Annotated in this window: 48 protein-coding genes and 2 tRNA genes (2 of these 50 running past the window's edge); 27 read left to right on the forward strand and 23 right to left on the reverse strand. The window is 66.2% G+C overall.

Annotated features, from left to right (window positions below; genetic code table 11):
• The 7 genes from moaC to MTR65_RS05740 all read right to left on the reverse strand — a co-directional run.
• Positions 1-350 carry the 5' portion of a cyclic pyranopterin monophosphate synthase MoaC gene (gene moaC, locus MTR65_RS05710; protein WP_243797989.1) on the reverse strand. It extends 148 nt beyond the left edge of the window, so 350 of the gene's 498 nt are visible here — the first part of the coding sequence; its start codon is at positions 348-350; its stop codon lies off the left edge, out of view.
• Positions 351-556: 206 nt separating this feature from the next.
• Positions 557-1,348, reverse strand: coding sequence for an indole-3-glycerol phosphate synthase TrpC (gene trpC, locus MTR65_RS05715; RefSeq protein WP_243797991.1), 792 nt, complete (start codon positions 1,346-1,348; stop codon positions 557-559).
• Between the two features lie 14 nt (positions 1,349-1,362).
• Positions 1,363-2,373, reverse strand: coding sequence for an anthranilate phosphoribosyltransferase (trpD, locus tag MTR65_RS05720; protein WP_243797994.1), 1,011 nt, complete (start codon positions 2,371-2,373; stop codon positions 1,363-1,365).
• A complete protein-coding gene (locus MTR65_RS05725) occupies positions 2,370-2,966 on the reverse strand; it encodes an anthranilate synthase component II (RefSeq protein WP_243797997.1) in 597 nt (198 codons plus the stop codon). The genes trpD and MTR65_RS05725 overlap by 4 nt, the downstream gene beginning before the upstream one ends.
• Positions 2,963-3,784: a phosphodiester glycosidase family protein gene (locus MTR65_RS05730; protein ID WP_243798000.1), complete on the reverse strand. Its 822-nt coding sequence runs from the start codon at positions 3,782-3,784 to the stop codon at positions 2,963-2,965. The genes MTR65_RS05725 and MTR65_RS05730 overlap by 4 nt, the downstream gene beginning before the upstream one ends.
• Positions 3,781-5,277: an anthranilate synthase component I gene (gene trpE / locus MTR65_RS05735; protein ID WP_243798149.1), complete on the reverse strand. Its 1,497-nt coding sequence runs from the start codon at positions 5,275-5,277 to the stop codon at positions 3,781-3,783. Before trpE ends, MTR65_RS05730 begins: the two co-directional genes overlap by 4 nt.
• A 103-nt stretch (positions 5,278-5,380) precedes the next feature.
• Positions 5,381-7,351 (reverse strand): peptidylprolyl isomerase, encoded by a 1,971-nt coding sequence (locus tag MTR65_RS05740; protein WP_243798003.1) that lies wholly within the window; start codon positions 7,349-7,351, stop codon positions 5,381-5,383.
• 428 nt (positions 7,352-7,779) lie between these two features.
• Between MTR65_RS05740 and tpiA the strand changes: the two genes are divergently transcribed.
• The 6 genes from tpiA to MTR65_RS05770 all read left to right on the forward strand — a co-directional run bounded on the left by tpiA (position 7,780) and on the right by MTR65_RS05770 (position 14,458).
• On the forward strand, positions 7,780-8,538 hold the full coding sequence (tpiA, locus tag MTR65_RS05745) for a triose-phosphate isomerase (protein ID WP_243798006.1): 759 nt from the start codon (positions 7,780-7,782) through the stop codon (positions 8,536-8,538).
• A 190-nt stretch (positions 8,539-8,728) separates the two neighbouring features.
• Complete coding sequence (gene secG, locus MTR65_RS05750) at positions 8,729-9,121, forward strand: preprotein translocase subunit SecG (protein WP_243798009.1); 393 nt, start codon at positions 8,729-8,731, stop codon at positions 9,119-9,121.
• A 170-nt stretch (positions 9,122-9,291) separates the two neighbouring features.
• Positions 9,292-10,923 carry a CTP synthase gene (locus tag MTR65_RS05755; protein WP_226636704.1) on the forward strand — a complete coding sequence of 544 codons (1,632 nt, stop codon included), beginning with the start codon at positions 9,292-9,294 and terminating at the stop codon, positions 10,921-10,923.
• Positions 10,920-11,981, forward strand: coding sequence for an oxidoreductase (locus tag MTR65_RS05760; RefSeq protein WP_243798012.1), 1,062 nt, complete (start codon positions 10,920-10,922; stop codon positions 11,979-11,981). The genes MTR65_RS05755 and MTR65_RS05760 overlap by 4 nt, the downstream gene beginning before the upstream one ends.
• A 222-nt stretch (positions 11,982-12,203) precedes the next feature.
• The gene (locus MTR65_RS05765) at positions 12,204-12,929 is read left to right on the forward strand and encodes a PepSY domain-containing protein (RefSeq protein WP_243798014.1); all 726 of its coding nucleotides are present in this window, start codon (positions 12,204-12,206) and stop codon (positions 12,927-12,929) included.
• A gap of 44 nt (positions 12,930-12,973) precedes the next feature.
• Complete coding sequence (locus tag MTR65_RS05770; protein ID WP_243798017.1) at positions 12,974-14,458, forward strand: MFS transporter; 1,485 nt, start codon at positions 12,974-12,976, stop codon at positions 14,456-14,458.
• Between the two features lie 65 nt (positions 14,459-14,523).
• On the opposite strand, the gene MTR65_RS05775 is transcribed toward MTR65_RS05770, so the two are convergent.
• Entirely contained in the window at positions 14,524-15,000 is a 477-nt protein-coding gene (locus MTR65_RS05775) for an Hsp20 family protein (RefSeq protein ID WP_039393302.1), read from the reverse strand.
• Between the two features lie 175 nt (positions 15,001-15,175).
• On the opposite strand from MTR65_RS05775, the gene grxC reads away from it, so the two are divergent.
• From grxC to MTR65_RS05810, 7 genes are all read left to right on the forward strand, one after another.
• Positions 15,176-15,439: a glutaredoxin 3 gene (grxC, locus tag MTR65_RS05780; protein ID WP_243798019.1), complete on the forward strand. Its 264-nt coding sequence runs from the start codon at positions 15,176-15,178 to the stop codon at positions 15,437-15,439.
• 12 nt (positions 15,440-15,451) lie between these two features.
• Positions 15,452-16,303 (forward strand): carbon-nitrogen hydrolase family protein, encoded by an 852-nt coding sequence (locus tag MTR65_RS05785; RefSeq protein ID WP_243798023.1) that lies wholly within the window; start codon positions 15,452-15,454, stop codon positions 16,301-16,303.
• An 18-nt stretch (positions 16,304-16,321) separates the two neighbouring features.
• Positions 16,322-16,849 carry a DUF1178 family protein gene (locus tag MTR65_RS05790; RefSeq protein WP_243798026.1) on the forward strand — a complete coding sequence of 176 codons (528 nt, stop codon included), beginning with the start codon at positions 16,322-16,324 and terminating at the stop codon, positions 16,847-16,849.
• Positions 16,850-16,917: 68 nt separating this feature from the next.
• Positions 16,918-16,994 (forward strand) — tRNA-Arg (locus tag MTR65_RS05795).
• Positions 16,995-17,215: 221 nt separating this feature from the next.
• Positions 17,216-18,547 carry a tyrosine-type recombinase/integrase gene (locus tag MTR65_RS05800; RefSeq protein ID WP_243798028.1) on the forward strand — a complete coding sequence of 444 codons (1,332 nt, stop codon included), beginning with the start codon at positions 17,216-17,218 and terminating at the stop codon, positions 18,545-18,547.
• Positions 18,547-18,729, forward strand: a complete 183-nt coding sequence (locus tag MTR65_RS05805) for a helix-turn-helix transcriptional regulator (protein WP_243798031.1) — start codon at positions 18,547-18,549, stop codon at positions 18,727-18,729. Before MTR65_RS05800 ends, MTR65_RS05805 begins: the two co-directional genes overlap by 1 nt.
• Before the next feature lie 177 nt (positions 18,730-18,906).
• A complete protein-coding gene (locus MTR65_RS05810; RefSeq protein ID WP_243798033.1) occupies positions 18,907-19,716 on the forward strand; it encodes a hypothetical protein in 810 nt (269 codons plus the stop codon).
• A 123-nt stretch (positions 19,717-19,839) separates the two neighbouring features.
• Here the strand turns inward: MTR65_RS05810 and MTR65_RS05815 are convergent, their stop codons facing one another.
• Positions 19,840-20,430 (reverse strand): recombinase family protein, encoded by a 591-nt coding sequence (locus MTR65_RS05815; protein WP_243798035.1) that lies wholly within the window; start codon positions 20,428-20,430, stop codon positions 19,840-19,842.
• Between the two features lie 177 nt (positions 20,431-20,607).
• Between MTR65_RS05815 and MTR65_RS05820 the strand changes: the two genes are divergently transcribed.
• Positions 20,608-21,573 (forward strand): DUF4062 domain-containing protein, encoded by a 966-nt coding sequence (locus MTR65_RS05820; RefSeq protein ID WP_243798038.1) that lies wholly within the window; start codon positions 20,608-20,610, stop codon positions 21,571-21,573.
• Between the two features lie 123 nt (positions 21,574-21,696).
• Positions 21,697-21,768: transfer RNA gene (locus MTR65_RS05825), tRNA-Ser, on the forward strand.
• 9 nt (positions 21,769-21,777) lie between these two features.
• On the opposite strand, the gene MTR65_RS05830 is transcribed toward MTR65_RS05825, so the two are convergent.
• The 7 genes from MTR65_RS05830 to MTR65_RS05860 all read right to left on the reverse strand — a co-directional run bounded on the left by MTR65_RS05830 (position 21,778) and on the right by MTR65_RS05860 (position 30,160).
• Positions 21,778-23,382 carry a PepSY-associated TM helix domain-containing protein gene (locus MTR65_RS05830; protein ID WP_243798040.1) on the reverse strand — a complete coding sequence of 535 codons (1,605 nt, stop codon included), beginning with the start codon at positions 23,380-23,382 and terminating at the stop codon, positions 21,778-21,780.
• Entirely contained in the window at positions 23,379-23,669 is a 291-nt protein-coding gene (locus MTR65_RS05835) for a hypothetical protein (RefSeq protein ID WP_243798043.1), read from the reverse strand. Before MTR65_RS05835 ends, MTR65_RS05830 begins: the two co-directional genes overlap by 4 nt.
• On the reverse strand, positions 23,666-23,965 hold the full coding sequence (locus tag MTR65_RS05840) for a hypothetical protein (RefSeq protein ID WP_243798045.1): 300 nt from the start codon (positions 23,963-23,965) through the stop codon (positions 23,666-23,668). The genes MTR65_RS05835 and MTR65_RS05840 overlap by 4 nt, the downstream gene beginning before the upstream one ends.
• Positions 23,962-24,828 carry an alpha/beta hydrolase gene (locus MTR65_RS05845; RefSeq protein ID WP_243798048.1) on the reverse strand — a complete coding sequence of 289 codons (867 nt, stop codon included), beginning with the start codon at positions 24,826-24,828 and terminating at the stop codon, positions 23,962-23,964. Before MTR65_RS05845 ends, MTR65_RS05840 begins: the two co-directional genes overlap by 4 nt.
• Positions 24,822-27,083 carry a TonB-dependent siderophore receptor gene (locus MTR65_RS05850; protein WP_243798052.1) on the reverse strand — a complete coding sequence of 754 codons (2,262 nt, stop codon included), beginning with the start codon at positions 27,081-27,083 and terminating at the stop codon, positions 24,822-24,824. The genes MTR65_RS05845 and MTR65_RS05850 overlap by 7 nt, the downstream gene beginning before the upstream one ends.
• 330 nt (positions 27,084-27,413) lie before the next feature.
• Entirely contained in the window at positions 27,414-27,806 is a 393-nt protein-coding gene (cueR, locus tag MTR65_RS05855; RefSeq protein WP_243798054.1) for a Cu(I)-responsive transcriptional regulator, read from the reverse strand.
• On the reverse strand, positions 27,803-30,160 hold the full coding sequence (locus tag MTR65_RS05860) for a heavy metal translocating P-type ATPase (RefSeq protein WP_268739269.1): 2,358 nt from the start codon (positions 30,158-30,160) through the stop codon (positions 27,803-27,805). The genes cueR and MTR65_RS05860 overlap by 4 nt, the downstream gene beginning before the upstream one ends.
• A gap of 139 nt (positions 30,161-30,299) precedes the next feature.
• On the opposite strand from MTR65_RS05860, the gene MTR65_RS05865 reads away from it, so the two are divergent.
• The 3 genes from MTR65_RS05865 to MTR65_RS05875 are packed head-to-tail and all read left to right on the forward strand — an operon-like array spanning position 30,300 to position 33,240.
• Positions 30,300-31,535, forward strand: a complete 1,236-nt coding sequence (locus MTR65_RS05865; protein ID WP_243798056.1) for a GTP-binding protein — start codon at positions 30,300-30,302, stop codon at positions 31,533-31,535.
• The gene (locus tag MTR65_RS05870) at positions 31,532-32,131 is read left to right on the forward strand and encodes a DUF1826 domain-containing protein (protein ID WP_243798058.1); all 600 of its coding nucleotides are present in this window, start codon (positions 31,532-31,534) and stop codon (positions 32,129-32,131) included. Before MTR65_RS05865 ends, MTR65_RS05870 begins: the two co-directional genes overlap by 4 nt.
• Positions 32,128-33,240: a CobW family GTP-binding protein gene (locus MTR65_RS05875; protein ID WP_243798061.1), complete on the forward strand. Its 1,113-nt coding sequence runs from the start codon at positions 32,128-32,130 to the stop codon at positions 33,238-33,240. Before MTR65_RS05870 ends, MTR65_RS05875 begins: the two co-directional genes overlap by 4 nt.
• On the opposite strand, the gene MTR65_RS05880 is transcribed toward MTR65_RS05875, so the two are convergent.
• On the reverse strand, positions 33,237-34,802 hold the full coding sequence (locus tag MTR65_RS05880) for a hypothetical protein (protein WP_243798063.1): 1,566 nt from the start codon (positions 34,800-34,802) through the stop codon (positions 33,237-33,239). The two genes, MTR65_RS05875 and MTR65_RS05880, sit on opposite strands and share 4 nt — an antisense overlap.
• Before the next feature lie 121 nt (positions 34,803-34,923).
• Between MTR65_RS05880 and MTR65_RS05885 the strand changes: the two genes are divergently transcribed.
• Entirely contained in the window at positions 34,924-35,559 is a 636-nt protein-coding gene (locus tag MTR65_RS05885; protein ID WP_243798065.1) for a TetR family transcriptional regulator C-terminal domain-containing protein, read from the forward strand.
• A gap of 2 nt (positions 35,560-35,561) precedes the next feature.
• On the opposite strand, the gene MTR65_RS05890 is transcribed toward MTR65_RS05885, so the two are convergent.
• A complete protein-coding gene (locus MTR65_RS05890; protein WP_243798067.1) occupies positions 35,562-36,653 on the reverse strand; it encodes a helix-turn-helix transcriptional regulator in 1,092 nt (363 codons plus the stop codon).
• A 409-nt stretch (positions 36,654-37,062) separates the two neighbouring features.
• Between MTR65_RS05890 and MTR65_RS05895 the strand changes: the two genes are divergently transcribed.
• The 6 genes from MTR65_RS05895 (at position 37,063) to MTR65_RS05920 (ending at position 41,301) form a co-directional block, all read left to right on the forward strand.
• Positions 37,063-37,611 carry a hypothetical protein gene (locus MTR65_RS05895; protein ID WP_243798069.1) on the forward strand — a complete coding sequence of 183 codons (549 nt, stop codon included), beginning with the start codon at positions 37,063-37,065 and terminating at the stop codon, positions 37,609-37,611.
• 32 nt (positions 37,612-37,643) lie between these two features.
• Positions 37,644-37,898, forward strand: coding sequence for a hypothetical protein (locus tag MTR65_RS05900; RefSeq protein WP_226636660.1), 255 nt, complete (start codon positions 37,644-37,646; stop codon positions 37,896-37,898).
• A 61-nt stretch (positions 37,899-37,959) separates the two neighbouring features.
• Entirely contained in the window at positions 37,960-38,223 is a 264-nt protein-coding gene (locus tag MTR65_RS05905; protein WP_243798072.1) for a GlsB/YeaQ/YmgE family stress response membrane protein, read from the forward strand.
• Positions 38,223-39,293, forward strand: a complete 1,071-nt coding sequence (locus MTR65_RS05910; protein ID WP_243798075.1) for a L,D-transpeptidase family protein — start codon at positions 38,223-38,225, stop codon at positions 39,291-39,293. The genes MTR65_RS05905 and MTR65_RS05910 overlap by 1 nt, the downstream gene beginning before the upstream one ends.
• A gap of 59 nt (positions 39,294-39,352) precedes the next feature.
• Positions 39,353-40,144, forward strand: coding sequence for a hypothetical protein (locus tag MTR65_RS05915; RefSeq protein ID WP_243798077.1), 792 nt, complete (start codon positions 39,353-39,355; stop codon positions 40,142-40,144).
• Positions 40,145-40,368: 224 nt separating this feature from the next.
• Positions 40,369-41,301 carry a LysR family transcriptional regulator gene (locus tag MTR65_RS05920; RefSeq protein WP_243798079.1) on the forward strand — a complete coding sequence of 311 codons (933 nt, stop codon included), beginning with the start codon at positions 40,369-40,371 and terminating at the stop codon, positions 41,299-41,301.
• On the opposite strand, the gene MTR65_RS05925 is transcribed toward MTR65_RS05920, so the two are convergent.
• Together MTR65_RS05925 and MTR65_RS05930 are read right to left on the reverse strand one after the other, a co-directional pair.
• Complete coding sequence (locus tag MTR65_RS05925) at positions 41,298-42,734, reverse strand: sulfatase family protein (RefSeq protein WP_243798081.1); 1,437 nt, start codon at positions 42,732-42,734, stop codon at positions 41,298-41,300. The two genes, MTR65_RS05920 and MTR65_RS05925, sit on opposite strands and share 4 nt — an antisense overlap.
• 108 nt (positions 42,735-42,842) lie before the next feature.
• Positions 42,843-45,338, reverse strand: a complete 2,496-nt coding sequence (locus tag MTR65_RS05930) for a TonB-dependent receptor (protein ID WP_243798084.1) — start codon at positions 45,336-45,338, stop codon at positions 42,843-42,845.
• Between the two features lie 237 nt (positions 45,339-45,575).
• Here MTR65_RS05930 and MTR65_RS05935 point away from each other — a divergent pair, with 237 nt between their 5' ends.
• Entirely contained in the window at positions 45,576-46,502 is a 927-nt protein-coding gene (locus MTR65_RS05935; RefSeq protein ID WP_243798087.1) for a LysR family transcriptional regulator, read from the forward strand.
• Between the two features lie 162 nt (positions 46,503-46,664).
• Here MTR65_RS05935 and MTR65_RS05940 read toward each other — a convergent pair whose 3' ends face one another.
• The 3 genes from MTR65_RS05940 to MTR65_RS05950 all read right to left on the reverse strand — a co-directional run bounded on the left by MTR65_RS05940 (position 46,665) and on the right by MTR65_RS05950 (position 52,315).
• Positions 46,665-47,936 (reverse strand): FAD-binding oxidoreductase, encoded by a 1,272-nt coding sequence (locus MTR65_RS05940; protein ID WP_243798089.1) that lies wholly within the window; start codon positions 47,934-47,936, stop codon positions 46,665-46,667.
• A gap of 180 nt (positions 47,937-48,116) precedes the next feature.
• Complete coding sequence (locus MTR65_RS05945) at positions 48,117-49,025, reverse strand: mechanosensitive ion channel family protein (RefSeq protein ID WP_243798092.1); 909 nt, start codon at positions 49,023-49,025, stop codon at positions 48,117-48,119.
• Positions 49,025-52,315, reverse strand: a complete 3,291-nt coding sequence (locus MTR65_RS05950) for a coiled-coil domain-containing protein (protein ID WP_243798094.1) — start codon at positions 52,313-52,315, stop codon at positions 49,025-49,027. Before MTR65_RS05950 ends, MTR65_RS05945 begins: the two co-directional genes overlap by 1 nt.
• A gap of 624 nt (positions 52,316-52,939) precedes the next feature.
• On the opposite strand from MTR65_RS05950, the gene MTR65_RS05955 reads away from it, so the two are divergent.
• On the forward strand, positions 52,940-56,878 hold the 5' portion of the coding sequence (locus tag MTR65_RS05955) for a hypothetical protein (protein ID WP_243798097.1). The gene runs 177 nt beyond the window's last position; 3,939 of the gene's 4,116 nt are visible here — the first part of the coding sequence; it begins with the start codon at positions 52,940-52,942; its stop codon lies off the right edge, out of view.

Genomic DNA, 56,878 nt, shown 5'->3' on the forward strand with positions numbered 1-56,878 from the left:
ATCTCGATGCCGGTCTTTCCGGTGATCGAGGCGGTGGCGGTGGCGCGGATGGAGCCGGTGAACTCTTCCTCGTTCTCGAAGGTGAAATCGAGGTTCACCGCATCGAGGGGCAGGGGGTGGCACATCGGGATGAGATCGGCGGTCTTCTTGGCCGCGAGGATACCGGCGATGCGCGCGGTCCCCAGAACATCGCCCTTGGGGGCATCACCTGCCCGCACGGCGTCGAGCGCTTCGCGGGTCATGGTGATCGTGCCGCTGGCAACGGCAAGGCGGCGGGTTTCGGCCTTGGCGCCGACATCGACCATGCGCGCGGTGCCGTCCGTGTCGATATGGCTAAGCGATGTACTCACGAGAGGGTCCTTGGCGCAAGGGTGGTGACAGGGCGGGTGGCAGGGTGGGTGACAGTCAGGTTGACACAGGTGACACAGTCCAGAGAGGTCTGTGTCCGGCCCCTGTCACCTGCCATCGCAGCGGTGTTCGAAGAGGCGCGAAGGGGCGTCATTGCGGGCAATCCTCGCAGATTGCGACGGTGTAGGACAGCCCCTTTTCGGTCGTCTCAGGCGCCGGTCAGGAGGCGCCGGGTCGCGGCCTCGACGTCGGCCTCGCGCATCAGGCTTTCTCCCACCAGGAAGGTACGTGCGCCGCAGGCTGAGAGGCGCACGAGGTCTTCGTGCCGGTTGAGCCCGCTTTCGCTGACGAGAAGCGCGCCCTCGGGGGCAAGCGGGGCGAGCCGCTCGGTGATGCCGATGTCGGTGACAAAGCGCTTGAGGTCGCGGTTGTTGACACCAATAAGCCTTGATTTCAAACGACTTGCGCGCTCCATCTCGGCCTCGTTGTGAACTTCGACAAGGCAGTCCATGCCGCGTTCGTGGGCGGCGGCCTCGATCTCGGCCATCTGCGTATCGTCCAGCGCGGCGACGATGATGAGGATGGCATCCGCCCCGATCGCGCGGGCCTCGGCGACCTGCCAGGGGTCGATCATGAAGTCCTTGCGGATGACCGGCAGCGAGACGGCGGCGCGGGCCTCGACAAGGAAATCCTCATGCCCCTGGAAGTAGGGCGCATCGGTCAGGATCGAAAGACAGGCCGCGCCGCCCGCTTCGTAGGCCTTTGCGTGTTCGGCGGGCCGGAAGTCGGGGCGGATGAGACCCTTGGAAGGGCTCGCCTTCTTGATCTCGGCGATAAGCGCGAAGCCATCTTGCGCCTTGCTACGCAGCGCCGCCTCGAAGCCGCGCGGCGTGCTCTGAAAGGAGGCCTGCGCGTCGAGTTCGTCCAGTGTCGAGAGGGTCTTGCGCACGGTCACTTCGCCGCGCTTGGTCTCGCAGATTTCGGTCAGCTTGTCGGACATGGGATTCCCTGTTGTCAGCCGCGCGGTTTGGTCGCGGCGATCCAGCAGTTGAGGAGGGCGTTGGCAAGGCCCTTGTCGATGGCCTCGGCGGCTTCCTCGACACCTTCGGCCCAGCTCTCGACCTCACCCGCGACCATCAGCGCGCCCGCCGCGTTGAGCAGCACGGCGTCGCGGTAGGCGCCGGGCTCGCCCTGGAGCAGGTTCCGCAGGGCCTGCGCGTTGAAGGCCGGGTCACCGCCGCGGATGGCCTCGACTGGCGCGCTCGTCAGGCCAAGCTCGGCGGCGGTCACGCGCTTCATGGCGACCTCGCGGCCCGCGACGTCGGCAACCTCGTTGCCGCCAGCAAGGCTTAATTCGTCAAGGCCTTCATCGCCCGAGACGACCATCGAACGGGTGGTGCCGAGCCGGGCCAGCGCCTCGGCGTAGATAGGGACGTAGGCCGGGCGGGCGATGCCGACCAACTGGCGCGAGACGTTGGCCGGGTTGGCGAGCGGCCCCATCAGATTGAAGATCGTGCGGCGCGCGATGGCCTTGCGGATCGGCATGATGCGGCCCATCGCGGGGTGGTGCTTGGCCGCGAAAAGAAAGCCGATGCCGATGTCCTTGAGGGTGTCCTCGGCGGTCTCGGCGGCGCGGTCGAGGTCGATGCCGAGCGCCTCCAGGGTGTCGGCCGCGCCCGCCTTGGAGCTGGCTGCGCGGTTGCCGTGCTTGGCGACCGGCACGTCGCAGGCCGCGACCACCAGGCTGACTGCGGTCGAGACGTTGAGCGTGTGGTGCCCGTCGCCGCCCGTACCGCAGACATCGATGGCGTTCTTAGGCGCGTCGATGGGGATCATGCGTTCGCGCATGGCGCGCGCGGCGCCCGCGATCTCGCTTGCCGTCTCGCCGCGCTCGGAGAGGGCGACGAGAAAGTCCTTCACGGCCTCGTCGTCGATCTTGCCATCGAGGATCGCGCCGAAGGCGTCGTGCGCTTCGTCCTCGGTAATGGCCCTGGCGGTATCGGGAAGCTGGGTGAGGGCGCTCACGCGCTCAGCCTTTCGGGAAGCTTCGCCTCGATCCCGCAGATCGCGAGGAAGTTGGCCAGCATCGCGTGGCCGTGCTCGGTGGCAATGGATTCGGGGTGGAACTGCACGCCGTGGATGGGCAGGCTTTCGTGCGCGAAGCCCATGACGTGGCCGTCCTCGGAGCGGCAATTGACCTTGAGGCACGCAGGGATGTCCTCGACGATCAGCGAGTGGTAGCGCGTCGCGGTGAAGGGCGAGGGGAGCCCTGCAAAGACACCGGTGCCATCATGCGTCATGGTCGAAGTCTTGCCGTGCATGAGACCGCCGCGCACGACCTTGCCGCCAAAGAACTGGCCGATCGACTGGTGGCCCAGGCACACGCCCAGGAGGGGCAGCCCCTTCTCGGCCGCCGCGCCGACGAGGTCGAGGCTGATGCCCGCCTCGTTCGGGGTGCACGGTCCGGGCGAGACGAGAAAGCCCTTCGCGCCTGTGGCCAGCGCTTCTTCGACGGTGAGGCTGTCGTTGCGCACGACCTTCACCTCGGCGCCCAGTTCCATGACGTAATGGACCAGGTTCCAGGTGAAGCTGTCGTAATTGTCGATGACGAGGATCATGGGTTTGCCTTCTGGCTTTCGGCCTGTGTCTCTTGCGCCTTCGCGCGTTTCTCGACGACGATCAAGGGGCCAAGCTCGGGTCCGGTGTCGAGCCGGCCGTGTTCGGGGTCCCACAAGGACGAGACCGAGCCGTCGAGGAAGAGCGCGTTGGCGCAGTGCAGGTCGTCGCGGAAATAGCGGGCGAGCTTGCCGAAGGAGACGGGCTCCTCGGCAATCACGAAGTGCGCGCGGCCCGTCGCATCGACGCCCACGCCGTTGCGCAGCTTGTGCGAGGTGCCGTCGGGATCGATGGCCGGGTGCAGTTTGCCATCGATCACCAGCATGGGGCCCGACTGCGTACCGAAGGTGGGGCGGTGCGTGATCTTCGCGGCAAAGTCGTCCGAGGTCATCACCCGCCAGTGCCCCTTGGCATCGCCGAAGAAGACGCCGTTGGGCAGCAGGTGAAAGTTGCCCGGTCCCTCGTTGGTGTTGAGCGTGTGGAGGCGCTCGCCTTCCTCGACGTAGTAGCCGATGGGCTGTCCGGCGCTGTCGTACATCCCGGCGTTCATCGCAAAGGCGACAGGCGCGCTGCCCTCGGGGCGGCTGACGGCGAGCTGGCTCAGCGTGCGGTAGGGCGCGCCGCCCTCAGGGCCGAGCACGGTGTGGATCGTGTGGCGCCCGGGCACGGCCGTGCAGTGGACGAAGGCCGCGCCCTCGAAGCGCGCGCTTTCGCAGGCGGGCGGCGGCGGGGCCTCGGCGGTGTTCTCGGTGGAAGAACAGGCGCCAAGCAGCAGCAGGGCGAGCGCAGCGGGGGCGAGAGCCGCCCGGGCGCGGTTCACTGCCCGAAGCCCGGCTCTCCGGCGATGCGGATCGCCTCGCGCGCGGCGGCAAAGAGCGCGCCCGACTTGTGGAGGCACTCGTTCTGTTCCGAGGTCGGGTCGCTGTCGGCGACGATGCCTGCGCCCGCCTGGACGTGGAGCACCCCGTCCTTGAGGACGCCGGTGCGCAGGACAATGCACGAATCGAGCGAGCCATCGGGCGAGAAGTAGCCGACGCCGCCCGCATAGGCGCCGCGCGTTTCGGGTTCGAGCTCGGCGATGATCTGGCAGGCGCGGACCTTGGGCGCGCCCGAGACGGTGCCTGCAGGGAAACCGGCAAAGACCGCGTCGATGGCATCGTGGGTCTTCGTGTCGAGCGTGCCCACCACGTTCGAGACGATGTGCATGACGTGGCTGTAGCGCTCGATGGTGTAGCTGTCGGTCACTTCGACCGAGCCCGCTGTGGAGACGCGGCCGACATCGTTACGGCCCAGGTCCAGCAGCATGAGGTGCTCGGCGCGTTCCTTCTGGTCGTCCAGCAGGCTGATCTCGTTGGCCTTGTCCTCGGCCTCGGTCTTGCCGCGTGGGCGGGTGCCCGCGATCGGGCGGATGGTGACCTGGGGCTGGCCGTCCTCATCCTTGCGCACGCGCACCAGGATCTCCGGGCTCGAGCCGACAACGGCGAAGCCGGGCAGGTCGAGGAAGTAGAGGAAGGGCGAGGGGTTCACGCGGCGCAGCGCGCGGTAGAGCGCGAGCGGGGGCAGCGGGAACTCGCAGGTGAAGCGCTGCGCGAGCACGATCTGGAAGATGTCGCCCGCGGTGATGTAGTCCTTGGCGCGCGTCACCATCGCTTCATATTCGCCGGGCTGCAGGACCGGGGTCTGCACGGGCTCGGGGAGGTCTGTGAGGACCGGGCTCGCGGGCACCGGCTGGTTGAGGCGGCGCAGCGTCTCGGCGATGCGGTCCTCGGCGGCCTCGATGGCGCGGGCCGGGTCGGCCGCGCTCTCGGGCCAGAGCGGGGCTATGCAGAAGAGCTCATCGCCCAGGCTGTCGAAGACGAGCAGGATCGAGGGGCGCACGAACAGCATGTCGGGCACGTCGAGTTCGCTTTGCGGCGCGCGCGGCAGCTTCTCGACAAGGCCGATGGTCTCGTAGCCGAAGTACCCGACCACGCAGGCGAGCGCGGGGGGAAGTTCGCCCGGAACGTCGATGCGGCAGCTTTCGACCAGCGCGCGCAATTCGGCCAGGCTGTCGCCGGTAAGGGGGGTGAAGGCCTCGGTGTCGCTCTTCCAGGTGCGGTTGATCTGGGCCTCGTGGCCCTGCGCGCGGAAGACCAGGTCGGGATCAAGCCCGAGCAGGCTGTAGCGCCCGCGCTGGGCGCCGCCTTCCACCGATTCGAGCAGGAAGTCGCCGCGACCGTCCTCGAAGAGCTTGAGCGCGGCGCCCACCGGCGTTTGGGTATCGGCCACGAGACGGCGCCAGACCAGCGCGGGCTTTCCGTTCGAGAGCCGCATCAGGGCGTCGGTACGGATGGCATCGCTGCTGGTCTGGCGCTGTGTCGTCATGGTCCTGTCGGTTTCGCTATCGGATGGTGTCTGGAAGTGGCGGTGGAGGCGATTAGGCGCCGGGCTGGGCGGTGCCGCCCAGGCGCTCGCGCACGGCCTTGATGGTGGCGGCGTTCTTCTCGACCTTCATTTCCCCGGCAACGGCATGGCCGAGCGAGGTGACGAAGGCGTTGCCCATCTGGGCGCCCAGTTCCTCGCGGGCCTGCGCGACCATCTCGTCGGACTCGACCTTGCCGGCCTTGATGTCCTTGAGCTGGACCACGAACCACCCGCGCTCGCCGTCGGCCGACTGCACCTTCACGCTGTCCTTGGTCATGTGGAACATGAGCGAGACGGGCGGGGGCACCTGGCGACCGGCCTGAAGCGCACGGCTGAGCGTCGCGCGCGACATGCCCAGCTCCTCGATCGGGGGCAGGCGCTTGCCCAGGTCCTTCATGGCCTGCGCCATCGTCTTGCCCTCGGCCATCGCCTTGCGCACCTTGAGCGCGGCGGCCTTGGCTGCCTTGGAACCGCTGTCGAGCGCCCAGGCGGACTTCACATCGTCCTGGATGTCGTCGAACGGCGCGGGAGCGGACGGGGTGATCTCGGTCACGTCGTAGATCACGAAGGGACGGTTCGCTTCGAAGTTCTGGCCCTGGCCCATCTGGGTGAGCTGGGGCTGCTCCTGCTGCATCTTGAAGACGGTGGCGAGAAGCGGCTGGAGGCCCTCATCGACGCTCTTGTCGATTTCGCCGTAGATGCGGCCATCGGCGGTGACAGGGCCAGTGGTCTCGACCTCGACACCCAGCGACTTGGCCACCTCGGGCAGGCTCGCGCCGTCGGCGAACTGGTCCTCGATGCCTTCGAGCTTGGCTGCAAAGGCCTTGCGCTTGGCGTCGGCCTCCAGCTCGGCGACGAGCTCGTCACGCACCTCTTCGAGGGTGCGCGCGGGCTTGGTGCTTTCTTCCTCGACGCGCACGACGTGCCAGCCCAGCGCCGACTTCGCCGGAGCCGCAAGCTCGCCCACCTTGGCGGCAAAGACCGCGTCCGAGACGGGCTTGGCGAACTGGTCGGCAAGGTCCTTGCGGCTGAAGAATTCGAGCTTGGCCGCCGACAGGCCCTTCTCGGTAGCGGCCGCTTCGAGCGTCTTGCCGCCCTTGACGGCCGCGATGATGGCCTTGGCCGCATCCTCGGTCGGTGCGATCACCTGGGTGATGCGACGGTCGTCCTTGGCCGCGTAACGCGCGGCGTTGGCCTTGTAGGCCTCCTCGATCTGCGCGTCGGTGGGGGCGGCGGGCGCCTTCATCGAATCGATGGTGAACTGCGCGTAGCGCATCATGCGGCGCTCGGGCCGGATGAAGTTCTGGGTGTGGCTGTCGTAGAAGGCCTTGAGCGTCTTTTCGTCGGGCTCGTCCTCGGGCACGAACAGCATCGAGGGCAGGGCCAGGACCGAGCCGCTGCGGGTCTCGTCGATCATCGCGGCGTAGCGCTTGGCCATGTAGGCGGGCATCTTCGCGCCGAACTGCGCCGGGCTGGCGAGCTGCTGGCCGACGAGCCCTTGCGCGATGTCCTCGCGCAGCGCCTTCTCGGAGAGGCCCTGCTGGGCGAGCGCCTGGCGGAAGGTGTCCTGATCGAACTTGCCGTCGACGCCCTGGAAGGCGGCGATCTGTGCGATCTCGCTGTCGACCAGGCGGTCCCCGGCGACGATCCCGTGCTCCTTGCCGAAGGCGAAGAAGGCGGTGCGCTGGACCAGCTCATCGAGGATCGTGTCGAGCCCGCCCTGTGCGAGCAGCTGGCTCATCGAGGCCTGCGGGTTGTTCTGCTGAACGCGGCGCAGCGCGGAGTTCGCGCCCTGCGCCAGCTCGTTGGCGTCGATGGTCTCGTCGCCAACGCTGGCCACGGTGTTGGCATCGCCTGCGCTGCCCGCACCCTGGATGCCGGCGATGTCGCCGCTGGCGAAGGCGAGGGCGATGACGCCGAGCACGACCAGCGCGATGGCCGCGCCGATCTTGGACTTGATGAACGATCTGAAGAAGCTGAGCATGTCCTGTCCGGCCGTTGACTGAGCGGTCTGTGAAGCGCTCCTGCTCTGGGTCTCCTGCCGGGGCAGGGGCCTTCATGCAGGAGGCGGGAAATGGCGCAGGCTTTAGGGGGGCTTTCGCCGTCCTGCAATGGCATCGCATCGCTTTGCGCCCGATTCCTGTGGTTTCGGGCGCGCGGGCACGGTGCGAAGGAGTGCCGTGGTGGCGGGGGCTGGATGAATGTGGGCTTGCTTGCCCATTCTTGCGAATACTGTCGGGTCTACTTGTGGCTTCTGCGTGGTCCCGAATTGGGCGCAGTGGAAAGAGAAGTCTCCCCCGGCTTTGACAAATCCGCTAGTGCTGGCCTAGCAGCGCCCCGCTACAACGGCGTTCCGATTCCCCTTTCTGCGGGATTCGCTCGGTGTGTCGTCGATTTGATCAAGGGACCAAGATGGCCGGATTGCCTTACATCGTCGGAAACTGGAAAATGAACGGCACGCGCGCGATGCTGAACGAAGTGCGCGCGATCGACCGTGCCGCGGGACGTTTTCCCAGGGTTCAGGTGGCCATCGCGCCACCCGCCACGCTTATCTACCGTACGCGCGATGCTGCTGAAATCATTGGCGTTGGTGGCCAGGACTGCCACGTTCAGGAGAGCGGCGCCTTCACCGGCGACATCTCCGCCCCGATGCTCAAGGACGCTGGCGCCGATTTCACCATCGTTGGCCACTCCGAGCGCCGCACGCTGCACGGCGAAAGCGACGGGGATGTGCAGGCCAAGGCGGATGCCGCCATTGCCGCTGGCCTGGGCGTGATCCTGTGCGTGGGCGAAAGCGAAGCGCAGCGCGATGCGGGCGAGGCGGAAAGCGTCGTCGCAGCCCAGGTGGCCGCGTCGTGCCCGCAGGGCGAACAGGCGCCCGAAAAGTTTTCCGTGGCCTACGAGCCGATCTGGGCGATCGGTACGGGTCGCGTTCCCTCGGTCGAGGATGTCGCAGCCATGCACAGCGCGATCCGCGCCAAGCTGGTCGAACTCTACGGTGACAGCGGTACGGGCGTGCGCATCCTCTACGGCGGTTCGGTCAAGGCCGAGAACGCCGCCGAGCTGCTTTCGGTCCCCGAGGTGGGCGGTGCGCTCGTCGGCGGGGCGAGCCTGAGCGCGGAGAGCTTCCTCTCCATCGTCGGTGCCGCCGCCACACTGGCCGCCGACTGAATAAGCGCCTGATCTTCCGGCACTTGCCCGCGCCCGCGCGCGGCGAGGTCGGGAGAGGGTGGCTGTGCATGTCGAATCCCGTGTCCGGGCCGGGTTGCGTTCGGGGGGCGTTGCGCTTATCTGCGCCGCTTGTGATTGCGGTCTGTGATCCTGTTTCGCAGACCCGTTGAGAAGAGCTGAGATCGAGCTGATGTTTGTTTTCCTGACCGTCGTCCAGGCGCTGGTGGCTGCCGCCCTGGTCGGTGTTATTCTGGTTCAGAAGTCCGAGGGCGGTGGCCTTGGCGTCGGTGGCGGGGGCAACCCCGGCGGCCTGATGTCGGCGCGCGGCGCGGCTGATTTCCTGACCCGGGCAACGGCGATCCTCGCCGGTCTCTTCGTGGTTCTCAGCATTCTTCTTGCCGCGATGGCGGTCGATGCCAACAGCGTCGGCGATATCGATACCTCGCTGCAGCGCGGCGGTGAACCGGCAGCCCAGGAAGCCCCGGCGGATCCGCTTGCGGGCTCGGCTGGCGGCGAATCGAAGGCAGGCGCCGCAGCGGCTCCCGCGAACGATGATCCGCTCGCCGGAGCCGCGCAGCAGTAAGAGCTTCGCGAAGGCGGGTTCGGATCGGAAAGTCCGGGGCCGTCTCGAAACAGCATTGTAACCGAAATGCCGTCTGGCGCAGTCAGGCGGCATTTTATTGAGTTTGACCTGTGGATTCGGGTTCTTGGCGCTTGCGCTGAACCCCCCACGCAATTTAAGGCCCAATTCCCATGGCGCGGCACATCTTCATCACCGGCGGCGTGGTCTCCTCGCTTGGCAAGGGCCTCATGGCCGCCAGCCTGGCCGCGTTGCTGCAGGCCCGTGGGTTCCGAGTGCGGATCCGCAAGTTCGACCCCTATCTCAACGTCGACCCGGGCACGATGAGCCCGTACCAGCACGGCGAGGTCTTCGTGACCGACGACGGTGCGGAAGCCGACCTTGACCTTGGCCACTACGAGCGCTTCACCGGCGTCTCGGCGCACCAGGGCGACAACATCACCTCGGGCCGCATCTACCAGGACATCATCGCCAAGGAGCGCCGCGGCGACTACCTCGGCGCCACCGTCCAGGTGATCCCGCACGTCACCGACGCGATCAAGAACTTCGCGCAGGCCGACACCGAGGATCTCGACTTCGTGCTGTGCGAAGTCGGCGGCACCGTGGGCGACATCGAGGGCCTGCCCTTCATCGAGGCGCTGCGCCAGATGCGCAACGAGCTGGGCCGCGAGAACACCTGCTTCGTCCACGTCACGCTGGTGCCCTACATCGCGGCCGCGGGCGAGCTGAAGACCAAGCCGACCCAGCACTCGGTGCGCGAGATGACCGGTCTTGGCATCCAGCCCGACATCCTCCTGTGCCGCTGCGAGCACGAACTGCCCGAGAGCGAGCGCGCCAAGATCGCGCTGTTCTGCAACGTGCGCCGCGAAGCGGTCATCCCCGCGCTTGACGCGCCCAACATCTACGCGGTGCCCCTCCAGTACCACGCCGAGGGTCTCGACGCCGAAGTGCTCCACCACTTCGGCCTCAACTCGCCCGCGCCGGAACTCTCGCGCTGGACCGGCATCGTCGATCGCTTCCAGAACCCGGAAGGCGAAGTCACCATTGGCGTCGTGGGCAAGTACGTCGGTCTGCCCGATGCCTACAAGTCGCTGAACGAAGCGCTCGTCCACGGCGGCATGGCCAACAAGACCAAGGTCAAGATCAAGTGGCTCGACGCGGAAATCTTCGAGAAGTCCGACGACGAGATCGCGCACGCGCTCGAACCCATGCACGGCATTCTCGTGCCGGGCGGTTTCGGTGAGCGCGGGACCGAGGGCAAGATTGCGGCGGTGCGCTTTGCGCGTGAACGCAAGGTGCCCTTCTTCGGCATTTGCCTTGGCATGCAGATGGCCTGCATCGAGGGTGCGCGCGCGGCCGGTATCGCCGCAGCAAGCTCGACCGAATTCGGCCCGACTGACGAGCCGGTGGTGGGCATCATCACCGAGTGGATGGGCAAGGAAGGCCTGGAAACCCGCGCCGAGGGCGGCGATCTGGGTGGCACCATGCGTCTTGGCGCCTATATCGCCAAGCTCGATGGCAACAGCCAGGTCTCCAGCATCTACGGCGGCGCGACCGAGATTTCCGAGCGCCACCGCCACCGCTACGAGGTCAACGGCAAGTACCGCGACGCGCTCGAAAAGGACGGGTTGATCTTCTCGGGCATGTCGCCCGATGGCCTGCTGCCCGAAATCGTCGAGCGTCCCGATCACCCCTTCTTCGTGGGCGTGCAGTTCCACCCCGAACTCAAGTCGCGCCCGTTTGAACCGCACCCGCTGTTCTCGGGTTTCGTGGCGGCCGCGCTCCAGCACTCGCGCCTGGTTTGAGCGCTTCGCCGCGCCTGGGCGTGGGTCTTGTCGGCAACGGCATGGCCGCGCGGGTGTTTCACGCGCCCTACATCGCGGCCTGCACGGGCCTTGACCTGCGCGCGGTGGTGAGCCGCCGGGCCGAGGCCGAATTGCCTCTGCCCGGGCTCGCGCGTGTCCCCGACATCGCCGACCTGCTGGAGGATCCCGCGATCGACCTCGTCGTGATCGCCACCCCCAGCGCCACCCACGCGCAGCTCGCTGCGCAGGCGCTGAATGCGGGCAAGCACGTCGTCGTCGACAAGCCCTTTACCCTCGATCTGGCGAGCGCGCAGGATCTTGTCGCGCGCGCGAAGGCGGCGGACCGCGTCGTCACCGCCTTCCACAACCGGCGCGGCGATGCCGATTTCCTCGCCATCGAGGCGGCCATAGCGGCAGGCGAGATCGGGCGGGTCGTCCATTTCGAATCCCACTTCGACCGCTTCCGCCCCAAGGTGCGCGAGCGCTGGCGCGAGGACGGCAGCGAAGGCTCGGGCGTGTGGTTCGATCTTGGTCCCCACCTCGTCGACCAGGCGCTGTGCCTGTTCGGCGCGCCCGAGGCGGTGAGCGCCGATATCGCGAGCTTGCGCGAAGGCGGACGGTCGGACGACTACGCCCACGTCACGCTCCACTACCCCAAGATGCGCGCCATCCTTCACGCAGGGATGTGCGTTGCGGGCGGCGAACCGCGCTTCCGTGTCCACGGCACCGGCGGATCGCTGGTCAAGTACGGCATCGACCCGCAGGAAGCCCAATCGGTGGCCGGCATGCGCCCCGGCGATCCCGACTGGGGGCGCGATCCTGAACCGCTGGTGCGCTTCGATGGCGAAGGCAACCGCCACGAGGCCGCTCTTCCGCGCGGGCGCCAGGAACGCTTCTACGACGATGTCGCTGCCGCCTGCCGTGGCGAGAAGGCGGTCGCGGTCTCGGGAGAGGAGATCCTCCTCGTCCAGGCGGTGATCGAGGCGGCGCGTACGGCGAGCCGGACGGGCCAGCGTGTAGCGCTGGCCGATGTGCTGGAAGAGGCAGTCAAGAAGTAGGATTTGCCGAGGGCCATCGCCCTCGGGCTCCCCGGACTGTCTAGCTCACGTCCCGCGCGCCATGCAGGCGGGGAAAGGCGACGTTGCCCATTTTGGGGGGCAAGGGGCGATGGCCCCTTGGATAATTTCTTTCCTGCCTTCCTGTTGCCTTCCCCTTCTTTTCTGGAAACCTTGGGTGTTCGGGGCCTCATCATTGTGGGCCTGGCTAAGAGGGGGAAGCACGTGCTCGTACCGCGCTCGCGCAAGCAGAGGCTGCACATTCTGGGCAGTCGCCTTCACAAATGGCTGGCGGCCTGTGTGGGTATTCAGGTCCTCCTGTGGATGGGCTCGGGCGCGATCATGTCCTGGCTCAAGATCGAGCATGTGCGCTCCGAGCATGTCATCGCGCGCACGCCTGAAGTGCTCCCGGCCGACGCGCCGCTGCCCTCGTGGCTGGCGAATGACGGGGCGCTGGTTTCGGTGACGACGCGCGCGGTGAACGGACGCAGCGTCATCGAAGTGCGCAGCCGCGATGGCACCGCCGCTCTGCACGATCCGGTGTCCGGTCGCCGACTTTCCCCGCTTTCCGCCCGCACGGCTTCCGAGATCGCACAGGGCGCGTGGAAGGGGGCGCCTACCGGAGTACAGGGCGTCTCGATTGTGCGCGCGCCGGTCGGGACCGAATATGCCGGGCCCTTTCCGGCCTGGCAGGTGACGTTCGCGGACCCGGACCGCACCCGGCTCTACATCAATGCGTCGAGCGGAGCCGTCCTGGCTGCGCGCAGCGATACCTGGCGCTTCTTCGACTTCGTGTGGGGCCTGCACATCATGGACTGGACGCTGCGTGATCGGATCAACAGCTGGTGGCTCTTCGTCTTTGCGCTGGGCGGCACAGGCATCGCGCTTTCGGGCTTCGTGCTTCTGGCAAACCGCTTTCCGCGCCTGCGCTGGGCTCGGCGCAAGCGCTAAGTCCCTGAGCTTGCTCTTGCCCTGCCGCTTGCTAGCATGGGGGCATGGCAACCAGACACCAGCGTGAGGGGCAGGGGGCGCAGTCCGCGTTGCCCGAAGGCGTGATCGAAAGCGACGTTCCGGCCCGGCTCGACCGTCTGCCGTGGTCGCGTTTTCACTGGCTGGTGGTCTGCGCGCTGGGCATCACCTGGATCCTCGACGGGCTGGAAGTCACGCTCACCGGCTCGATTGCGCCGGCCTTGCGCGAAAGTCCGGTGCTTGCCTTTTCCGCGCGCGAGATCGGTCTTGCCAACAGTCTGTATCTGGCAGGCGCCGTCTCGGGCGCGCTGTTCTTTGGCTGGTTGACCGACCGGCTGGGGCGCAAGCGCCTCTTCACGCTGACGCTCCTGATCTATCTGCTCGCCACGGCGGGCACGGCCTTCACCTGGGACCTGCCGAGCTTTGCGCTCATGCGCTTTCTCACGGGTGCGGGCATCGGGGGCGAGTACAGCGCGATCAATTCGGCCATTCAGGAACTGATCCCCGCGCGCCGCCGGGGCTGGACCGACCTTGTCATCAACGGCTCGTACTGGGTGGGGGCAGGCGTTGCAGGCGCGCTTTCGGTGGTGGTGCTCGACCCGCGCCTCTTTGCGCCCGATGTCGGCTGGCGCATTGCCTTCGGGTTCGGGGCGGTGACGGGGCTGATCGTGATCGCACTGCGCCGTTACATCCCGGAGAGCCCGCGCTGGTTGCTCACCCACGGGCAGGGCGCCAGGGCCGAGGCCATCGTGGGTGAGATCGAGGCGCGCACACGGGAACAGGGCCTCACCATTCAGGGCGAGACCCCGAAGGCCCGCCTCAAGGCGCGCCGCGCGACGCCGCTGCGCGAAGTGTGGGAGGCGCTGTTTCGCACGTACCCACGCCGTACCGCGCTTGGCCTTGTTCTCATGGCGGCGCAGGCCTTCCTCTACAACGCGATCTTCTTCACTTACGCCCTGATCCTGAGCGATTTCTATGGCGTGCCTTCGGACCAGGTGGGCTGGTACGTGCTGCCTTTCGCGGTGGGCAACGTGCTGGGACCACTGCTGCTTGGGCCCCTGTTCGACAGCTGGGGGCGGCGTCCGATGATCGCGCTGACGTATGGCGTCTCGGGGCTTCTGCTTGCCGCGACGGGGCTCGCCTTCCGGCTCGAGATGCTCGATGCCACCACGCAGACCCTGTGCTGGAGCGTGACCTTCTTCTTCGCCTCGGCCGCGGCCTCCTCGGCCTATCTGACCGTCGCGGAGAGCTTCCCCCTCGAAGTGCGCGCGCTGGCCATCGCGGTGTTCTATGCGCTGGGCACCGGGATCGGCGGGGTCATGGCCCCCTGGCTCTTTGGTGTCCTCATCGAGAGTGGCTCCCGCGCCGACGTGCTGGGCGGCTATCTCTTCGCCAGCGCGCTCATGCTGCTCGCCGCCTTCGTGGGGTGGCGCTTTGGCCTCGACAACGAGCGCAAGGCGCTGGAGGCCGTAGCCCGGCCCCTGTCCTGGCACGGCGAGGAGGGCGCATAAGCGCGCGAAAAAGGGCGGCCCGCGTGTGCGGACCGCCCTGAATGCATCATCGAATGGAAGAGGCCTCAGGCCGCGGCGCTGTCCGCGTCCTTGTTGGGCTCACTTTCGATCACCTTGAGCTGGTTGCCGCCAATGGCGATCTTCTTGGGCTTCATCGCCTCGGGCACTTCGCGCACGAGATCGATCACGAGGAGACCATCGGCGAGATCGGCCGCGTCCACCCGCACGTAGTCGGCGAGTTCGAAGCGGCGATCGAAGCCCCGCTGGGCAATGCCCATGTGCAGATAGTCGCCATCTGCGCCCTCGTCGGGCTTGCGGCCCTTGACGATGAGCAGGTTGGCCTGCGCGGTGATGTCGATGTCCTCGGGCTTGAAGCCGGCCACGGCCAGCGTGATGCGGTAGGCATCCTCGCCGCGGCGTTCGATGTTGAAGGGCGGATACTTGTCGCCGGCGTTCACGCGGTGCTGGTTTTCGAGCATGTCGAAGAGACGGTCGAAACCGACCATGGAACGGCGATAGGGCGCAAAATCGATACGGTTCATGACAAAAATCCTCATCTGAGCAATCTTCGTGAGTGAAGCCCGGCTGCCCGGCGCTTCGTCAGGTGTGTCATCCCCTTTTGGCTGGGCCATGACACATGGAATTAGATATGATAGCGCCGCGCCAAATCAAGGGCCTGACACCCGGGCCTTTTGCAAAATTTCAGGAGACACCCGCATGAGCCAGCCCAAGGTCGAGATCTACTCCAAGTGGGGCTGCCCCTATTGCGTGGCCGCCAAGGCGCTGTTCGACCAGAAGGGTGTCGCTTACGAGGAATACGACATCACCATGGGCGGCCCCAAGCGCGACGAGATGGAAGCGCGCGTGCCTGGTGCGCGCACGGTTCCGCAGATCCTCGTCGACGACAAGGCTTACGGTGGCTTCGACGATGTCAACGCGCTGGAGCGCGAGGGCAAGCTCGACGCCATCCTCGGCCTGTGATCGGCTGAAGGGATGCCCCGCGCCGCGCTTTTCCAGATGACCAGCGGGATCGATCCCGCGGCCAACGCCGAGGCCATTGTCGCCGCCATCGCCGAGGCGCGCCGCGAAGGCGCGGCGATGCTCTTCACGCCCGAGATGTGCGGCCTGCTTGACCGTGACCGCAAGCGCGGGGCGGCGCATGTCGTGGCCGAGGGGAAGAACCCGGTCCTCGCCGCCGCGCGCGAGGCCGCGGCGCGCGAGGGCATCTGGGTGCATCTGGGCTCGCTCGCGGTGAAGGGCGATGACGCGGGTGAGGGCGGCGATGGGCGCTTTGCCAACCGCGCCTTCGTGATCGACGATACCGGTGCGGTGCGTGCGCGCTACGACAAGATCCATATGTTCGACGTGGACCTGGCGAGCGGAGAAAGCTGGCGCGAATCGAACGCCTATGCGCCGGGCCGGGAGGTGGTGACGGTGGATACCCCACTGGGCAAACTTGGCCTCGCGATCTGCTACGACATCCGCTTTCCGGCCTTGTTCGAAGCGCTGGGCCGCGCGAAGTGCGACCTTATCGCCATTCCGGCTGCCTTCACCGTGCCCACGGGACGTGCCCACTGGCACCTCCTGCAATGCGCCCGCGCGGTCGAGGCCAGCGCCTACGTGATCTCTGCCGCGCAGGTTGGCGAACACGCGGACGGGCGCACGACTTATGGGCATTCTCTGGTAGTTGACCCCTGGGGCGAGATCCGCCTCGACATGGGCGGGGCCGACGATGGCGGGCGTCCCGGCCTTGGATTTGCCGAGATCGACCCGGCCCGGATCGCCGAAGTGCGCGCCCAGCTCCCCAGCCTTGCCAACAGGCAGGCCTTGCCAAGCCCCCTGTGATCGCCACATAGGCGTCACATGATTGTCTACGATCTGGAATGCCGCGGTGAAGGCCATCGCTTCGAAGGCTGGTTCAAGTCCTCGGACGATTTCGCGCGCCAGCAGGAGCGGGGCCTCGTCGCCTGTCCGTTCTGCGGCTCGGGCGATGTCGCGAAGGCGCCCCAGGCCGCCCGTCTCGCGCGCAAGGGCAACCAGAAGCCCGAACCCTCCCACCCCTCTGCCAGGTCGCCCGAGCGCCAACCCGCGCCCACACCGCGCGAAGAGGGCGAACCTGTCGCCGTGGCCCCTGTCGCCTCGCACGAACTGCCCCAGCAGACGGTGGAGATGATTCACAAGCTCGCCGAGATGCAGGCCAAAGCGCTCAAGGCCTCGCGCTACGTGGGCGAAAGCTTCGCCGAGAACGCCCGCCAGATGCACTACGGCGAGCGCGAGGTGGAGCAGATCCACGGCGAAACCACGCTCGAGGACGCGCAGGAACTGATGGACGAGGGCATCTCGGTCGTCCCCCTCCCGTTCCCGATCGCCCCTCCTGAGGAAACCAACTAGGTTTCCGAGCCCTGCGCGCCATCCCCCGCTTGCCTAGCCGCGCTCCCGCCGCTAGGACGCCCTTGCGTGCGCCCATAGCTCAGCCGGATAGAGCACCAGATTCCTAATCTGGGGGCCGTGAGTTCGAATCTCGCTGGGCGCACCATTACCCCCTGAAATTGCTGATTTTTCGAGGAGACGGTGAGCGCCATGCGGGTCACGCTTTTCCTCGTTTCATTCCGCAGGTCACATTTTGCGTGTGATCGTAGGGCGTCGCGTGGCGCTGAGGAATGTCACGGCGATGCACGGGAATATTGAATCTGCTTTCCGCAGGTCACTACTGAGTCAGGTCTTGGCGCGAATCACCGCGCTTGAAGGACAAGACCTATGACCACGACAAGAAGCATCACGAACACCTACCTGAAGTGCTTGAGGCCCAAGAGTACGGCCTATGACATCCCGGATGAAAAGGCCGGTCCACTGACCATCCGCGTTCGCGCAAGTGGGGCTGTCGTCTTCGTCTATCGAGGCCGAGTTGGTGGCAGGCAGGTCAAGGAGGTGTTCGGGCGCTGGGGTGGTGCAGTGGTTCACACGGATGCTCCTGCGAACCATCCTGAAGATGGATTGCCCATCCTGTCCTTGGAAGAGGCTCGCGCGGTTTCCTTCGACATGAAGGCCAAAGCCAAGGTGGCACTCCCACGTCCGAAGCCGCATCCTCACTATCAGGTCCGGAGTACGAAGCTCACTCTCGCCATGGCGCATGAGGAATACTGCCGAGAGTATGTGCGTGACCGTCCGAGCGCGGGTAATGAAAGTCTGACGCGAAAATGGGTTCTCCCCGCCTTCGGTGATCGCGCGGTGAAGACCCTGACGCGCCGTGAACTGAACGCGCATTTCGAGGGGCTGCGCGAACATTTCCGGCGGATGGATGAGGATGGCAACGAATACACGGGGGCGGGCCTCAACACCGTTCTGCGGACGTTCAAACCACTCCTGACGTGGTGTGTCCGGCGGGATTACATCGAGCACAATCCCGCAACGACAATCGAGATGAAGGCGGAGGATCGGGTACGCAACAGGGTTCTGCGTGCCCACGAACTCGGCTGGGTCCTGATGAGCTTGGCGAGTGAAGAGCGCATGGCTGCTCCCCTGCAATTGCTGCTACGTACCGGCTGCCGCCTGTCCGATATCACCAAGCTGACATGGGGCGAGGTCCAGTTCGAAGATGGCGTACCCGTGAAACTCCTGAAGCATACGACCAAGGCGAAGGTCCCTCATGTCGCGTACCTCACCGAGCAGGCTCGCCGTCTGCTCCCTCCCCGCCCGAAGACAGCATCGAGCAAGGACTTGGTGTTCCCCGATGCTCTGCGTACCCGAGGCTCCTCGATCTTGGATCGCCTGCGTGGGCGTGTGCAGGACCTCGCAGGGCCATTGGAACATGTCGCGCATTGGACAATCCACGATTTCCGCCGCTCCCTGACGACCAACCTGTCGGAGATGCGTGAAGAAGGGAAACTGACCTATGCGGATGCTGCCGAGGACTACGTGCTCGCGCATATCCCCACGGGCGTCACCCGCAAGCACTACAACCACGCCAAGCACTATAAGGATCGGGAGCGGATGCTCACCGTCTGGTCGGACTACCTCGACAAGTGCCTTTCAAATGTCCAGCAGCGGTGTGAGCAGGGCGGTCACGTCGAGATGCAGGAGGTCGCGTGATGTCGGGCAGCATTGAGTACCTCTCGCTCAACGATATCGCCCAGCGCTTGCGTGTCGGGGTTGCTTCGGTGAACCAACTTATCCGTAACCAGCTTCTTCCGAAGCCCATTATGATTGGCAAGCAGCGGCGCTGGCTGGCGCACGAGGTCGACGAGGCCATGCTTCGGTTGCGGGAGGCGTAAGCCCCCGGCAGGCGCTGGAGGGCAACTCCGGCGACCCTGAGGCCGACTGAGCGGCCTCCTCTTACCCAACGGAACAAACACTGCGGGAGGAGCCCTGGACGGGCTCCGGGTGGCTTCGTGCGTCCATCGTGCACGCACATTTGAGGCCATTGCCCGTGCAGAACGGAATGACGAATTATGATGGACTACGAAGAACGACTTGAGAAATTGATTGATGCGCTGGAGTGGCAGGCGGTCGAAGGAGGTTCCTTCGCGGCGCTGGAGAAACTCTCGGCGTGCGGAGTGGAGTGGGGACGGAGGTATGCGTGTCGCTCGCCGGGATGCCCCGGTTGTCGCGGACGTAACGTGAAGGGCCGTCAAAAGGTGCTGGCGGAACGGTTTGCGGGCTGCACCAAAGAGGGGATGGGGTTTTTGACCATAGTGCTTCCCGGTACGAACGACCTCGACCAACTCGGCCCCTTGATCGACCGGGAGAAAACACGGCTTCGGAACCGCATTAGGTCTGGGCGGGCTGCTTCGCCGGACTGGGGCTACGTGTTCGTTGATGGGACTGTCGAGATCGATGCCCTTTCCATTGACCAAGTCCACGCTCTAGCGCCGGAACGTCGCGACCTGCTCCTGAAGGTCGCACCACTCGGATTTGGGAATACCGGACCGACGTGGCTCCCGACCTTCCACTGCTTGGTCTATCGTGCGGACATACCGACCGAGGAGTTTCAAGGTTGCTTGGAGCGAGTTTGGAAAGAGCCCGGTCAGGTCGATTTCCAGCCGCTCTATCGGCATAGGAGCTTCGATGAGAGCCTTCGTCGCATCGGTTCTTACATCAACAAGTTTACCTGTTCAGTGGACCTGTGCGCACCTGTGCGAGGTGCGAAGATTGTTGAGCAATGGCCTGCCGCATGGGAGGCAGACTTGGTGAACTGGTTGCATGAGCGACGTAATGCGTTTGAGAGACTGCATTTCATCATTGGCCAGAAGCGGTCGTGAAGAAGAACCTACTTGGATTGGCAGTGGGCGTGGGTTATATTTGGAGTGTTTTACAATAATTTCCGTGTATAGATATACTATATCCAAGTGGGGCGGGGCGCTTATTAGAAGCGGCCTTGCGGGTTATTTCGCGTTCGTCGCAAGGGCGCAGTAACGCTTGACCGTTGGGGGTGAGATTTGGAAATGGCGGGCGGTGGCACTGATGCTGGCACCGTTCGTCTCTCTCCAGCGCACAACTTCCTGAGGGTCACATGCTCTCGGGCGACCCAAGGAGGTCTTGCCACGGTGGGTTCTTCCCGTGCTCGCGAGTGCTGTGCGGGCTGCGGCGCGTCCGCTCTCGCAGCGCTCCCGGATGCGCTGCCGCTCCATGTCGGCGATCTGGGCCAGAACGGCCAGTATCAGTTCGCCAACGCCTTTCCCGATACGGCCAAGGCCGCGCACGTCGACGATAACACCCATGGCGAGAAGACGGCGGACCGTGCTCTGGACGTCCAGCGCATCGCGGCCCAATCTGTCCACTGCGTACACGCAGACCTCGTCTCCTTCACGGACGTAGGACAGCAGTTCCGCAAACCCCGGTCGCTCGGCGGCGAGGGTTCCCCCGGAAATGCCTTCGTCGAAGAATTCACGGTCAAACTTCCCGCCAAGCGCTTGGCGCTGGGCCTCGACGCTCTGACCGGAGGTGGATGACCTGTAGTACGCAATCCGGCTCATGGACTTCCTTGGGTCAAAAGATATCACTCATTATGATCTATGGGCTCATAATGTGCAAGGTATCTTTTGTTGCGTGAATTCCGTGGGCTGGATGGGTGGCTCATAGGTTACAAGTTTTGCTCTGGCTATGATGTGTAAATTCGTACAGGAAGTGCAAACTATCTCTAGGGGGCTGGAATGTCGGACAAAAAATATCAGGTGTTTATCTCGTCGACATACGCTGACCTCAAGGAAGAACGTCAGATTTTGACCAGAGCTATCCTTGATATGGGGCACATCCCCGCTGGAATGGAGATGTTTCCAGCTTCTGACGTCGAGCAACTTGGTTATATCAAGCAGGTCATCGATGAATGCGATTACTACGTACTGATCCTTGGCGCGCGCTATGGTTCGCTCGATCCGGATGGGGTGAGTTTCACGGAACGGGAGTTTGAATACGCCGTTGCGACTAAGAAAACGGTTCTAGTATTCGTTCATGGCAAGATGGATGAGATTCCTCGTGGAAAGACAGATAAGGACGAAGTTAAATACAGGAAGCTTTTGGATTTTAAAGAAAAGGCCATGACTGATAGGTTGGTGAAGATTTGGGATACGCCTGAAAAACTCGGGTCTGAAGCCATTTTAGCTCTGACTAAGGCGTTCAAATCGCATCCGCAAGTAGGATGGGTTAGAGCCAATCAAATCCCGTCTCATTCCACCGTTGCAGACGTACTTCGGTATCGTGAAGAAATAGATCGTCTGAAGAATGAAATTGATATTCTTATGGTGAATAATTCACCTAGTTTTAGTGATGTTGCTGGCCTAAATCATGAATTGATACTTCATTATTCTAACTTTTCGAGGGGCGCTGATTACTCGCAGGCCATGACGTATTTTGATTTTTTACAGCTTATTGCGCCGAAGCTGCATACCCCGGGTACTATGACAAGCGTTCGAATTGGCGTGGAAACGGGGTTGAAAGAGCGGTTCAATGTTTCGGGGGAGCCTAGGTTGAATAGATCTGAAATTCAGGATGCGGTGCTTCATCTCGTGGCGACCGGCCACGTTTCGATGAAAGATGGTGGCAGTGCAGGAGGAACCGTCTATCAGTTGACTGATCTCGGTGTTCAGACTTGGTTGGAAATGTCCTACACGAAAAAATGATAAGTTATTTGCGGGTGATCTCTTTGTTTGCATGGGCGTGATTTGACTAGGCTTCAGGGTCACATCCCCGGTCACAATGTCTGCCATAACATGCCGTAACACCTAGTATCATGTTGTAAAATGGCGTATAAGTTATTGACTTGACTGAGATTCCTAATCTGGGGGCCAGTGGTTCGAATCCACTTGGGCGCACCATTTCCTTTCTCAGATTGCGGGTTTTCGTTCCGGCGCCGTGGCGTGGGATGTCGTGTCTGCTTGGGCTTCGCGGCGCGGGTGGGACCAGACGCTGTCGCGCGGGCCGTGGCGGGCGGCGCGTGCGGTGAGGGCGAGGCTGGCGGCGAGCGCGACGCTGACGGTATCGACCAGCGGCTGGCTCCAGGGATGCAGGTCGAGGAAGGCCAGGCTCGCCAGCGGGATGGTTAGGAGGGCAAGCGCGGCTGCGGGGACAAGTTCGATTGCGCCCTGCGCCGCGCCGCGCACCAGCGCCCAGGCGACGAACCCTGTAAAGACCACGTAGTAGATGGCGCTGTGGATGCCCGCGCTGGCCTCGGTGCCGAGCGGTTTGGCCGCTGCGAGGGTGATCGCGATGCCCGCCACGCACCCCAGCGGTACGCCCACGGTGAGGGCGCCCAGAGCTCGTGTCGCGCGGGTCTGCGTCACCGCACCGGCCTTGCGCTCGCGCTTGCGGCGCGATTCCACCCAGAGCAGGTTGCCCGTGTAGAACAGCATCGCACCGGCCAGTCCCAGCAGGAAGTAGGACCAGCGGATCGGCGCTCCCCCGAAGCTGCCGAAATGGAGCGCGAAGAAGCTCGTGATCGTGGCGCCCCAGGCGTCCTGCAGCCCGGGCATGTAGGTCGTGTCGGTCAGCGCGCCGGTGACCGGATCGGCCTCGACCATGCCGAAGGTGGGGCCGCGCAGGCCAAAGCGTGGATCATGGCCGCTGAGGCGCGCCTGCGGCTCACCCTCGCGGCTCGTGTGGTAGGTGATCGCGCGGATGGTGAAGCCCGGCGCCTGGCTCTCGACACGCTGGGCCAGTTCGGCCGGAGTGAGCAATTCGGGGTCCTGCGCGCGCGGGGACGGCGGCGCAGGCGGCGCCATCTGCGCGCGCGGGGCGCCCCGGTCCATGAAGGCGGCGCCCTGCAGGTCGTAGAATTCGTCGTGGAAGGCGAAGACCACGGCGGTCAGGGCCATGATGATGTGAAAGGGCAGGCTGACGATGCCGAGCACGTTGTGGACATCGAGCCACATGCGCTTGGCGTTCTTGCCTACACGCACCGCGAAGAAGTCCGAGACGAGGCTGGGCAGGAGCACGATCACGCCTGACACCAGCGCGATGAAGTAAAGCAGCGAGATCGCGCCCATGATGGGCATGGCGACCTCGTGCGCGAAGGGCAGGCCGACCTGCTGGTGCAGCATGTCGATGAACTGGGCCACAGGCGAGGCGGCCTGCTCCTCGACCTCGAGCGAGCCGTCGGGCGCCAGCGCGGCGAGGAAGACCTGCGGATCACGTCGGCTGCCTTGTGACCAGGTGACGCGGGCCGGGTTCTCCGGTCCGGTTTCAAGATGCACGTCATAGGAGCGTGCGGCCTCGGGATGGGCGGCGAGGACCGCTTCGACGAGCTCGGGCGCGCGCTCCAGCGGGACCGGGGCCGAGAGTGAGGTGGGGGGCGAGGCCCAGCGCTGAATGGGCTCCTCGAACATGGTCACAGCGCCGGCGAAGAAGGCGATGAACAGGGCGAGGCCGGAGACGATGCCAACCCAGCCATGTATCTCCTTGTACATCCGCAGGATATCGGTGCGCACTTTCATGACAGGCTCCCCAGGGCGAACAGTGTGAGCCACACGGCGGCGGCGGCAACGCCAAGCCAGAGCCAGGCGCGAAGCCCATTGCGAAAGAGAAAGCACAGCGACAGGACAGCGCACCAGACCGGCGCGATGATCCACATCGTGAACTGGCCTTGCGGGGAAAAGAAGCTGTCGCGCACGCCCAGCAGGGCGGCGAGCAGTCCCGAGACACCAAGCGCAAGGGCGAGGCCGAGGACGAGGCCGGCGGCGGTCTTGCCCGCCCAGTTCCGGCTGGTGAGATGCGGGGTCATTTGGGAGCCTTTCGATCTCCGGCGCGCCAGGCTGCGGCGAGCGGGAGCAGCGACCAGACCAGCATGAGTGCGGTCAGCCAGATGAATACGGAAGTGGCCTGGCCCGACCAGGTCAGGAGTACAAGAAGGCCGAGCAGGGCGGCGCCCCAGCCTCCCCGGGCAACCCCGCGACCTGCGGGCTGGTCTGGGCGCAGCAACTGGTTGGGCGCGGCGCGGTAGAGCAGCGCGGCACCCAGCAGGGTCAGGACGAGCCCGGCGGGCAGGGCCAGTACGGCAGCAAGTGCGGACCCGGTCATGGCCGGGCCTCCTGGAATGCGACGCGTACCGCCTGGCCGAGGCCCGGCAGCAGCGTGCCGCCATGGCTCTCGCCCGAATAGACGCGGCTGTGGACCTCCAGGTTCGCGACCGCAGCGAGCCGGTCGGCCAGTTCGCGGTGGGTCATCGCCATGGCCTGGCTGCGGGCACGCACACTGTCCTGCTCGCGTTCACCCACCCCGAGATGGAGCGTACGGGGCCCGGCCACGGCGAGGCGCGCGGGAAGGCCTCCAAGACCGCCCTCCAGGCTGCGCGCGCCGAACCACAGCGAGGGGCTGGTCGCGACGTAGTTGCGGAACAGCTCGGGCTGGCCCAGCAGCGTGTCGAGCACGAAGAGGGCGCCAAAGCTGTGGCCCCAGAGCGTCTGGCGCGCGGTGTCGATGCGGTAGCTGGACGCTATGCGGGGCATGAGTTCGCCCGCCAGGAAGCGGCGGAAGACAGGCGCGCCGCCGGTTGGATGGGCCACCGCGTCCGGCGGACCCTCGGGCGTGTAGTCGAAGCTGCGCCGCGCGAGCATGTCGTCCCCGTCCGGGTAGCCGATGGCAACGACAATGCCCTCGCTCTGCCCTTCATCGCGTCCGAAGCGGGCCAGGCGCTGTGCGGTCTCGACCGCGCTTGCAAAGGTCATGTCGCCGTCGAGCAGGTAGAGCACGGCAAAGCCGCCCGGCGGTGCGGGACGCTCGGGCACCTGGACATGGACGCGGTAGTGGGCACCTGCCTGCGACGTCATGGCGAATGTGTCGCTGCCCGCAATCACGTAAGGCGCCGCCAGCAGCGGGGCGGGCGCGGCGAAGGTCGCAAGGGCAAGTCCGGCGGCAAGGGCGCGTGCCTTGAAGCTCACCATGTGAACTGCACCCGCGCGGTCACCACGCGGCCCTGTCCGTAGTAGCACGAGGCAACCGTGGTGCAGGTGACGACGTAGCGCTTGTCCGCGACGTTGCGCGCGTTGAGCGAGAGGCCGATGCCCTCCAGCGCCGGGTTCGTTTCGCCCAGATCGTAGCGCAGCATGAGGTCGAACAGGGTGTAGTCCTGGATGCGGAAATCGGCGTTCATCGCATCGCCCCAGCTCTTGCCGGTGTAGCGCACGCCGCCGCCGAAGCCGAGCCCGGCCAGCGGGCCGCTTGCGATGCGCTGGTTGACGAAGAGCGAGGCCATGTAGGCGGGCACCTGGGGCAGGCTCTTGCCGAGGAGGTCCTCGTGGGTGTCCTTGGTCACGTCGGAATCGAGGTGGGTGGCGGATGCGATGACGGTCGTGCCGGACCCCAGCGAAGCACGGGCCTCCAGTTCCGCGCCGCGAATGCGCGCTTCGCCCGCCTGGACAAGGCAGACATTGCCGTTGCCACAGATGGTGCCGTCGGGATCGCTCGTCTGGACGTTCTGCTGGGTGATCTCGAAGACCCCAGCGGTGAGGTAGACGCCCTTGCCAGCCTGGTAGCGCAGGCCCGCCTCGAACTGCTCGCCGGTGGTGGGGCGGAAGGGCTGCTGGTCGAGCACGCTTTCCAGCGGCACGAGTTGCGGGATGAAGCTCTGCGAGTAGCTGAAGTAGGGGGCAAGGCCGTTGTCGAAGAGATAGACCGCGCCCGCGCGCCAGGTGAACTTGCTGGCGTCAAAGTCATTTTCGGTGTCGGTCAGGCGGTTGCGGGTGTGATCCTTGGTCCAGTCGTAACGCCCGCCGATGTTGAGGCGAAGTCGGCCCCATTCGATCTCGTCCTGCGCGTAGAGGCCGGTCTGCTCGCTGGTCGCCGCGCCGTAGACCTGCGGGGCCATGTTCGCCGCGTAGTCCTGGCTGCCGCGCGGCTGGGGATCGAAGATGTCGTAGAGCGGATCGACCTGGCCCCGCGGCAGGCCCGGCAGGCTCACGAGGTCGCGGTCGTGCGTCCAGTCGGTGTGAAAGTAGTCGAGCCCGGCGAGCAGGGTATGGGCAAGAGCGCCTGTGCGCACGCGCCATTCCAGCTGGTTGTCGATCGCAAAGCCGTCGCTCGACCCGGCCGAAGCGATCGCGCGGCGCCCGATGGTCTGCCCGTCAATACAGGAAGGGCCGTACTGCGGAACGGCGCTGCAGTCGGTGACGGTCCCACCCGATAGCACGGTCACCCGGTAGGCCGAGGTGATGTGCGTGTAGCGCAGGTTGTTGCGGAAGGTGAGCTTGTCCGTGAACTCGTGGCGGAAGAATGAGGCGGCCAGGTACTGGTTGCGCGTGAAGTTGTTCCACGAAGGCTCGCCGATGTTGGCGTCATTGGCGATATGGCCGCCGTTGGTTGGCGCATAGGTGCCGAGCGCGGGCAGGAACTGGTAGGTCGCGCCGCCATCGTCGTGCTGGTACTGGCCCAGAAGGGTCCAGCTGGTGGCCGATGTGGGCTCCCAGGTCACGCTGGGCGAGACATAGTAGCGGCTGTTCTCGACATCATTGACCTGGCTGCCGCCGTGTTGGGCAAGGCCGACGAGGCGGGCGGAGAGCTGTCCATCCGTGTCCAGTGGGCCGCCGAAGTCCGCGCCGATGCGGCCTGACCAGTTGCCAAGGTCGGTGTAGCCCTGGGCCTGGAGCAGCACTTCACCCTGGAAGTGGGAGGTGGGGCGCTTGGTGACGATATTGACGATGCCGCCCGGCGCCGACTGGCCGTAGAGTACGCCCGAGGGGCCTTTCAGGACCTCGATCTGCTGGAGGCCGAAGGTGTCGAAGCCGAAGCGGGTGAACTGGCCGCCCGTGGGCAGGCGCAGGCCGTCGACGAAGTTGTTGTTCGAGGAATAGCCGCCCGCGCTGAAGCCGCGCACCGAGACCTCGTCGGTGCGGCTGTCGATGCCCATCGGCTCGGTCTGGACCCCGGCGGTGTAGGAGAGGGCATCGGCGATCGTCGTCGCACCGCGCAGGTCCATTTCCTCGCGCGCGACGATCGAGACGCTCTGCGGCGCCTCGATGATGGGCGTGTCGGTCTTGGTGGTCGAGGTCGCGCTGGAAAGGCCCGTCGCGGTGACGATGATGCGCTTGCCCGCATCCTCGGGCGCCAGATCACCTGGCCCCGGAGCGGGCGCGCCTTGCGCGGCGCACAGGCTGCTCCATCCGGCGCTGAGCATCAGGCCGCCAATTGCGTATTTTCTCACGATGTCCCCTCATTCTCTCTGAACTATGACGACTCCTTCTAATGCGACTCAGTCTCAGTAGCAATACTTGGTGAAGTTTTGGCAGGTTGGAGAGCGGGCGTGAGGGAGCAGATTTCGCCGCGACAGCGCCTTTGGCCGCGCGCAGGCTGGAAGGAGAACCTTCAAAAAAGGTGGTTCCGAGGGCCATCGCCCTCGGGCTCCCCAAAATGTCTACGTCACCTTGAACGAGCAACGCGGGCTGAGAACGCCGGGGTGGCCGAGTTTGGGGTCAAGGGGCGATGGTCCCTTGAAAAGGTCTGTTCCTTTCTTGCGGTGAACCCGGTCCAGGCCTCACGTCTCCACGGCCATCCGGGCGATGATCGGGCAGTTCGGGCGCGCGTCGCCCGCGCAGCTCTCGGCCAGGTGGAGCAGGCTTTCGCGCATGTCGCTCAGCGCCCTGGCCTTGCGGCCCAGTTCCTCGGCCTTGGCGAGCGCGAGCGCCTTGACCTCGGCGCTGGCGCGGTGGTCGTCGTCCCACAGCGCCAGCAACTCGCCGATTTCCTCGATGGCAAAGCCCAGGTCGCGCGCGTTGGCAATGAAGCGCAGCCGCGCGATGTCGGCATGGGCGTAGTCACGATACCCGCTGTCCCGGCGCGCGGGCGCCGGGATCAGGCCGATCTTCTCGTAGTGCCGGATCATGCGCTGCGAGACGCCTGTGCGCGCAGAGGCTTCCCCGATGTTCACAGCTTCGTCGCCTTCAGACGCAGTGCATTGCCGATCACGCTGACCGAGGAAAGCGACATCGCTGCGGCTGCGATCACCGGGGAGAGCAGGATGCCGAAATGCGGGTAGAGGACACCGGCGGCAACCGGAACGCCCAGCGCGTTGTAACCGAAGGCGAAGAGGAGGTTCTGGCGGATATTGGCCATGACCTTGCCGCTCAGCGTACGGGCCCGGGCAAGGCCGGTGAGTTCGCCGGTGAGAAGCGTGATCCCCGCGCTCTCGATCGCGACGTCGCTGCCCGATCCCATCGCGATGCCTACGTCCGCCGCGGCCAGCGCGGGGGCGTCGTTGACCCCGTCGCCGGCCATCGCGACCACCCGGCCTTCGGCGCGCAGGCGTTCGACCACCTTGCTCTTGCGGTCGGGCAGGACTTCGGCCTCGACCTCCTCGATGCCGAGGTGGCGGGCGATGGCCGTGGCGGTCGTCGCGTTGTCGCCGGTGAGCATGACCACGCGTATCCCCTCTGCGCGCAGCGCGGTGAGGGCGTCGGACGTGCTCTCCTTCACCGTGTCGGCCAGCGCGAGAACGCCGCCAAGGTCCCCGTCAAGCGCGACGAAGATCGCGGTGGCGCCGTCCTTGCGCAGCGCCTCGGCCGTCTCGGAGGCCGCGGCGGTCGCTATGCCGTTTTCCTCCAGGAAACCGGCCGAACCCGCGAGAACACGGCGCCCCTCGACCAGGCCTTGCGCGCCCTTGCCGGTGGGAAACTCGGCCTCGGTCACGTCGCCCAGGGCCAAGTTGCGGCGCTGGGCTTCGATAACCACGGCGCGCGCGAGCGGGTGTTCCGAGGCTTGCTCGAGCGCGGCGGCAAGGCGCAGTACATCGTCTTCCTCGTATCCGCCGAAGGTGCGGACCTGCGTGACCGAGGGGCGCCCCTCGGTGAGCGTGCCGGTCTTGTCGACGACCAGCGTGTCGACCTTTTCCATGCGCTCAAGCGCCTCGGCATTCTTGACGAGGATGCCTTCTTCCGCGCCGCGCCCGATGCCGACCATGATCGACATGGGTGTGGCAAGGCCAAGCGCGCAGGGGCAGGCGATGATGAGGACGGCGACTGCGGCGAGCAGGGCGTGGGTGGCGCGCGGCTCGGGGCCCCAGATCATCCAGGCGGCAAAGGCCAGCGCGGCCACGGCGAGGATCAGCGGCACGAACCAGCCCGCGACCTGGTCGGCGAGGCGCTGGATCGGTGCGCGCGAACGCTGCGCCTGGGCAACCATCTGGACGATGCGGGCCAGAAGCGTGTCGCGTCCCAGCTTCTGCGCCTCGATGACGAGCGCGCCGGTGGAGTTGAGCGTGCCCCCGATCACCGCATCTCCGGCCTCGCGGGTGACGGGCATGGCTTCGCCGGTCACCATCGATTCGTCGAGCGAGGAGCGCCCCTCCAGGATCGTGCCGTCGACCGGGATCTTCTCGCCCGGACGCACGCGCAGCCGGTCGCCGATCGTGAGCTTGTCCAGCGGCACGTCCTCTTCGCCGCTCTCGGTCAGCCGCCGTGCAGTACGCGGGGCGAGGCCGAGCAGCGCCTTCAGCGCGTCGGAGGTGCGCTCGCGCGCGCGCAGTTCAAGGACCTGGCCCAGAAGCACGAGGACGGTGATGACCGCGGCGGCCTCGAAATAGACCGGCACGGTGCCGTCCATGGTGCGCATGGCGGGCGGAAAAAGTCCGGGGGCGAGCGTTGCGATGATCGAATAGGTCCAGGCAACGCCGGTCCCGAGCGCGATCAGAGTGAACATGTTGAGATGGCGCGTGCGCACCGAGGCCACCGCGCGGGTGAAGAAGGGCCAACCCGCCCAGAGCACGACCGGCGTCGAAAGCACGAGCTGGATCCACACCGAGACGTGCATGGGCACGAGACGGTGAAGCGCGGGGACGACATGGCCGCCCATCTCAAGCAGGAAAACCGGGAGAGCGAGCGCCAGCGCCACCTTGAAGCGGCGCGTCATGTCGAGCATTTCCTCGCTCGGTCCGGCGTCGGGATCGACCATCTCGGCTTCCAGCGCCATGCCGCAGATGGGGCAGGCGCCGGGGTGATCCTGGCGCACCTCCGGATGCATCGGGCAGGTCCAGACGGCGCCTTCGGGGACAGGCGCATCGGCGCCCGTGCCCTCCAGCCAGCGGGCGGGATCGTCCTCGAAGCGGGTCTGGCAGCGCGCGCTGCAGAAGTGGTAGTCCTGCCCTTCGTGCTCTGAGTGGTGCGGGCTCGTCGCGGGATCGACCGTCATGCCGCAGACCGGATCGGTGGCCGTGTGTGCGTCGTGCGCGTCCTGTCCGCGTTGCGCGCTCTGCGGGGCGCGGTGATGGCAGTGCTGTTTGTCGTGCATCGCAGTCCCTCCTTGGACCGGCTGCCCATATAGGGTCTGACATCGTGTCAGGGTCAAGGTGTGGCTGTCTATCGGCATTGTAATGATACAACATATCATGATAGGCGGCCTGCGAACCTATCTGAATTGCAGGATTGCCATGACCCCATCTTCCCAACCCGACACGCGCCTGCCCGTCACCGTCCTCTCCGGCTTCCTCGGCGCGGGCAAGACGACGCTGCTCAACCATGTCCTCTCCAACCGGGAGGGACGCCGCGTCGCCGTCATCGTCAACGACATGTCCGAGGTAAATATCGACGCCGATCTCGTGCGCGGGGGCGGCGCGGCCCTCTCGCGCAGCGAGGAAACGCTGGTCGAGATGACCAACGGCTGCATCTGCTGCACCTTGCGCGACGACCTTCTCCAGGAAGTGCGCCGGCTCGCCGAGGAGGGGCGCTTCGACTACCTCCTGATCGAGAGCACCGGGATTTCCGAGCCGCTGCCCGTCGCCAGCACCTTCTCGTTCCGCGATGAGGACGGGGTTGCGCTCGACGATGTCGCCCGGCTCGACACCATGGTGACCATGGTCGATGCGGTGAACTTGCTCGCGGACTATTCGAGCCAGGATTTCCTGGCCGACCGGGGCGAGAGCACGGGCGAGGAGGATACCCGTTCGCTGGTCGGCCTCCTGGTCGAGCAGATCGAATTTGCCGATGTCGTGATCGTCAACAAGGCCTCGTCGGTGAGCGCGCAGCAGCTGGATGTGGTGCGCAAGCTCGTGCGCAGTCTCAACGCCGAGGCTCGGATCGAGACCTGCGACCATGGCCGGATCGAGGCAGGTGCGATCCTCGATACCGGGCTCTACGATGAGGAACGTTCCGCGCAGCATCCGCTCTGGGCCAAGGAACTCTACGGGTACGCGCAGCACCGGCCCGAGACCGAGGAATACGGCATCGAGAGCTTCGTCTACCGCGCGCGGCAGCCTTTCGATCCGGCGCGCTTCCACCGCTTCCTCACCGCCGACGGGCTCGACCACGTGGTGCGCGCCAAGGGGCATTTCTGGCTGGCGACCCGGCCTGATTGGGTGGGCGAACTGGCCGTCGCGGGAAGCGAGACGGTAACCGCGCGCATGGGCCGGTGGTGGGACAGCGTGCCCCGGCACCTGTGGCCCGAGGATGATCGGTTCGAGAATTTCGTGCGCGAGCGCTGGGACCCGGTCTGGGGCGACCGGCGCCAGGAACTGGTCTTCATCGGCATCGGCATGGACGAAGCGCGCATCCGCCGGGCGCTCGATGCCTGTCTGGTGCGCAGCGCGGCCTTTGCGCCCGAGGACTGGGCGGACCTGCCCGATCCCTTCCCGGCCTGGGCGCCCGTCGCGCAGGAGGCGATGGCATGAGTGCAGCCGTCTGCGCCAACGCGCCCGAGGTCCTGACGCGCATTGCCGAGCCCGAGGTCCACCTTGCGATCTGGGAGGCGGGCCGTCCGTCCGGCCTCGACTGGCTCGACACACTCGACCTTGCGGGAATTTCGGACCTGTCCTTCCCCTGTGCGCTTACCGATCTGGACCGGGAGATCGGGGAAGGGCTGGCCGAGGCGGGCTATCCCGAAGGGGCAGAGAGGGACGTGCTGGGCGAGCTCATGGCGGATCTCGCGCGCCGTTTTGGCGCGATCATGGGCTGCGATGCTGTGAAGGTCCGGCTTGAGGTCATCCGCACCGATGCCTGCCGCAAGTTCCACGCCGACTACGTGCCCGCGCGCCTCATCACCACGCTTGCCGGACCCGGCACGCAGTGGATCGAGGCGGACAGGATCCTTGAAGGCAATCCCGAGGAGATCCACCAGATGCGCGCCGGGGATGTGGGCCTGTTCAAGGGGCGTCTGCTTGCGCCCGAACCGGCGATCCTCCACCGCTCGGTCCCCCTGTCGGCCATCGGCGGCACGCGGCTGCTCCTCGTGCTCGATCCGCTGGGAGTAGGGGAGGGGACAGCATGACCGGGGTGCTCTCCAGCCTCGATGGGCTGATCCCCGTCTCGGTCCTCACCGGGTTCCTGGGGAGCGGCAAGACGACGACGCTCAATGCCCTCGTGCGCAGTCCCGAGATGGCGCGCGCGCTCGTCATCATCAACGAGTTCGGCGAAGTCGGGCTCGACCATGATCTTGTCGCGCAAGGGCACGAGGAGATGAAGGTCGAGATGATCGGCGGGTGCCTGTGCTGCACCATCCGCGGCGATCTTCTGGCCACCTTGCGCGATGCCCCCTGGCGTTTCGCGCGCGAGGGGCGCTGCTGGTTCGACAGGGTGGTGATCGAGACCACCGGCCTCGCCGATCCCGCGCCGATCCTCCACACGCTGATGCGCGACCACACGCTCGAGACGATCTACCGGCTCGACAGCGTGATCGCGACGGTCGATGCGGTGAACGGCGCGGCCACACTGGAACGGCAGGAGGAGGCGGTGAAGCAGGCGGCGATCGCCGACCGCATCCTGCTCACCAAGACCGATCTCGTTGGGGAGCCCGAGCGCGAAGCCCTGACCGCGCGGCTGCGCGCGCTGAACCCGGCCGCGCCGATCCTGCCCGTGGAGCACGGCGCCGTCGCCGCGCCCGAGCTATTTGGCGGCGGGGCCTTCGACCCGGCGGGCAAGAGCGCAGATGTCCAGGACTGGCTGCGCGCCGAGGCTTACGCGGATCACGGTCATGCCCATGACCATGCGCACGGGCATGACGTGAACCGCCACGGCGCCGACATCCGCGCCACCTGCCTTACCTTCGACGAGCCGCTCGACCCTGAGACCTTCGAGCGCTGGATCGAGCTGCTCACCTGGATGCGCGGGGAGGACATCCTGCGCATCAAGGGCATCCTCAATCTGGAAGGGCAGGAAGGGCCGGTGGTGGTCCACGGCGTCCAGCATGTCTTCCACCCGCCGGTGGTCCTCAAGGAATGGCCGTCGGATGATCGGCGCACCCGGTTGGTCTTCATCACGCGGGGGCTGGACGGCCCCGAGCTGGAGGAGACTTTCGCGATGTTCACGCCCGAGCCGTTTCCCGAAGCGGCCACGGAGGCTGTCACCGCCGGCGGCACCCTGTCCGGCTGGGCGCGTTAACGGCAGACCGGGTTGCCCGCTTCGGCAAAGGTGAGGAAGGTCACGCTTGAAGGCGCGAGCGTGACCGAGCCTGCCCGGCGAACGCCGTCCAGATCGGGCAGAGCATCGCCCGCGCCCAGTTCCAGCGGCGTGCCGTTGAGCGCGGCGTGCGCGGGATCGCTTGCGGCTTGGGTCAGGCTGTGGACTTCGGCCTCACCGGACAGCGCCAGATCATGGGGCTGCGTGCGGTCGGGATTGATCGCGAGCACGCTGACCCCGCCGGGAACGCCGCGCTGGCACTGGGCGTAGAGCCGAAGGCCGGTCCTGGCATCGGCGCTTCCGGCATCGAGCACCGTCGTTCCCATCGTACGCCGCCACAGCAGCGCGGCCCAGTAGTTGGGGCGCGGCGCGAAGCTCTTTTCATCAAGCAGCGCGTAGTCGCTGGCGGCCAGCGTGTTGTGCATGACGACCGAGACCCCCTGGCGCGCCGCGCGGGCGAGCTGGTCGACGAAACGGAAGGTGTCGGCAAAGGTCGCGGCCTGCGGGTTGCCGCCACACGCGGTCTCGGCGGTTTCGGTCAGCCAGAGCGGGGCGTCGGGCGCGACTTCGCGGCGCAGGGCCTTGGTCCTGGCAATGGCGTGGTCGATCATGCCCAGCCACTCGCCACCTTGCGGATCGGGCTGCGCGCCCGCGCAGCGCTGGGAAATCTCGCCGTAGAAGTGGAACGAGACCACGTCCGGGGCCGTCGATCCGCTCGGCACCATTTCGTGGGTGGGCAGCGTCTTGATGAAGGCAGGAAGCGGGCTGCCATCGTTGTATTCGAAGGCACCGGGCGCCAGCACCTTGGTCCGGGGAGAGCGCGCCGCCAGCCAGTCATGGAAACGGGTATAATCGCGCAGGTAGTCGGCGCTCGTGTAGCCCTCGGGCGGCTGGGTGCCGCCGATGAGATTGGGCTCGTTGGCAAATTCGCTGGCCCAGATCTGTCCGCCCATCTCGTGGGTGGCGGCGAGCCAGCGCTCGGCAGCCGTGCTCTGCCAGACCCCGCTCTCATCGCGGGCGCCCGCGCTGGTGGGCATCGAGGTGACGATCCGGCCATCCACGGCCTTTGCAAAGTCGATTGCGCCGCGCCACTGCGCGCGGGTCAGGACGGCGTCGAAGCCATCGGGCACAGGCCCCTCGTGCGTTTCCGCATCGCGGTAGGTCGTCGCGTTGGCCCAGGTGCCGCTGTAGCGCACGTAGACCGGCCCGAGAGCGGCAGCCAGCGTGCGCAGGCGCGGGCTCGAAAGGTCGATCGGCGGGCGGTATTCGTACTGGTCGGAAGGGTCGGCCTTGCCGTCGCGATAGGGCTTCCAGAAGCGCCCGCCCGTCAGTTCCACCATTTCCACATTGTAGGAGAGGAAACGCTCGCTGACGGTTCCGATCTGCGCCAGCTCGCCCACCGCAAGGACCGGACCGGGCGCCTCGGCCACAGCCGGAACCGAGCCGAATGCTGCGAGGAGCCCCGTCGTGAGGAGGACGCGGCGCAGGCGCGTGGATACGGGAGAGTGGGCGGACCGGGATACCGGCGAGGGAAGCTGTGTCATGCACAGGGTCTAGGGGCGGGCGTGGATCGGGCGCAAGCAAAATTTTACAATGTAAAAAATAGTACAGGAGGATCGCACGCCCATCTCCTTTGCTGCGCAAAAGCGTGCTAGGACTTTGCCGATGACGACGACATCTCCCGATACCGCGCCTGCGCGCACGGCCGCGTCCGCAAAGGGCGCGGCCCGGCGCGAGAAGATCCTGCGCGGGGTGATCGCGATCATCGCACGCGATGGCTACCGCCAGCAGTCGCTGCGGGAACTTGCCAAGGCGCTGGAGATGGAGGCGCAGCACGTCCTCTACTACTTTGCGAGCCGGGAGGACCTGCTGCGCAGCGTCATAGAATTGTGGGACAAGGACAGCCTCGCCAATCCTGATCGTGCGCCCGATTTCGTCCAGGTTACCGGGCCAAGCCTTGATCGTTACGTGGCGGCGGTCAGGCGCAGCAGCGCGGCGCCGGGCATGTCCTATCTCTATCTCTCGTTCGCGGCCGATGCGGTTGTGCCCACGCACCCCGGGCACGATTTCGTTCGCGCCCGGCAGGCGCGTGTACGCCGCGATCTTGCTGAGGCTATCCGCGCCGAACAGGCGGCGGGAACGATCGCGCCCGATATCGATCCGCCGCGCGCCGCGCGCCAGTTGTCGGCGCTCTCCAACGGGCTTCAGCTACAGGCCCTGCTCGACCCGGATGGCGCGGACTGCGACCCGGCGGGCGAAGTCGCCGCCGCGGTGGCACGCCTGCGCGCGGCTGCGCGCTAGGCTCAGGACCGTGCGGTAAGGGGGGGAAGCGCCTGCGCGCGGTACTGGCTTGGCGTCATTCCGAACCAGCGGCGAAAGCGGCGGTTGAAGTCGGAGGCATCGCTCAGACCCAGCTGTTCGGCGACGCTGCGGATGGCAAGGCCATTCTCACGCAGAAGCGCCTGGCTGCGTTCCTGCAGGAGCACGTCGACCAGCGCATGAAAGCGCGTGTCTTCGGCCTTGAGGTGGCGGATCAGCGTGCGCGCCGAAACGCCGAGCTCACCCGCCACCTGTTCCAGGCGGGGAACGCGGCCGGTGGAGGTCAGCAGGTTGCAGCAGGCGCCCCGCGTCCGGGCTGACCAGCCTGAATTGGGCCGCGTGGGCTCCACCTCCGCTTCGCAGCGGGCCAGCGCCTCGGTCCAGACCGCCGGGTCGTGGGTTACGCTGGGGCAAAGGGCGAGCGCGCGGGGCAGGGTTATGGCATCGCGCGGGGCGGCGAAATCCACGCGGCAGCGAAAGGCCGCGCGCAGCCGGGCGGCATAGGGCACTTCGCGATGGCGCAATTCGATCCGCGCTTCGTGGACGGGGCGCCCCAGGTTCGCCGCTGCGACACGGGCGAGGAAGAGCAGCGGCGCTCCGGTCAGGATCGGGCGGGCATCGCCAAGGGGCATGCAGGCATCGAGTTCGAGCGTCAGCGTGCGTGCATCCATCGAAAGGCGGTGTTCGAAGATCCCGGGTCGTTCGTTGGCAAAGCGCGGCAGGATCGCAAAGGCGCTTCGGATATCGGGCGCGTAACGGGTGGCAAGGTCGATCCCGCCCCGAAAGTAGGGCACACCTGCCTCCAGGAAATCGATGAAGTAGGCAGGGTCGGGGGCATGGCGCGCCATGTTGGACATGATCGTGATGTACTGGCCTACGCGGATCGTTTCGGGGAGCTCGTCCTTGCGATCGAGCCCCGCTCCGGCAAGGAGCCAGGAGGGCCTTTCAAGCGTCGCATCAAGAGAGCGGACAAAGCGCGCGCACATCCTGCGATCCGCCCGGACGTCCGGAGTCTTGGACGCCGTGCCATGCTTGCCCCATGTATCCATCGCGCTGGCGCGCAACCTGTTCGACATCCCTTCCTCCCTGAAGCGCTGTGCGAACCGGAGCCAAGTTTGCGCAGGCCCGGGAACGAGGTCAACGCGAAAGTAGAGAAAGGCATTTCGGCCAATTCTGGGAAATTGACTGAAGTATCTTCTTTTCAGAATTTTAGGGTCGGTTTTCCGAATTGTATAATTTCCATGTTTTAATCCGAGCTGCAGAGATGCGCGAAATTTGGCAGCAAATGCCAAGAATATTGCCATCTATTGCCATTGACCGGTGGGGTGTCTGACGGAATGATCTGAGGGTATTTGCGGAATATTTCCGCGTCATGGCGACTTGCAGGAGGGGCAGGTGTACCTTTGTCTTGCACACGTGCTGGGATACCGCTTCCGGCCCTTAGGGCCGCTTGTCGGTCTGTGCGGCCTTCTGGCAGCCTGCGGCATGGCCCCTGGTGAAGAGACCACGGTCCCGGCGGCCGAGCCGGTCGCGTTTCCCGAGAGCCTCGTCGTGATCGGCGATGGCTATCCGGCAAGTGGCGATCCCTGTCGGCGCCTGGGTGAAAGTGCGGTGACATCCAACTGGCTCGATGACAGCGCGGTCCTTGTCGGCTGCCCGGGTATGGCGGAGGCCAAGGCGCTTGGCGGCACCATTGTCGGTGCGGACGGGCCCATTGCCATCGTCTCGGTGCCGATGGGCGATGCCAACGCTGGCCTGGCCGCGGCGGGCTCTGCGGCGACATCGGCGCCCGCAGCAACTGCGCCCGCGACCGATCCGATCAGAGGAGCAGGGGGTATGGAAAGCGTCTGCCATGCCCGCATCAACGACATGACCAGCGGGGAGGTCATTGGCACGCAGCGTATCGAGGAGGCGGAATCGGGCGTCATGATCTATGTGAACGTGCGGACCGCGCAGGCTCCGTGGCAATGCTTTGGAAGCCGCGACGGCGTGCTCGATCAGGTCTTTTACGGCGGCGACGAGGGGGCGCTCTAGATGGGGGCGGGCACCTCGCTCGGGGCACGGCGATGAAGTGGGTCTTCCTTGTCTTCATCGCGCTCTATCTGGGGGCGCTGGCGCTGCTTGCCATCGGTACCTTCGGCTGGCTGGGGCAGGAGAGGGACCCGCTTTCGGGCGTCTTTCTGGTGCCGCTGGGCCTACCCTGGAACCGCCTCGCTGACGGCCTTGGCTGGGGCGGGGTGGTGAGCGGCGTACTGGCGCCGGCGGTCAACGCCGCGCTGCTCTGGGGACTTTGGAAGGGACGGCGGCGCACCGCTGGATAGCGGATCGCGGGCAGGAAGAGAGGCCCTGCGCGCACGGGTGACACGGACGAGGAGAGACGTCATGGGCTGGATCGTTGCCCTGATCGTGGGAGGGCTGGCCGGGTGGCTGGCAAGCAAGGTCATGAACCGCGATGCCTCGATGGGGATTTTCTGGAACATCGTGGTGGGCTGCGTCGGCTCGGTCGTGGGCAATGCGATTGCCAACAATTTCGGCATTGCAGGCAGCGTGCAGGAGTTCTCGATCGTGGGCCTTCTTGTCGCCTTTGGCGGCGCGGTGGTGCTGCTGGGCATCGTCAACCTGATCCAGCGCGGGAAGGTGCGCTGATGCGGCGCCGCGGGTTCGCACGCCTGGGCGCGGCAAGGCTGCGCGCTCCGGCTCCGGCCAGCGCACTGGCGCTTGCGCTTGTCCTGGCCCTGGCCTTTGCGCTGCTGCCGGTGCTGGCGCGCGCGCAAGGCTCCAAGGTCAGTTCCGCGCCCGAGCTGGCGCGGGCCATCGAGACACTTGAACCAGGCCAATGGGTCTGGGCGCCCGAGGTCGCGCCCGAAGGGCCGGTGCTCGTCTTCGTCGATCTCTCGCGCCAAATCGCGCTCGTCTACCGCAACGGCATCCGCATCGGGGCGACCACGGTTTCCACGGGGAAACCTGGCCACGCGACGCCGACGGGCGTCTTCACGATCCTGCAGAAGGACGCCAAGCACCGCTCCAGCACCTACAACAATGCCCCCATGCCCTATCAGCAGCGGCTGACCTGGGACGGCGTGGCGCTCCATGCGGGCGGTCTGCCGGGCTATCCCGAAAGCCATGGCTGCGTGCACCTGCCCTACAACTTCGCGCGCGAGCTCTTCACCGTGACCGAACTGGGCGTGACCGTGGTGGTCGAGGGCGATGCCCAGCACCACCTGGAGACAAGCGGCAACGCGCTTCTCTCGCCCTTTGACGATGCCGGCAAGGCGATGGCCTACCACCCGCTGCGGCCCGGTGAGCAGTTCCACTGGACCCCGGATATTGCGCGCGAGGGACCGGTCTCGGTGATTGTCTCCAAGCTCGACCAGCGCATCGTCGTGCTGCGCGGGGGCAAGGAAATCGGGCGCAGTGTCGCGCGCATTCGCGACGCGGATCCGGGATCGCACGTCATCACCCAGATCGTGCGGGAGGGCAGACCGCACTGGGTCTTCGTCGGGATGGCGGGGCACGAGGAGGAGCAAGGGCGCGAGATCGACGAGGCCCTGCTCAACCGGGTGGAGATGCCGCGCGAATTTCACCGCGACCTCGATGCCGTGATCGGCCCGGGAACGACGGTACTGGTCACCAATTCGCGGGTTGGCGCGGGCTCGTGGGATCACCTTACCGTGATCGATGCAATCCATCCGCACGCCGCGCCCGAAGGGGGCTGAGGCGCAGGGATGCGCGCAGATGGGGCAGAGTTTGGGAAACAGAAGGGGAGAGCCTGATCATGAGTACGCACACACGCTTCGCCGTCATGGGCGCACTGGCGGTCTTCGTCGGGCTGGCACCGCACGCGGTCATGGCCAGGAAGGCCTCTTCGCTGACCGATCTCAACGGTGCGCGCGCATCGAGCGCGGAAAGCATGCTTCAGTCGCGCGGCCTCAAGTATATCGACGGGCGCAAGGGAAGTTATGGCGAGAGCTATTCCTACTGGTGGGACGATGACGGTGACGACTGCGTGGTGGTCGAGGTGAGCGACGGGCGCGTGATGACCATCAACGATGCCGACAAGAAGGATTGCCACCATTCGGGCGACAACACCGGGGCTGCCGTGGCCGCGGTGGCGGGGCTGGCGCTGCTCGGCGCGCTGATCGCCCACAAGTCCGACGATCACGATGACAAGGTCCATTTCGACAACCACGATCACGAACGCGAATACGACCGTGGCTACCAGGACGGGCTCTACCACAAGTCCTACCACAACTACGACGACTCGACATATTACTCGCGTGGATATTCGAAAGGCGTGGAACAGCGCAACAACCGCACTCAGCACCATCACGGGGATGGTGGGTACCAGCGCACGGCGACCTATCTCGATCTCAACGGTGCGCGGGCGGCTGGCGCGGATTCGTCGCTCCGGCAGCGGGGCTTCCGCAATGTCGACGGTTTCAAGTCGGGCAGCGCGGCCTACACCATCTGGAACCGCCCCTCCTCCAAGCAGTGTCTCCAGATGACCGTGGCGGACGGCCGCGTGGAGGACATCCGCGACATCCACAGCCACCCCAAGTGCCGCTAGGAGCCGTGGAGGCTTCCTGAATGCGGCACCATCACCGACTTCGCCGGGACCATACCCCCTCCCGGTGACAGGTCCCGTGTCCCCGGCACCGAGGGGGACGCGGGACCTGGACCTTCCGGCCCTTCGATTCCGGCTTCTGCATCCCGCCTTCCCGATTGCCTTTTTGCCGCCCCCGGCGCAGGGTCAGATGGCTCCCGCAAGAGGGGCGATGCAAGGAGGAGAGGGTGCGGGACTACCCGTTCACACTGCGCCAGCTGGAGGTCTTTGCACTCCTGAGCGAGACGCGCAGCTTTCGCGTCTGTGCCGAGCGGCTGGGAATTTCGCAGGCCTCGGTCAGCCGCCAGCTCTCCGAGCTGGAGGCGCGCCTGGGGTTCGCCCTGTTCGTGCGGGGACCTGGCCGCCGCCCCGACCTGACCAGTCGGGGGGACGCCTTTCTTCAGGATCTGGATGCGCTCGACAAAGCGGGGCGTAAGCTGGCGAGCTACCGTCTTACGCGCCGTGAACGCGCAAGCACGCAGACGTTTCGCCTGCGCATCGGCGTGGGCCTGTTCGATCCTTACGTGAAGCCCAAGCTGGGGGCCTTCCTCGCCGCGCACCCGGGCATCGCCTGCGAGGTCCAGCGTACCCATCCCGCCGAGGAACTGGCTGCCCCGCAGCGGCGTGAGGCAAGCGATTTTACCGTGTTCTACCTGCGCAGCGACTGGCCCATGCCGCCCCATTGCCGGCCGCTCGGGCAGGTGCGCTCCGGGATCTATGGGGTCCCCAAGATGGCGGAGGCTGCCGCGCTGCCCCTTGCCGCCGAGGCGTGCGCAGGCTTGCCGCTCATCCTTCCCCCGCAAGGCTCGCGCGAGGAGGCGATGCAACTGGCGAGCCTTGCCGAGCAGGGCCTTGTTCCGCAGCGGGTGGTGGCCCGGACCGAGTATCCCGATGTTCTTGTCGCCATGGTCGAGCGCGGGGTGGGCGCGGCCTGCCTGCTCGAGCCGCTCCTGACGCGCTCGGCGCACGCGAAGCTGGTGCGGCTCTTTCCGCTCTCGGACTGGACGCTCGTGCTCTACCGCAATCCGGGGCTGGGCGGGGAGCGGGCCGATGCGCTGGAGGCGTTCGTGCGCAGTGCGATCCTGGAGGACAACGCTTATCCCACCGCAGTCGAGACTTAGCTGTCGATCCCGAAATGGTCGGCCAGCATCTCGCCGGTGAAGCCGTAGGAGGCGGCCTCGGGATCGTTGGGCAGCATCTTGGCGTTCCAGGCCTCCCAAGCCGCGCGCAGGCGGGCGAAGGTCTCGGGGTGGCGTTCCTTCAGGTTCGCCCGTTCGAGCGGGTCGGCCTCGACGTCGAACAGGAAGCTGTTGCCCGCAATCGAGAGGTACTTCCAGCGGCCCTCGCGCGCGGCCATCTGGTCATGGTTGCGAAAGCGCCAGAACAGCGCGCGCTCGGGGAACTCGCGGCCTTCCAGCGCGCCGCGAAGGTCGCGCCCATCGCTCGGGCTTGCCGGATCGGGCGCGGCGCCCGCAGCGGCCAGGAACGTGGGCATCCAGTCCATCGACATGATCTGCGCCGCGCTCGTGCTTGCAGGCGGGGTCACCCCCGGCCAGCGCACGATGGCGGGGATGCGCAGGCCTCCTTCGAGCAGCTCGGTCTTCTTGCCGGTGAAGGGCCAGGTGTCGGAGAAGCGCTCGCCCCCGTTGTCGCTGGTGAAGACGACCAGGGTGTCCTCGGCAAGGCCGAGCTGCGCAAGGCGGTCGAGGACGCGGCCGATCTGCTCGTCCATCGAGGTCACCATCGCGGCGTAGGTGTCCATCGAGCCCCCGTCGTAATGGGCGATGGAAAAGCCGCCCTTGGCAGCGAGGCGTGCGCTTTCCGCATGGTCCTCGGGCCCTTCCCAGGGCCAGTGCGGGGCGGTGAGGTGCAGGCTGATGAGCCAGGGCGTGTCCTCGCGCGCGCGCTCTTCCAGGGCCTCGATGGTGCGCTCGGCAAGAAGCTGCGTCAGATAGCCCGTCTCCTCGACCGGGGTCTCCCCGTCCCAAAGGTCGGGGAAACCGCCGATCTTGTGCGTGAAGTAGTCGACCCCGCCCTGGCGGATGCCCCAGAACTGGTCGTAGCCGCTCTTGAGCGGGCCGTACTTGGGGAGCGATCCCATGTGCCACTTGCCGACGAGGCTGGTGTGATAGCCCGCGCCGCGCAGGAGCGAGGCCATCGTCGGCTGTTCGGGGGGAAGGCCCACATCGCGAAGGCCGAGCGGCTCTTCCAGGCCCACCGGCAGGCGGTACTGGTAGCGCCCGGTGATGAGCGCGACGCGCGTGGCGGTACACACCGCGCTGTTGGCATAAGCTTGCGTGAAGCGCATGCCTTCGGCTGCGAGCTGGTCCAGCACGGGGGTCTTGTATTCGCGCCGCCCGTAGCAGGAGAGGTCGGCGAAGCCCATGTCGTCGGCCATGATGAACAGGATGTTGGGGCGCGTGCCCGAGCCCGAAGGCGGTGAAGGCGCGGCGAGTGCGCCGGGCGCATGGGCCAGCGCTGCGCCGGCCAGAAGCCCTGCGACGACGGCGCGGCGCGAGATCGCGCGGGGGCTGGGGGGAAAGGTCTGGGTCATCGTGCGTCCCTTGTCACGAGAAGTATCCGAAGGTGAAGGCAGGGGGGATCCGGGCGCAAGGCCGGAAGGGGCCAGATCAATCCCCTCCCGGCCCGCCCTCATGGCCTCCTAGAAGCGGCGCTTGACGGTGAGCGCCCATTCGCGCGGGCGCGCCGGGGTGCCCGAAATGAGTCCCGCGCCCGCGCCGGTCAGGTCGAACTTCTGGCTGAAATAGTACTGGTCGAAGAGGTTGGTGAGCGCGAGCGAGAGCTGCCAGTTGTCGTCCGGCGTGCGGTAGGTGAGCCGCGCGTTGGTGAGGGTGTAGCTGGGAATCCGGCCGTAGAGGTCGGAGGGCGAGCCCGGCACCGGCACGAGCGCGCTGCCCGCCATCGCCCCCTGGTGCGAGACGTCGATGCGCGGGGTCAGGCTGCCGAACCGGTCGATCTCGATGCGGTACTGGGCGCCGATCGACCACTGCCACTTGGTCACCCCGCGCGGCGGGCTGGCAAGGCGATCGACGACGGCGGCATCCTGGCTGCAGCTGTTGCTTTCGCCGGGGGCGAGGGCGCGCACGACCTGGATATTCACGCAGTCCCAGCTCCAGTCGAGGTAGGAGGCCGAGGCGTTGAGGTCGAGCCCGTCGATGGGCTCGGCGCTCAGTTCCGCTTCCAGCCCCTTGATCGTCGCATCGCCCGCGTTCTGGGGAAGGGCGCAGGGGCCGGGCCCCCCGAACTGGGGGCAGGACAGCAGGCCCAGCTGCGCGCCTTTGAACTGGTTGAGGTAGGCCGAGAGGTTGAGCCGCACGCGGTGGCCGAACAGGTCGGTCTTCACGCCAATCTCGTAGGCGGTCAGCTCCTCGGGCCCGAAGGGCTGGACCTGCGCTGCGTTGAACGGGCGCGGGCTGATCCCGCCGCCCTTGAAGCCGGTCGAGGTCGAGGCATAGACCAGCACCTCGTCCGAGATGCGATAGTCCAGGCTGGCGCGGTAGTCGAAGCGGGTGCCCTTGAAGCCGCCCGTCAGCCCGTTGAGCGCGGTCACGATCTCGGCGGTGTTGCCATTGCCGTTGACGTCGAGCACGTCCGGCCCCTGGTAACCGATGCCGTAGGCCGCCCCGATGGGGTCGACGAAGGCGTTGGGGCTGGTGCCGTCGTAGTTCAGCCGCTCATACGTCGTGGACTTGCTCTCGTCGGTGTAGCGCCCGCCGAGCGTCAGGGTGAGATCACTGGTCGGCCGTACGAAGACGGTGCTGAAAAGCGCGAAGGATTCCACTTCGACCGGCCCGCCGCCCAGGAACTGCAGCGGATAGATCGGCTGGCCCGCCGCGGCGACGTAGCGGATGTCGGTGCGGGTCGCCTGGTCGGTGTCTTCCTTGGAGAAATAGCTGCCGACCGTCGCCTCGACGATGGGGCCAAGCTCGGCGTTGAGGCGCATCTCGTGGCTGAAGAAGCGGCTCTTGAGGTCGACCACCGGCGCATCGAGGCGCGCGGGCGAGAGGTCGCTGTCGTTGGAGAACTTCGAATCGAAGCCGCGGTAGGCGGTGATCGTGGTAAGGTTCATCCAGTCCGCAAGGTCGAACTGGCCGTGGAGCGAGACGCCCCAGCCTTCGAAGAAGGCCTCGTTGGCGTGGGTGGAGGGCTGGACCGGAAAGCCCTCGAGCCCGGGGATCAGGCCCGCTTGAAAGCTGTCGCCCGCAGACTGGAACGCGGCGTAGTTGCAGTAGCGCCCGCACACGAAGCGGTTGTCGAAGGGCAGGCCGTTCTCGGTCGCGACGTTGGGGTTGGGATTGTTCGCGTAGAGGAGGACTTCGCCCGCGTTGTAGGTGGAATCGTGCGAGTAATCGCCGACCAGTTGCAGGTCGATACCGGGGCGCTCGAAGCGCAGCGCCACGCGGCCGGCGTAATAATCCTTGTTTCCGTAGTCCGCCGTCTTGCAGTCCCCGCCTGAAGTCTGCGCGGGGACGCCGCTGTCCGGATTGAGACAGCCATAGTCGTAGCCGGTGACGTATCCGTCCTGGCGGCCATAGGCGGCCGAGACGCGCGCCGAGAGATCGCCTGCAATGGGAAACTGCAGCGCGCCGCGCAGGTTCACCCGGTCGCGGATGCCGTAGGTCGCCTCGGCATAGCCGCCGAAGGTTCCGTCGGGCTTCTTGGAGATGTAGCGGATCGCCCCGCCTTCGGAATTGCGTCCGGTCAGCGTGCCCTGGGGGCCGCGCAGGACTTCGACGCGCTCGACATCGACCAGTTCGAAATTGGCGCCGGTGAGGCGCGGGAAATAGACATCGTCGATGTAGAGGCCGACGCCGGGCTCCACCAGCGGGTTGAAGTCGATCTGGCCCATGCCGCGGATCGAGGCGCTGATCGAGGGCCCGAACGAGGCCGACTGCTGGCGCAGCGCGACGCTGGGGGCCTGGTTGGCGATGTCCGCCAGGCTCTGCTGGCTACGCTCTTCCAGCATATCCGAGGTCATCGCGGTGATCGCGATGGGGGTGTCCTGGAGGTTCTGCGCGCGGAACTGCGCGGTCACGATGATCGTCGCTAAGTCGGGTTCGGGCTCGGGCGGCGCGGTCTCCTGCGCCCGGGCGGCGTCCAGCGGCAGGCAGGCCAGCACGAGGCCGAGCGCGCTCATCGCTGTGCCCAGACCTCCTGGTGCCGGTTCCCGTGCAATCCGGCGCGCGCCATGGGGCGCGGGCGCAAGGCTCCTCGTCATCGTCAACTCTCCCGTCATGTTTTCGTCGTTGTGGGAGGTGTGATGCGGCTGTGCGCGCTTGTCGGCAACGCATCGCCGGGTTACCCATGTGGCAACCCCCAGGTTATGGGCCCGGGGATGGGCACCCATAAGAAGGGGCCCGGGAGAGAGATCGCCATGACGCCTTTGCCGTTCACGCTGCGCCAGCTGGAGCTTTTCGCGGCGCTTGCACAGGACCTGAGCGTGCGCGGCTGCGCGCGGCGGCTGGGGATCTCGCACGCCGCGGTGTCGAGCCAGATCGCGCTTCTGGAAGAGCAGCTGGGTTTCGCGCTGGTTGCGCGGCAGGCGGGCAAGGGGCTGGCGCTGACCGCGCAGGGCATGGCCTTTGCCGAGGACCTTCGGGCCTTTCACGCCGCCGCCGACAGACTGGCCGCGCACCGGGCCGAGGAACCGGCAGAGCCCTGTGCTGGGCGTTTCCGCGTGCGGATCGGGCTGGCCTTGTTCGAGCACTATGTCCGGCCACGTCTTGGCCATCTGCTCGGCGCGCATCCCGAACTCGAGATCACCTTCGATACCCATGTGCCAGGCGAGGCGCGCGACCCGGGCCAGCCCGAGCCCGAACCCGACTTTGCCTTGTTCCATGCTCCGCTCGGTGGAGAGGTGGGAGAGGGGACGCGCTGCCTCGCGCAGGTGCGCTGCGCGATCTACGCCGCGCGCTCGCTGGCGGGAGAGAGCGAAGGTCCGCTTTCACCCCAGGCGGTGAGCGCGCTTCCCTTCATTCTGCCTGCGGCCGGTTCGGACCAGACCCGCGCGCACCTGGACGGGCTTGCCCGGCTGGGTATCGTCCCGCGGCGGATCGTGGGCCACTGCGACGATTTCGACGTGATGGTGAACCTTGTCGAGCGCGGGATGGGGGCGGCCTGCATGACCGAGCCGATGATTGCGCCCGCCATCCGGCCCCAACTTGCCGCGCTCTTTCCGCTCGAGAACTACCGCCTGATCTGGATGCGCCGGGCGGGAGTGGAGGGGCGCCTGCCCGATCTCGTCGCGGACTTCCTGATTGGCTGCGTGATGGACAATCCGGATTACCCGGCGCACGCCTGAGGATATATAAGTCACCTACTTACAGTGATATGCGTATAATTGCTTAGATGGTGTATTAGGATGGCCTGCAGGGTTGCCGTGTGCGCGGTCTGACAGCGAAGGCCCATAAGGTTTAGATATATCATCTTAAAAACAGTGACTTGCACCAAACTTCTCGTAAGTTCACGTAGTTTGTGAAAGTGGGCCGGGGAAGCGACCTTCCGGGTCGTAGCGGGCCTTTACCGCGCGAAGGCGCTCGTAGTTCGGGCCGAACCCGGCGGGCGCTCGTGCGGCTTCGTCGCGGTCGAGATAATTGAGGTAGACGGTGCCGTCCGACAGCGGTGCAAGCCGGGCGAAGACCTCGCGCACCGCCGCGATGATTGCAGCATCCTCGGCCGGATCGCACCACCCGGCCGAGATGCCCACGTTGTAGAGCGCATGGCGATTGGGAAAGGCGCTGGCCGAAATGTCGACATCGCAAACCGCGCCGCCGAGCGCTTCCAGAAAGATCAGCGTGTATTCGCCGGGGATCGTGGCGATACCATCGGCAAGGCAGGCGACGAGATCCGGGGTGAGTTCGTCGGCGAAGATCGACTTCCAGTAGTAGCGCCCGCCTCTCGGGGAAGAATTGGCGAAGGCCTTCTGAAAATCGACATAGGGCTGGGGTGTGACGAAGCCGTGCAGAAGCTCTCCCACCTCCAGCAGGGGCGCAAGCTCGCGCGCGGCGCGCTGGGCTTCGCCTGTGTGCAGGGCGACGAGGGCCAGGCAGGGCTTGCCGTGCAGATGGTTCGGGAAGTCGGGCAGCGGCGGTATCTTCATGAAGGCAGGGACAAGGCCAACCTCGCGCGCGGCAGCGCGCATGAAACCACCCACGAAGGCCATGACTTCCTGCGCCCTGTCGAGGGGGTAGAAGGCCCAGGCGGTGGTGATTTCGGGGCCTACGGGGGACAGCTCAAAGTCGAAGCGGGTAACGATCCCGAACTGGCCGCCCCCTCCGCGCAGCGCCCAGAACAGGTCGGGATGCTCGCGTGCGTTGACCTCGACGCGGCGGCCATCGGCGAGCACGACTTCGGCGCCGATCAGGTTGTCGATGGCAAGCCCCAGTTGGCGCGAGAGAAAGCCGATCCCTCCGCCCAGCGTCAGCCCGCCCACGCCCGTCTGGGGCTCGACCCCGGCGGTGACGGCCAGGCCGTGAACCTGCGTGGCCGCATCGAGTTCGCCCAGGAGCACGCCGCCCCCCACTCGTGCGGTGCGCGCCACCGCGTTGACTTCGATCCGTTTGAGGGCGGCCAGGTCGATGAGGAGCGAGCCTTCGACGAGCGCGGCGCCCGAGACCGAATGCCCTCCGCAGCGCGCGACGGCCTGCATCGCGTGCGCGGCGGCATGGCGGACGGCGGCCTCCACGTCCGCGGCGTCGCGGCACTGCGCGATAAGCGCCGGGCGCCTTCCTATCATGGCGTTCCAGCCTTGCCGGGCGGAGGCGAACGCGGGATCGTCGGGGCCTAGTACGGTTCCTTTGAAATCGGCGATGGAATGTGCGTTGCTCGACATCTCGGGCCCCTCTCCCTTCGTGGGTGCCGTTCGCTGTACGCACAGACTACGCCTATTCGGGAGCTCTGCAATCCATTGTCGGGGTCAGGGGGCGGGGCGGGACTGGCCGGGCGTCAGGATGCCTTCGTGCTGGAAGGCGCGCAGGACCCGCAGGTTCACGTCGGATTCGAAGGCTTTCTCAAAGCGCGTGTCGAGGACGTAGGCCTTGAGGCGCAGGCGCACGCCGACCAGGTAATCCGACACCCACTGGTTGACGAGGATGACCACGGGCTTGGCGAGGAAGACGTAGCGGCTGGACAGCACGGCCTCGTTCACGATCTCGCGCGCGCGCTCGATGTCCTGGTCGGCCGCGATGTGGAAATCCATCACCACCTGCATGTCGAGCGCGCCGTAGTTGCCCGAGGACGTCACATCGCTCAGGAACTTGCTGTTGGGGATGGTGACGGTGTTGTCGTCCAGCGTCTGCATGCGCACGGAGCGCAGGCCGATGGCGGTGATGTCGCCGTATTCGCCCCCGAAATTGACCCGGTCGCCGACCTGGAAGGGCCGGTCGAGCATGACGATGACGCCCGCGATGAACGAGGCGACAAGATCCTTCATCGCAAAGCCGACCGCGACCGCCACCGTGCCGCCGATCACCGCCAGGGTTGTTTCGTCGACCCGGAAGGAGAGGAGAAGCACGAGGATCGTTGTCGCGACGTAGATCACGAACTGGCCGATCGTGCTGACCTTGTGGAGGGTCAGGCGCCGCGAGGAGAACTCGCTCCCGAAGGCGGCGACGAAGCGTCCGAGAAGACGCAGCAGCATCCAGGCGCCAGCCACTACGAAAAGCGAGGTGATGACCCCGCCCCAGCGCACGATGTCGGCGAGGCGGCTGATCGTGTCGATGTCGATATCGTCCTGAGCCCATGCGGGGCTGGCGACCAGCGCCAGAAGTGGGGCGGCAGACCGCAAGGGCCGGAACAGGGCGCGGACAAAGGAGGGGCAGGGCATCAGCGTGTCTCCCGCACGATGAGGTTCTGGCGCGCGAGCAGGCGGGCGACGGTCGTCCACCAGTTGAGCGCGATCTGGTAGCCGGGCGCTGTGTGCGTGACCGCGCCCATGCGTTCGAGGCGGCGCAGTGCGTCGCTGATCTGCATGTCCGAAAGATCGGTGCTGGCGTGGATGGCCGCCTTGTCGGCAAAGTCCATCTGGAGCAGCACGCGCAGCACGAAGAGGGCGGGCATGGGCAGTGCGGCGAGGCTTTCCGTGGGCGGCGTGTCGAAGGTGCGCACGGTGACCGTGCCGGTGACGGCCTCGACGAAGAGCGAGCGGCGCCAGTAGTCGAGCGCGATTGCGGGATTGCCGCCGACGTGTTCGGCGAGGCGTTCGAAGTAGCCGCGCTTGCGGCGTTCGGTGACCGAAACGTCCTCGCCGAACTCGAACACGCCGTCATCGACCATGGCGGAAAAATCGGGGGCGATCCCGGCCTGCGCCGAGCGGCGCTCGATAAGGGCGCGCAGCTCGTCTGCAGTCCAGACGGGCAGCGTGTGGATGGCATCGAAGAGGATGCGTTCGCTGCGCGCGCGCTGGAGGAAGCGCCAGGCGGCATCCGAGATTGCGAAGACCCAGGCATGGCCCTCCTCGCACGAATGGCGGGCCTGTCCGATCAGCCGGTCGAGCGCCGCAAGCCCGCCGATGGCCGGGGTGATAATGCGCTGGATATCGTCGATGGTGATGAAGAGCGGGGCGCCGCCGCTCGCCTCTTGCGCCAGCTGGTCGGGCAGGCGCTCGACCCAGTCGGCGGGCGGGCAGGGCGGCACTTCCAGGTGCACGTGGTGCATGTCCTTGCCCGACTTGCGGGCGAGGTCGCGCAAGTACGAGGACTTGCCGAGCCCGCGTTCGCCCACGAACAGCGTGAGCGATCCGGCCGGAACCGGAGGCATCGGCAGGTGCCCGGGACGTTCGGCCCCGAGGCGCAGCGTCGAGGGCGGGCGGTGCGGATCGAAAACGGCGAGGGTCTCCGGGGGAAGGCGGTGGAAGCGTCCGCTGGCCTTGTCCTCGGCCACCTGCCGCTCGGCCGCGATGCGCGCGCGCTGCTCCAGCATCTCGCGCACCAGCGCCACGTCGCGCACGCGCCGTGCGATCACCGCGCGCACGCCCTTGGCCAGCAGCAGCACACCCACCGCGATGCGTCCGGCAACGCCGGTCACGCCGCCCGGGTCACGCGCAATCCAGCGCAGCAGCGCGCTGTCGCCTGCGTCCGCCGCGGCAAGGCTGACGATGCGTGCGCGCCACCAGCTGGCGAGCAGCACCGCCACCACCGGCACCAGTAGCCAGGCGACGGTCACCACCCAGTTGTAGATCGCGCCTTCCCCGACGCTCGCGCGGGTGAGGTTGAGCATGAGGCCGATCGCCAGCAGGCTGCCCGCGATCAGGCGCAGCGACTTCCAGCGCAGCGCTGCGCGGGGATCGTCCTGCCCGCGCCCGCGTGCCAGTTCGTTGACAAGGCGCACCGTGACCACGGTCGCCAGCGACCAGAACACCACGATCCAGAGGAAGCGCAGGCCCGCCAGCGCAAGATCCTCGGGCCAGAGCCACCACAGGACGCAGGCGAGCAGCAGCCAGTCGAGCGGCGCGCGCACCTGGCGCCAGTGCTGGAGCGCGGCGCTTTGCAGGGAACGCAGGACCGTGCGGGGGCGCTTGAGGGCCGCTTCCATCTGCGCGCGTGCCAGCAGGGTATCGCCGCGCTTGCGCCACCAGGCGAACGCCATTGCGATCAGCATGAGGCGCAGCACGGCGAGGACGAAGGCGGGGCTGGGGCTGGTCACGCGGGCCAGAAGATCGCTGGCGGTATGGCGCCAGGCCTGAAAATTAAAGCGCAGTTCCAGGACGATCTCGAAGACTTCGCGGCGGACCTGCGCCACGCCTTCCGGGCCAAAGCCGGTCACGCGGCCTCGCATCGATCCGCTCAGCGCGTGCAGGAGGGTGAGGCGCGCGCCGTTCATCAGGTTCATGGCCTCGCGCAGTGCGCTGCGCTGCTGCCATAGCCGCTGGGCGTAGGCTTCGGTCAGCAGCGCTGCGTCGCGCTCGAGCGCGGCGCGGTGGGTCTCCAGCGCGCGCGTCTCCGGCGCGTCGGAGGACAGCGCGCGGTCGAGAGCTGGCGGCGTCAGGCCGGGCGTTGAGGGCGCTTCGGAGACCTCGAGCGCGGCCTGCAGTTCCCCACGCACCTTGGTCAGTTCGGCGACCAGTTCGGGGTAGAGCGCATCGGCCGTGGCGGGGCCGGCCTCGGCAGCTTCGAGGGCGCGGCGGCGCCAGGCAAGCGCGTTGTCGCCCACGGTGTCGGGCGAGGCGCTGCCGCGCACGAGGTCGGCGCGGAATTTGGCCTGGGCCTGTTCGGTCTTGAGGAGACGCGCGCGCTCGCTGGCGACAAGGCGCTCATGCTCGCTGGCGGCATCGCGCGCGTCCTGCTCGGCCTTGCTGAGGCGGGTGTTGGCGTTCTTGAGCCGGGCATCGGCCTGGGCGACTTCCTGCGCCGAGCGCGAGGAGACGCCGGACGCGGCGGCAAGCTGGACGAGGCGGTCGGGAGGCAAGCGGAAGATCGTGCGCCGGGCCAGCGCGACCTGGTCCTTGAGCCAGGCGATGCGCAGCGCGGGGGACGCGTCTTCGGCGGGTTCGGCCTCGTCGGGGATTTCAGTGTCTCGCAGGAGCGCCATCTGGCCGGCGTTGTTGGCGGCATCGAGCAGGTTGATGTCGAGCGCGCCGGGCGGCACGGCCTCCCCCTTGAGGAAGGCCTCAAGCGCGGCGAGCTCGGCCTTCAGGCGCGTGAGTTCCTGGGCCTGCGAGCTCTTTTCCTCGGCGGCCTCGCGGTAACTGCGGTGGGCCTTTTCATGGCTTTCGAGGAGGGTGCGGCGGCGTTGGTCGGAGAGGCGCAGGAAGGCGGCTTCGGCCAGTGCGAGCTGCGCCTGCGCCGGGGGCAGTCCCCCCAATGCGGCCGGATCGCGTGCGGCGCGCGCATAAAGATCGCGGTCCTCGACCATGCGCGCGACAAGCCTCAGGCGCGGCGTGTCCTGCCCGATGAGGCTGGCTCCGAAGAGGTCGTGGGCGTCGACGGCCGGGTCCAGGTTTCCGGCGAGAAGCGCCTGGATGCGGGCGGCGCGCTGGGCGGCCGGAGCCACCTCGGGCGCATTCTCGGGCGTGCCGTCCGCCGCGGTGGGCTGCGCCACGAGCGGCGTCTCGCAGACGGCCAGCGCCATGATGGCGACAAGGACGAGAAGCACGAGGCGAAGGGGCGAGAGCGTCATGGCAGGCACGATGCCGCCAAGCGGGCCGCGCTGCAACGGTGGGAGCAGGGATACGCACGGTTCATGAACCCCTGCGAGAGCGTCGCAAAGCCTTATGGCGCAGGGGAATAGTCCGGATCGGCGGGCGGCGCATGGGCCGAGGGCTCCAGGACGCGGCAGACGATCCGCCGCGATCCGGACGTCAGGCCGCCGCCCTGCATCAGGTTCGCGGGACATGCTGGCGCAAAGATCCCTGCTTGGTGACGGCGCACTTTTACTTGGGCTTGATAAGTTCTCGCGCGCGAACAGTTTGGGACGAGCGCCGTGGCAGGGGCCGGATCTTTAACCTGCGGGCGCTCGCTGTGGCTCCCGCGATTCGGCCATTCCTGGGGGTGAGGGCCAGGGGAAAGGCTGTCTTGCGGCGTTTTTCGCGATACCGGGCGTGCTGCGGTGAACCACGCCTAGAGGCGGGTTTGCGCGCGATTTCATGTGCCTGTTTTGAATCTGTATTTATTTAAAGATGAATAATAGTGTCATTATTGAGGTTAATTTTATTAATCTATCGATTTAAGTGCCGCTTGATATAGAATTTTGGGTGGGTCGCTCTTCGCATTTCATGTCCGGTGTGGGGCAATAGGAGGACTCATGGCGCAGGCGTCTGCGGTGAAGACCGGGGGGGGATTCCTCGGGGGCGCCTTGGGCGAGGTTCTCGCTGGCGTGCTCGGCGTGCTGCTGGCTGGCAGCCTCTTCTTCGCCTTCTTTGTGCAGCCCCGTGCGCAGCACGAGCGTGACCGCATCTACCGCGCGATGGCGCAGGTCGCGCGGCTGATCGATGACCAGATCGAGGTTGCGAAGTTGGCGCAGTCAATCTGGTCTGGATCCAGCATCGAAGAGAACAAAGCTCTGGAAGACTACCCGCACTTGGAAGGCGGATGCCCGAACGAGCCTGTCCTATGTGTGAGAATTATGGGCGACAAGGACGAGGGCGCGGAAGAGCAGGCCAACGTGAACGTGCCGCCGAAGACAGACGAGGTCGCGGAAGAGCAGGACACCGTGAACGTGCCGTTGAAGACAATCGCGGAGAATGCCGATCTTCCCTATCCCGAGGCCATCCTCCTCATCATGGATGAACATGGAAATGTTCTGGCCGGGCAGGACAGGGATGGTCGCTGGAGCCTGTTCCATTCGCTTGGAACCCTGATCCTGGGAGGGGACGGGGCGGGGGGGGAGGCCACCGAGCAGGGTCGGAAGCCGGGTGTGAGCTCCGGAGGAGAGGCCAGTACAACCCGGGAACTGGTCAAGATGAAGCAAACCATCGAGGCCTACCAGCGCGGCGAGCGCAATGCGGTCTTTTCAGGGGCGCCCGCGCGCCTGACCCACAGTTTCGGAGGGCAGGATTATGCGGTGTTCATGGCCGCGCATCGCCTTTCGGCGACAAAAGGCGCGGTGTGGATCGGAGGGGGCGACAGCCCGTTCGCATCCGGCTCGGATGGGGCCGTGCAGAGCCGTAGCCTGATCTATGCGTTTCTCGTTCCCGAGCGGGTCATTGACCGCACGGCCACGGCGCTGCCCAAGAGCGCTCTCGTGCACCTGTTGATGGTGATCGTCATCCTGTTCCTGGCCATTCCGATGATCAAGCTGTTCAGCCAGAACGCGCTCAAGCCCATCCGTATCGCGGACCTGGCCGCAGTCATGCTCTCAATCATGCTGATCACCATGACCGCGACGCTGTTCACGACCGTGGTGCTGTTTCGCAGCAGTGTCACGCGCGATATCGAAGGTGAACTGGCGTGGCTCTCTAACAAGGTCTCGCAGAGCCTTTCAAAGACCATTGCGGCTCGCAACAAGCCTCTGGGAGAGGACGAAGAGGCCGTGAAGACGTTGCTGTTCGGCACGCACCAGGGCGTCGTCGCACGGGGGGATGCCGACGCACTCGTCGGTGTGACAGCTGTCGATGCCGACGGGGGGTGTCTGCCTTCCTTGGAAGACACGCAAAAGGTTTTTTGTGGCGGGAGGTTCTTCGGTGTGCAACCCAGATTTGGGAAACTGAATGTCGCCAAACGGGACTACTTCAAGGCTTGGGAAATGGGTCTGGGCTTTCCCGGGGGAGGCAACTATGTCCAGTTCCTGCGCTCTAAAGGCAATGGCCGGCTCTCGCTCTCGGCCATGGGCGGGAAGGTGGTATGCCCGGGGGCAGATTGCGGGCTGGATCGGCGAGGGGGGACGCCGCTCTTTACCTTCTTTCCGATTGCGCTGCGCGCTCCGGTCCTGCCTCGCAACTTTGCGTTCATGGTTGTTCTCAACAGCGATCTTCCAGGTGATCTGACCGCGCGCGGAGGCGTCGTTGCGGGCGACGTGCTCTACCACAGCCACCAGGCCCGCAGCATGAACGAGAACCTGCTTGTCGAAGCGCGGTACGATCCAGGGCTGGCCTCAGCTCTCGAAATGTTGCGGCAGGGCCCACCCAGCAAGGACGGCGAACGGGCCTCGGTACGCAGTTCGCTGCTGCCCATTTCCTATCAGGGACACCCTCACTTCGCGCTGGTGCGGCCGGTTCCGGACACGCCCTGGTCGGTTGTGGCGATCTACGCGCGCGACGAGGCGCTGGACCTGCTTGACCTTTCCGTGGTGCAGGCGTTCCTGCTCGGGTGTGGCTGGATCGTGTTGGTCTTTCTAATCTGCTGGTTGCTGCCGAGGGCCATGCGCGCAATCCTGTTGCGGCCCGATCCGGGGCGGACGCAGGGGACGAATAGGCCTGCCCCTCCTCCCATACGCGGGCGTTCGATCTGGTTCTTTCCCAATGCCCTGTCTAAGGGCGCGGGCGATGGCCTGCGCTATTCCTTTGTGACCGGGCCACGCGAACTGATCTGGCAGGGTGGCGTTCTCCTGCTTCAGGGGGCTGTGCTGTGGGCTTGTGCGCCTGAGGTCGCGGTCTTCGCCAGTTGTGGGCTCGCGGTGCTTCTTCTGTGCTGCAACTACCTCACGATCGTACGCCGCAGCGAAGATTCGCAGAGCGAACGCGGCCGTCGTCATGCCAAATGGGTTGCGTGGCTGCGCATGGGGGTTGCAGGTGTCACGCTGCTCGCGATGGCCCTTGTCCTGGGCCTGTGCGGGAGGATCGACACTTCCGATCTCGCGCAGGCATGGGTATTCCTGCCAGCCGCGCTGGCCGTGGTAGCTATCCAGATTGTGCGTTGGCTAAGCCTGCGCCATTACCAGCGCCCTTCGGCGCCCCCACAGCAGGTTCGTTCCGGCCAGCGTCAGGCCTACATCCTGCGCACCCTTACTCTGCTGACTATCGTCGTGAGCATGCCCATGGTCTGTATCATGGCGCTGACCTACAGCGTGAATGTCGAGCAGTATATGGGACGCTCGCTGGCGCATGTTGCCGCGCAATCGGAAAGGCAGGCTCGCGCGTTCCAGGCCGATGCGATGCGTCTGGCACGGGCCAAGGAGGCGGGTGGGGGAACTGCGAAAGCTGAAATTTCGCTCGACGAAAAGAAGAAGCTGGACGAACTGGCGAAAGGGTTACTCGAAGATTGGAAAACGGAATTCGGGCTTGGCACCCATGCGCTGAAAAATCCTGGCTGGTTGGTCAGCGCTTTGCCAGCTGCGACATGGTGCAGTGATGGAGTGGACGCCCACGGTGAGAAGCCCATAAAGGACGGTGAGGACCGTCCCGAGGCGGGCGAGGAACGCAACGCGAAGGTTCACGAGATCGAACCCCAGTCACAGGATCGGTCGACCGCGGGCGCGGACACCGACGGGGGTGGGCTCTTCGCGGTCGGGGTGGAGGCCTTTCCCAAGTGCTGCAAATCGGCGGACGAGGCCAGCAATGAGAAGAGCGAGGCTGGCAATGAGAAGAGCGAGGCTGGCAATGACAAGAGCGAGGCCAGCAATGACAAGAGCGAGGTCAGCAACGGCGAGCCTTGCAATATCGAACCTCGGTCACGGGGGGGGCTGGCCGCCCTGGTCGAGCGTCTGCAACCGCGCATCGGGGTGTCCGACCCGGGGGTGGAGGATCAGGCCAACCGCTACATCCTGACCCGGGAGGCGGGGCGCCTTGCGCTGGCGCGACCAAGGCAATTTCAGCCCTTGCGCGCCGAGAAAACGAGCTGGTCGCTTGAGGGAACGGCGCTGATCAGTGGCGATGCAGAGCAGCTGCCGCTCCACCCCCGCTGGCTTACCGTGCTGTTCCTGGGGCTGTTCGTGGCGTTCTTCGGGTTCGCCATGTATCGGCTGCTCGTGGCTGTAGCGGAACACCTGACCGGTCTCTATCTGCTTCCGGTTGATGTATCGTCCGCGCAACAACTGATAGCACGCGGCAAGCAGATACAGTCCAATCCGCGTACGGCCTGGGATGCGCTGGGAGGCTATCCGCAGAAGGCGCGGTTAATGGCGCTGGCCCATGGTCGCTCGATCAATTTCCACGAGCGGGAAGCGATCCAGGATCTGGTCGAGCGTGGTTACCTGCAACTGACGCCCTATGTGCAGATCGCGTGCGAGGAACTTGCGGAATACATCCGTCACGACCTCCCGCGTGAGGAGAGGGAGCGGGTGCGAAACTACTGCGCGCAGGTAGAG

Origin of the sequence: Novosphingobium mangrovi (genome assembly GCF_022818885.1) — a bacterium.
GTDB classification, from domain to species: Bacteria; Pseudomonadota; Alphaproteobacteria; order Sphingomonadales; family Sphingomonadaceae; genus Novosphingobium; species Novosphingobium mangrovi.

Excerpts from the sequence above, each read along its gene's own strand:
- MTR65_RS05880 (WP_243798063.1), bottom strand. The coding sequence starts at position 34,802 with ATGACACAGCTTCCCTCGCCGGTATCCCGGTCCGCCCACTCTCCCGTA.
- MTR65_RS05790 (WP_243798026.1), top strand. The coding sequence starts at position 16,322 with ATGATTGTCTACGATCTGGAATGCCGCGGTGAAGGCCATCGCTTCGAA.
- MTR65_RS05865 (WP_243798056.1), top strand. The coding sequence starts at position 30,300 with ATGACCCCATCTTCCCAACCCGACACGCGCCTGCCCGTCACCGTCCTC.
- MTR65_RS05755 (WP_226636704.1), top strand. The coding sequence starts at position 9,292 with ATGGCGCGGCACATCTTCATCACCGGCGGCGTGGTCTCCTCGCTTGGC.
- MTR65_RS05870 (WP_243798058.1), top strand. The coding sequence starts at position 31,532 with ATGAGTGCAGCCGTCTGCGCCAACGCGCCCGAGGTCCTGACGCGCATT.
- MTR65_RS05935 (WP_243798087.1), top strand. The coding sequence starts at position 45,576 with ATGACGCCTTTGCCGTTCACGCTGCGCCAGCTGGAGCTTTTCGCGGCG.
- MTR65_RS05950 (WP_243798094.1), bottom strand. The coding sequence starts at position 52,315 with ATGACGCTCTCGCCCCTTCGCCTCGTGCTTCTCGTCCTTGTCGCCATC.
- MTR65_RS05820 (WP_243798038.1), top strand. The coding sequence starts at position 20,608 with ATGTCGGACAAAAAATATCAGGTGTTTATCTCGTCGACATACGCTGAC.
- MTR65_RS05915 (WP_243798077.1), top strand. The coding sequence starts at position 39,353 with ATGAGTACGCACACACGCTTCGCCGTCATGGGCGCACTGGCGGTCTTC.
- grxC (WP_243798019.1), top strand. The coding sequence starts at position 15,176 with ATGAGCCAGCCCAAGGTCGAGATCTACTCCAAGTGGGGCTGCCCCTAT.
- MTR65_RS05840 (WP_243798045.1), bottom strand. The coding sequence starts at position 23,965 with ATGACCGGGTCCGCACTTGCTGCCGTACTGGCCCTGCCCGCCGGGCTC.
- MTR65_RS05895 (WP_243798069.1), top strand. The coding sequence starts at position 37,063 with ATGGCCCCTGGTGAAGAGACCACGGTCCCGGCGGCCGAGCCGGTCGCG.
- MTR65_RS05900 (WP_226636660.1), top strand. The coding sequence starts at position 37,644 with ATGAAGTGGGTCTTCCTTGTCTTCATCGCGCTCTATCTGGGGGCGCTG.
- MTR65_RS05830 (WP_243798040.1), bottom strand. The coding sequence starts at position 23,382 with ATGAAAGTGCGCACCGATATCCTGCGGATGTACAAGGAGATACATGGC.
- secG (WP_243798009.1), top strand. The coding sequence starts at position 8,729 with ATGTTTGTTTTCCTGACCGTCGTCCAGGCGCTGGTGGCTGCCGCCCTG.
- MTR65_RS05800 (WP_243798028.1), top strand. The coding sequence starts at position 17,216 with ATGACCACGACAAGAAGCATCACGAACACCTACCTGAAGTGCTTGAGG.
- MTR65_RS05905 (WP_243798072.1), top strand. The coding sequence starts at position 37,960 with ATGGGCTGGATCGTTGCCCTGATCGTGGGAGGGCTGGCCGGGTGGCTG.
- MTR65_RS05785 (WP_243798023.1), top strand. The coding sequence starts at position 15,452 with ATGCCCCGCGCCGCGCTTTTCCAGATGACCAGCGGGATCGATCCCGCG.
- trpE (WP_243798149.1), bottom strand. The coding sequence starts at position 5,277 with ATGCGGCTCTCGAACGGAAAGCCCGCGCTGGTCTGGCGCCGTCTCGTG.
- MTR65_RS05770 (WP_243798017.1), top strand. The coding sequence starts at position 12,974 with ATGGCAACCAGACACCAGCGTGAGGGGCAGGGGGCGCAGTCCGCGTTG.
- MTR65_RS05845 (WP_243798048.1), bottom strand. The coding sequence starts at position 24,828 with ATGGTGAGCTTCAAGGCACGCGCCCTTGCCGCCGGACTTGCCCTTGCG.
- MTR65_RS05930 (WP_243798084.1), bottom strand. The coding sequence starts at position 45,338 with ATGAGCGCGCTCGGCCTCGTGCTGGCCTGCCTGCCGCTGGACGCCGCC.
- MTR65_RS05945 (WP_243798092.1), bottom strand. The coding sequence starts at position 49,025 with ATGCCCTGCCCCTCCTTTGTCCGCGCCCTGTTCCGGCCCTTGCGGTCT.
- trpC (WP_243797991.1), bottom strand. The coding sequence starts at position 1,348 with ATGTCCGACAAGCTGACCGAAATCTGCGAGACCAAGCGCGGCGAAGTG.
- MTR65_RS05775 (WP_039393302.1), bottom strand. The coding sequence starts at position 15,000 with ATGAACCGTATCGATTTTGCGCCCTATCGCCGTTCCATGGTCGGTTTC.
- MTR65_RS05890 (WP_243798067.1), bottom strand. The coding sequence starts at position 36,653 with ATGTCGAACAGGTTGCGCGCCAGCGCGATGGATACATGGGGCAAGCAT.
- MTR65_RS05885 (WP_243798065.1), top strand. The coding sequence starts at position 34,924 with ATGACGACGACATCTCCCGATACCGCGCCTGCGCGCACGGCCGCGTCC.
- MTR65_RS05805 (WP_243798031.1), top strand. The coding sequence starts at position 18,547 with ATGTCGGGCAGCATTGAGTACCTCTCGCTCAACGATATCGCCCAGCGC.
- MTR65_RS05910 (WP_243798075.1), top strand. The coding sequence starts at position 38,223 with ATGCGGCGCCGCGGGTTCGCACGCCTGGGCGCGGCAAGGCTGCGCGCT.
- tpiA (WP_243798006.1), top strand. The coding sequence starts at position 7,780 with ATGGCCGGATTGCCTTACATCGTCGGAAACTGGAAAATGAACGGCACG.
- MTR65_RS05940 (WP_243798089.1), bottom strand. The coding sequence starts at position 47,936 with ATGATAGGAAGGCGCCCGGCGCTTATCGCGCAGTGCCGCGACGCCGCG.
- MTR65_RS05810 (WP_243798033.1), top strand. The coding sequence starts at position 18,907 with ATGATGGACTACGAAGAACGACTTGAGAAATTGATTGATGCGCTGGAG.
- MTR65_RS05925 (WP_243798081.1), bottom strand. The coding sequence starts at position 42,734 with ATGACCCAGACCTTTCCCCCCAGCCCCCGCGCGATCTCGCGCCGCGCC.
- MTR65_RS05875 (WP_243798061.1), top strand. The coding sequence starts at position 32,128 with ATGACCGGGGTGCTCTCCAGCCTCGATGGGCTGATCCCCGTCTCGGTC.
- MTR65_RS05860 (WP_268739269.1), bottom strand. The coding sequence starts at position 30,160 with ATGCACGACAAACAGCACTGCCATCACCGCGCCCCGCAGAGCGCGCAA.
- MTR65_RS05740 (WP_243798003.1), bottom strand. The coding sequence starts at position 7,351 with ATGCTCAGCTTCTTCAGATCGTTCATCAAGTCCAAGATCGGCGCGGCC.
- MTR65_RS05815 (WP_243798035.1), bottom strand. The coding sequence starts at position 20,430 with ATGAGCCGGATTGCGTACTACAGGTCATCCACCTCCGGTCAGAGCGTC.
- MTR65_RS05725 (WP_243797997.1), bottom strand. The coding sequence starts at position 2,966 with ATGATCCTCGTCATCGACAATTACGACAGCTTCACCTGGAACCTGGTC.
- MTR65_RS05835 (WP_243798043.1), bottom strand. The coding sequence starts at position 23,669 with ATGACCCCGCATCTCACCAGCCGGAACTGGGCGGGCAAGACCGCCGCC.